Source organism: Paenibacillus radicis (ex Gao et al. 2016) (assembly GCF_014641555.1).
GTDB lineage: Bacteria > Bacillota > Bacilli > Paenibacillales > Paenibacillaceae > Pristimantibacillus > Pristimantibacillus radicis.
In genome coordinates, this window is record NZ_BMHY01000004.1 from 461,373 (window position 1) to 519,043 (window position 57,671).

The 57,671-nt window shown below is 50.5% G+C and carries 54 protein-coding genes and 1 pseudogene (1 of these 55 only partly in view); 8 read left to right on the forward strand and 47 right to left on the reverse strand.

Translation table 11 applies throughout. The features are described from left to right. Positions 1-21: 21 nt before the first annotated feature. The 12 genes from IEX98_RS13745 to IEX98_RS13800 all read right to left on the reverse strand — a co-directional run bounded on the left by IEX98_RS13745 (position 22) and on the right by IEX98_RS13800 (position 11,310). Complete coding sequence (locus IEX98_RS13745) at positions 22-294, reverse strand: DUF2277 domain-containing protein (RefSeq protein WP_188889750.1); 273 nt, start codon at positions 292-294, stop codon at positions 22-24. A gap of 30 nt (positions 295-324) precedes the next feature. Beyond that, entirely contained in the window at positions 325-1,041 is a 717-nt protein-coding gene (locus tag IEX98_RS13750) for a YebC/PmpR family DNA-binding transcriptional regulator (RefSeq protein WP_188889751.1), read from the reverse strand. Between the two features lie 259 nt (positions 1,042-1,300). Then, positions 1,301-2,575 carry an Nramp family divalent metal transporter gene (locus IEX98_RS13755; RefSeq protein ID WP_188889752.1) on the reverse strand — a complete coding sequence of 425 codons (1,275 nt, stop codon included), beginning with the start codon at positions 2,573-2,575 and terminating at the stop codon, positions 1,301-1,303. Between the two features lie 270 nt (positions 2,576-2,845). Further along, positions 2,846-4,402, reverse strand: a complete 1,557-nt coding sequence (locus tag IEX98_RS13760) for an ABC-F family ATP-binding cassette domain-containing protein (RefSeq protein ID WP_188889753.1) — start codon at positions 4,400-4,402, stop codon at positions 2,846-2,848. A 101-nt stretch (positions 4,403-4,503) separates the two neighbouring features. Continuing rightward, on the reverse strand, positions 4,504-4,893 hold the full coding sequence (locus IEX98_RS13765; RefSeq protein ID WP_188889860.1) for a DUF350 domain-containing protein: 390 nt from the start codon (positions 4,891-4,893) through the stop codon (positions 4,504-4,506). Beyond that, positions 4,890-5,519, reverse strand: coding sequence for a hypothetical protein (locus tag IEX98_RS13770; protein WP_188889754.1), 630 nt, complete (start codon positions 5,517-5,519; stop codon positions 4,890-4,892). The genes IEX98_RS13765 and IEX98_RS13770 overlap by 4 nt, the downstream gene beginning before the upstream one ends. Continuing rightward, entirely contained in the window at positions 5,516-6,733 is a 1,218-nt protein-coding gene (locus tag IEX98_RS13775) for a glutathionylspermidine synthase family protein (RefSeq protein ID WP_188889755.1), read from the reverse strand. The genes IEX98_RS13770 and IEX98_RS13775 overlap by 4 nt, the downstream gene beginning before the upstream one ends. Beyond that, entirely contained in the window at positions 6,730-7,440 is a 711-nt protein-coding gene (locus IEX98_RS13780) for a hypothetical protein (RefSeq protein ID WP_188889756.1), read from the reverse strand. The genes IEX98_RS13775 and IEX98_RS13780 overlap by 4 nt, the downstream gene beginning before the upstream one ends. Positions 7,441-7,468: 28 nt before the next feature. Continuing rightward, a complete protein-coding gene (locus IEX98_RS13785) occupies positions 7,469-7,684 on the reverse strand; it encodes a hypothetical protein (RefSeq protein WP_188889757.1) in 216 nt (71 codons plus the stop codon). A gap of 188 nt (positions 7,685-7,872) precedes the next feature. Further along, positions 7,873-8,685, reverse strand: coding sequence for a molybdate ABC transporter substrate-binding protein (gene modA / locus IEX98_RS13790; protein WP_188889861.1), 813 nt, complete (start codon positions 8,683-8,685; stop codon positions 7,873-7,875). A gap of 179 nt (positions 8,686-8,864) precedes the next feature. Beyond that, positions 8,865-9,647 (reverse strand): squalene/phytoene synthase family protein, encoded by a 783-nt coding sequence (locus tag IEX98_RS13795; RefSeq protein WP_188889758.1) that lies wholly within the window; start codon positions 9,645-9,647, stop codon positions 8,865-8,867. Positions 9,648-9,783: 136 nt separating this feature from the next. Then, positions 9,784-11,310, reverse strand: coding sequence for an FAD-dependent oxidoreductase (locus IEX98_RS13800; protein WP_188889759.1), 1,527 nt, complete (start codon positions 11,308-11,310; stop codon positions 9,784-9,786). A 185-nt stretch (positions 11,311-11,495) separates the two neighbouring features. Here IEX98_RS13800 and IEX98_RS13805 point away from each other — a divergent pair, with 185 nt between their 5' ends. Beyond that, on the forward strand, positions 11,496-11,954 hold the full coding sequence (locus IEX98_RS13805) for a LysM peptidoglycan-binding domain-containing protein (protein WP_188889760.1): 459 nt from the start codon (positions 11,496-11,498) through the stop codon (positions 11,952-11,954). Between the two features lie 165 nt (positions 11,955-12,119). On the opposite strand, the gene IEX98_RS13810 is transcribed toward IEX98_RS13805, so the two are convergent. The 13 genes from IEX98_RS13810 to IEX98_RS13870 form a co-directional block, all read right to left on the reverse strand. Next, a complete protein-coding gene (locus IEX98_RS13810) occupies positions 12,120-12,683 on the reverse strand; it encodes an NUDIX hydrolase (protein ID WP_188889761.1) in 564 nt (187 codons plus the stop codon). A 1,109-nt stretch (positions 12,684-13,792) separates the two neighbouring features. Next, a complete protein-coding gene (locus IEX98_RS13815; RefSeq protein WP_188889762.1) occupies positions 13,793-15,235 on the reverse strand; it encodes a bifunctional 2-methylcitrate dehydratase/aconitate hydratase in 1,443 nt (480 codons plus the stop codon). Positions 15,236-15,254: 19 nt separating this feature from the next. Beyond that, the gene (locus tag IEX98_RS13820; RefSeq protein WP_188889763.1) at positions 15,255-16,379 is read right to left on the reverse strand and encodes a citrate/2-methylcitrate synthase; all 1,125 of its coding nucleotides are present in this window, start codon (positions 16,377-16,379) and stop codon (positions 15,255-15,257) included. Beyond that, entirely contained in the window at positions 16,366-17,265 is a 900-nt protein-coding gene (gene prpB / locus IEX98_RS13825; protein ID WP_188889764.1) for a methylisocitrate lyase, read from the reverse strand. Before prpB ends, IEX98_RS13820 begins: the two co-directional genes overlap by 14 nt. Before the next feature lie 21 nt (positions 17,266-17,286). Then, positions 17,287-18,420 (reverse strand): acyl-CoA dehydrogenase family protein, encoded by a 1,134-nt coding sequence (locus tag IEX98_RS13830; protein ID WP_229692171.1) that lies wholly within the window; start codon positions 18,418-18,420, stop codon positions 17,287-17,289. Positions 18,421-18,502: 82 nt separating this feature from the next. Continuing rightward, on the reverse strand, positions 18,503-19,354 hold the full coding sequence (locus IEX98_RS13835; protein ID WP_188889765.1) for a 3-hydroxybutyryl-CoA dehydrogenase: 852 nt from the start codon (positions 19,352-19,354) through the stop codon (positions 18,503-18,505). 30 nt (positions 19,355-19,384) lie between these two features. Continuing rightward, positions 19,385-20,557 carry an acetyl-CoA C-acetyltransferase gene (locus IEX98_RS13840; protein ID WP_188889766.1) on the reverse strand — a complete coding sequence of 391 codons (1,173 nt, stop codon included), beginning with the start codon at positions 20,555-20,557 and terminating at the stop codon, positions 19,385-19,387. A 12-nt stretch (positions 20,558-20,569) separates the two neighbouring features. Then, positions 20,570-21,718: an acyl-CoA dehydrogenase family protein gene (locus IEX98_RS13845; RefSeq protein WP_188889767.1), complete on the reverse strand. Its 1,149-nt coding sequence runs from the start codon at positions 21,716-21,718 to the stop codon at positions 20,570-20,572. 148 nt (positions 21,719-21,866) lie between these two features. After that, positions 21,867-22,271 carry a TerB family tellurite resistance protein gene (locus tag IEX98_RS13850; RefSeq protein WP_188889768.1) on the reverse strand — a complete coding sequence of 135 codons (405 nt, stop codon included), beginning with the start codon at positions 22,269-22,271 and terminating at the stop codon, positions 21,867-21,869. Positions 22,272-22,364: 93 nt separating this feature from the next. Further along, on the reverse strand, positions 22,365-23,324 hold the full coding sequence (locus tag IEX98_RS13855) for a hypothetical protein (protein ID WP_188889769.1): 960 nt from the start codon (positions 23,322-23,324) through the stop codon (positions 22,365-22,367). 171 nt (positions 23,325-23,495) lie between these two features. Continuing rightward, the gene (locus IEX98_RS13860; protein ID WP_188889770.1) at positions 23,496-24,005 is read right to left on the reverse strand and encodes a hypothetical protein; all 510 of its coding nucleotides are present in this window, start codon (positions 24,003-24,005) and stop codon (positions 23,496-23,498) included. A 134-nt stretch (positions 24,006-24,139) separates the two neighbouring features. Further along, positions 24,140-25,075 (reverse strand): hypothetical protein, encoded by a 936-nt coding sequence (locus IEX98_RS13865; protein ID WP_188889771.1) that lies wholly within the window; start codon positions 25,073-25,075, stop codon positions 24,140-24,142. A gap of 90 nt (positions 25,076-25,165) precedes the next feature. Continuing rightward, positions 25,166-25,564 (reverse strand): hypothetical protein, encoded by a 399-nt coding sequence (locus tag IEX98_RS13870; RefSeq protein WP_188889772.1) that lies wholly within the window; start codon positions 25,562-25,564, stop codon positions 25,166-25,168. A 166-nt stretch (positions 25,565-25,730) separates the two neighbouring features. Here IEX98_RS13870 and IEX98_RS13875 point away from each other — a divergent pair, with 166 nt between their 5' ends. Further along, positions 25,731-29,054 (forward strand): DEAD/DEAH box helicase, encoded by a 3,324-nt coding sequence (locus IEX98_RS13875; RefSeq protein ID WP_188889773.1) that lies wholly within the window; start codon positions 25,731-25,733, stop codon positions 29,052-29,054. A 132-nt stretch (positions 29,055-29,186) separates the two neighbouring features. On the opposite strand, the gene IEX98_RS13880 is transcribed toward IEX98_RS13875, so the two are convergent. Continuing rightward, positions 29,187-29,843, reverse strand: coding sequence for an SDR family NAD(P)-dependent oxidoreductase (locus IEX98_RS13880; RefSeq protein ID WP_188889774.1), 657 nt, complete (start codon positions 29,841-29,843; stop codon positions 29,187-29,189). 104 nt (positions 29,844-29,947) lie between these two features. Beyond that, positions 29,948-30,709, reverse strand: a complete 762-nt coding sequence (locus IEX98_RS13885; RefSeq protein WP_188889775.1) for an RNA polymerase sigma factor — start codon at positions 30,707-30,709, stop codon at positions 29,948-29,950. A gap of 159 nt (positions 30,710-30,868) precedes the next feature. Here IEX98_RS13885 and clpP point away from each other — a divergent pair, with 159 nt between their 5' ends. Further along, the gene (gene clpP, locus IEX98_RS13890) at positions 30,869-31,453 is read left to right on the forward strand and encodes an ATP-dependent Clp endopeptidase proteolytic subunit ClpP (protein ID WP_188889776.1); all 585 of its coding nucleotides are present in this window, start codon (positions 30,869-30,871) and stop codon (positions 31,451-31,453) included. A gap of 135 nt (positions 31,454-31,588) precedes the next feature. Here clpP and IEX98_RS13895 read toward each other — a convergent pair whose 3' ends face one another. Beyond that, positions 31,589-31,891, reverse strand: a complete 303-nt coding sequence (locus IEX98_RS13895) for a DivIVA domain-containing protein (protein WP_188889777.1) — start codon at positions 31,889-31,891, stop codon at positions 31,589-31,591. 162 nt (positions 31,892-32,053) lie between these two features. Continuing rightward, on the reverse strand, positions 32,054-33,013 hold the full coding sequence (locus IEX98_RS13900; protein WP_188889778.1) for an EamA family transporter: 960 nt from the start codon (positions 33,011-33,013) through the stop codon (positions 32,054-32,056). Between the two features lie 622 nt (positions 33,014-33,635). Between IEX98_RS13900 and IEX98_RS13905 the strand changes: the two are divergent. Continuing rightward, positions 33,636-34,511: pseudogene (locus IEX98_RS13905) on the forward strand (bifunctional 3-deoxy-7-phosphoheptulonate synthase/chorismate mutase); the annotation flags it as partial. On the opposite strand, the gene IEX98_RS13910 reads toward IEX98_RS13905, so the two are convergent. The 4 genes from IEX98_RS13910 to IEX98_RS13925 form a co-directional block, all read right to left on the reverse strand. After that, the gene (locus IEX98_RS13910) at positions 34,498-35,673 is read right to left on the reverse strand and encodes a glucosaminidase domain-containing protein (protein WP_188889780.1); all 1,176 of its coding nucleotides are present in this window, start codon (positions 35,671-35,673) and stop codon (positions 34,498-34,500) included. The pseudogene IEX98_RS13905 and the gene IEX98_RS13910 overlap by 14 nt on opposite strands. Before the next feature lie 375 nt (positions 35,674-36,048). After that, positions 36,049-37,524, reverse strand: coding sequence for an S-layer homology domain-containing protein (locus IEX98_RS13915; protein ID WP_188889781.1), 1,476 nt, complete (start codon positions 37,522-37,524; stop codon positions 36,049-36,051). A 134-nt stretch (positions 37,525-37,658) separates the two neighbouring features. Further along, a complete protein-coding gene (locus IEX98_RS13920; protein ID WP_188889782.1) occupies positions 37,659-38,345 on the reverse strand; it encodes a response regulator transcription factor in 687 nt (228 codons plus the stop codon). A 7-nt stretch (positions 38,346-38,352) separates the two neighbouring features. After that, complete coding sequence (locus IEX98_RS13925) at positions 38,353-39,819, reverse strand: sensor histidine kinase (RefSeq protein WP_188889783.1); 1,467 nt, start codon at positions 39,817-39,819, stop codon at positions 38,353-38,355. 540 nt (positions 39,820-40,359) lie between these two features. On the opposite strand from IEX98_RS13925, the gene IEX98_RS13930 reads away from it, so the two are divergent. Next, on the forward strand, positions 40,360-41,463 hold the full coding sequence (locus IEX98_RS13930; protein ID WP_188889784.1) for a ParB/RepB/Spo0J family partition protein: 1,104 nt from the start codon (positions 40,360-40,362) through the stop codon (positions 41,461-41,463). A gap of 50 nt (positions 41,464-41,513) precedes the next feature. On the opposite strand, the gene IEX98_RS13935 is transcribed toward IEX98_RS13930, so the two are convergent. Both IEX98_RS13935 and IEX98_RS13940 read right to left on the reverse strand, forming a co-directional pair. After that, positions 41,514-42,743 (reverse strand): MFS transporter, encoded by a 1,230-nt coding sequence (locus IEX98_RS13935; protein WP_188889785.1) that lies wholly within the window; start codon positions 42,741-42,743, stop codon positions 41,514-41,516. An 80-nt stretch (positions 42,744-42,823) separates the two neighbouring features. Continuing rightward, positions 42,824-43,720: a glycerophosphodiester phosphodiesterase gene (locus IEX98_RS13940; protein WP_188889786.1), complete on the reverse strand. Its 897-nt coding sequence runs from the start codon at positions 43,718-43,720 to the stop codon at positions 42,824-42,826. Between the two features lie 109 nt (positions 43,721-43,829). Between IEX98_RS13940 and IEX98_RS13945 the strand changes: the two genes are divergently transcribed. Next, complete coding sequence (locus IEX98_RS13945) at positions 43,830-44,039, forward strand: hypothetical protein (RefSeq protein WP_188889787.1); 210 nt, start codon at positions 43,830-43,832, stop codon at positions 44,037-44,039. A 115-nt stretch (positions 44,040-44,154) separates the two neighbouring features. On the opposite strand, the gene IEX98_RS13950 is transcribed toward IEX98_RS13945, so the two are convergent. The 6 genes from IEX98_RS13950 to IEX98_RS13975 all read right to left on the reverse strand — a co-directional run bounded on the left by IEX98_RS13950 (position 44,155) and on the right by IEX98_RS13975 (position 49,460). Then, positions 44,155-44,868 carry a DUF4166 domain-containing protein gene (locus IEX98_RS13950; RefSeq protein ID WP_229692172.1) on the reverse strand — a complete coding sequence of 238 codons (714 nt, stop codon included), beginning with the start codon at positions 44,866-44,868 and terminating at the stop codon, positions 44,155-44,157. Continuing rightward, positions 44,868-45,788 (reverse strand): DoxX-like family protein, encoded by a 921-nt coding sequence (locus IEX98_RS13955; protein ID WP_188889788.1) that lies wholly within the window; start codon positions 45,786-45,788, stop codon positions 44,868-44,870. The genes IEX98_RS13950 and IEX98_RS13955 overlap by 1 nt, the downstream gene beginning before the upstream one ends. Further along, positions 45,789-46,250: a thiol-disulfide oxidoreductase DCC family protein gene (locus tag IEX98_RS13960; RefSeq protein ID WP_188889789.1), complete on the reverse strand. Its 462-nt coding sequence runs from the start codon at positions 46,248-46,250 to the stop codon at positions 45,789-45,791. It lies immediately after the preceding gene. 122 nt (positions 46,251-46,372) lie between these two features. Then, positions 46,373-46,993 carry a response regulator transcription factor gene (locus tag IEX98_RS13965; RefSeq protein ID WP_188889790.1) on the reverse strand — a complete coding sequence of 207 codons (621 nt, stop codon included), beginning with the start codon at positions 46,991-46,993 and terminating at the stop codon, positions 46,373-46,375. Beyond that, positions 46,990-48,318 carry a sensor histidine kinase gene (locus IEX98_RS13970; protein ID WP_188889791.1) on the reverse strand — a complete coding sequence of 443 codons (1,329 nt, stop codon included), beginning with the start codon at positions 48,316-48,318 and terminating at the stop codon, positions 46,990-46,992. The genes IEX98_RS13965 and IEX98_RS13970 overlap by 4 nt, the downstream gene beginning before the upstream one ends. Before the next feature lie 86 nt (positions 48,319-48,404). Beyond that, entirely contained in the window at positions 48,405-49,460 is a 1,056-nt protein-coding gene (locus tag IEX98_RS13975; protein ID WP_188889792.1) for a M42 family metallopeptidase, read from the reverse strand. Positions 49,461-49,581: 121 nt separating this feature from the next. Here IEX98_RS13975 and IEX98_RS13980 point away from each other — a divergent pair, with 121 nt between their 5' ends. Further along, the gene (locus IEX98_RS13980; RefSeq protein WP_188889793.1) at positions 49,582-50,817 is read left to right on the forward strand and encodes a voltage-gated chloride channel family protein; all 1,236 of its coding nucleotides are present in this window, start codon (positions 49,582-49,584) and stop codon (positions 50,815-50,817) included. Here IEX98_RS13980 and IEX98_RS13985 read toward each other — a convergent pair. The 5 genes from IEX98_RS13985 to IEX98_RS14005 form a co-directional block, all read right to left on the reverse strand. After that, entirely contained in the window at positions 50,807-51,676 is an 870-nt protein-coding gene (locus tag IEX98_RS13985; RefSeq protein ID WP_042161736.1) for an undecaprenyl-diphosphate phosphatase, read from the reverse strand. The two genes, IEX98_RS13980 and IEX98_RS13985, sit on opposite strands and share 11 nt — an antisense overlap. A 147-nt stretch (positions 51,677-51,823) precedes the next feature. Then, positions 51,824-53,773 (reverse strand): FtsX-like permease family protein, encoded by a 1,950-nt coding sequence (locus IEX98_RS13990; protein WP_188889794.1) that lies wholly within the window; start codon positions 53,771-53,773, stop codon positions 51,824-51,826. Continuing rightward, a complete protein-coding gene (locus IEX98_RS13995) occupies positions 53,748-54,518 on the reverse strand; it encodes an ABC transporter ATP-binding protein (protein ID WP_188889795.1) in 771 nt (256 codons plus the stop codon). Before IEX98_RS13995 ends, IEX98_RS13990 begins: the two co-directional genes overlap by 26 nt. A 142-nt stretch (positions 54,519-54,660) precedes the next feature. After that, on the reverse strand, positions 54,661-55,644 hold the full coding sequence (locus tag IEX98_RS14000) for a sensor histidine kinase (protein WP_188889796.1): 984 nt from the start codon (positions 55,642-55,644) through the stop codon (positions 54,661-54,663). Then, positions 55,641-56,345 (reverse strand): response regulator transcription factor, encoded by a 705-nt coding sequence (locus IEX98_RS14005; RefSeq protein WP_188889797.1) that lies wholly within the window; start codon positions 56,343-56,345, stop codon positions 55,641-55,643. The genes IEX98_RS14000 and IEX98_RS14005 overlap by 4 nt, the downstream gene beginning before the upstream one ends. A 197-nt stretch (positions 56,346-56,542) precedes the next feature. Between IEX98_RS14005 and IEX98_RS14010 the strand changes: the two genes are divergently transcribed. Continuing rightward, a complete protein-coding gene (locus IEX98_RS14010; RefSeq protein WP_188889798.1) occupies positions 56,543-57,202 on the forward strand; it encodes a hypothetical protein in 660 nt (219 codons plus the stop codon). A 70-nt stretch (positions 57,203-57,272) separates the two neighbouring features. On the opposite strand, the gene IEX98_RS14015 is transcribed toward IEX98_RS14010, so the two are convergent. Continuing rightward, a protein-coding gene (locus IEX98_RS14015; protein WP_188889799.1) for a radical SAM/SPASM domain-containing protein crosses the window boundary here: on the reverse strand, positions 57,273-57,671 show its final stretch. 480 nt of this gene lie beyond the right edge of the window; only the last 399 of its 879 coding nucleotides appear in the window; its start codon lies off the right edge, out of view; it ends in the stop codon at positions 57,273-57,275.

Here is a 57,671-nt window from a genome sequence, read left to right on the forward strand (position 1 = left end):
TCTTTTTTAGCAGCTTAAGGCCTAATTGCTTCCGAATCGTTGCGCATTTCGCGCCCGTGCGCGTTCAAGCTCGACTTCGCGGTTTCGCGGCTCAGCATTCGTGACAAGTGTATCCATCAGCTTGCGGGCGGCTTGCGCCACCTCATCTATTGCCTGATGAAATGCTTCTTCATTCGCCTTAGAAGGAGAATTATAGCCGGAGAGCTTTCTTACGAACTGCAAGGCAGCGGCTTGAATTTCGTCTTCGGTTGCTGGAGGATCAAAGTTATATAGTGTCTTAATGTTTCGGCACATCGCTTATTCTCCTTATTAGGCCTGTATGGCTTATTCAAATTCGACGTTATGATAAACCTGTTGAACATCCTCCAGATCTTCCAAAGCATCGATCAGTTTGTCGAATTGGACTTGTGCGTCAGCCGAAAGTGTTACGTCATTCTGAGCCAGCATCGTCAGCTCGGCAACCGTAAATTCGGTAATCCCCGCATTTTTGAATGCTTCTTGTACCGCATGGAATTGATCCGGATCGGCGTAGACCATAATGGTCTCATCCTCTTCCGTAACGTCGCGTACATCCACATCGGCTTCCAGTAAGATCTCAATAACTTCATCGAGCGTTTTATCTGGAACGCCAATAACGGCAGACGAGTCGAACATATAAGCAACCGAACCGCTCACACCAAGATTTCCGCCGTTTTTAGTGAAGGCGGAGCGTACCGTGGAAGCTGTGCGGTTCACATTATTCGTCAACGAGTCGACAATGACCATGGAACCGCTAGGACCGAAGCCTTCATAACGAAGCTCAACATAGTTCTCGTCGCCGCTTCCTTTGGCTTTCTCGATCGCGCGGTCAATAATCGCTTTTGGCAAATTGTAAGTTTTCGCCCGTTCAAGTACGACCTTAAGCGCCCGGTTGGACTCAGGATCAGGTTCGCCTTTCTTGGCGGCTACATAAATCTCCAAACCGAATTTAGCATAAATCTTACTTGTGTTGGCGTCCTTGGACGCTTTCTTTTCTTTGATATTATTCCACTTGCGACCCATACTGCTCCCACTTTCTTCATGAACTTGTACATCAACTCTATCTATTATAACCGATTTTTTACCGATATCGAAAGGGTTAGCAGAAGAAATCGTCACAACTGCTGCCGAAGACTTGCTTCTATCTTGGAATGATGTATATCAACAAGGATTTTAAGTCCGCGTTTAGATGGGTAAAAAGAAAAAAGGACCGTATCTCTCCCCCGTTCTCGAAGACAGATACGATCCTTTGTCACGTACATCTGTACAATTGCAGTTGTGGTTAGGTAAAGCTCTCGTATACAAGAAATAAATTAAGCACGATGACGATAGCAGCAATGATCCAGCCCAGTATGGTCGTCACCTTTTTGTTAACGAGACCGCCCATTAGCTCTCGATTGCTCGTAAACATAATTAACGGAATAAGTGCGAATGCGATGCCGAACGAGAGTACGACCTGACTCATAATCAAAGCTTTGGTAGCATTAACTCCGGTCATGATGATTAACAGCGGCGGAATTGTAGTGATGGCTCTCCTCAAGTAGAGATTAATTCTGCGCTTAATAAATCCTTGCATGACCACATCCCCAGCCATCGTTCCCACCGAAGCACTGGCGAGCCCGGCAATCAACAGAGCCAAACCGAAAGAAATGGCTGCAACCGGCCCCACCAGCTCGCCGAATTGACGATAGGCGACATCCAGCTCTTCGACGATCAGACCGTTCTTGAAGAACAAGGCGGCTGCAATAACGACCATCGCCATATTAACTGCTCCGGCAATGACCATTGCAATAATAATATCAACAAACTCCAGCTTGAAAATCCGTTTTTTCTCCTGGTCGTCCCGGCCGACAATGCGTCTTTGAGTCAACGAGGAATGCAGATAAATTGCATGCGGCATTACCGTTGCACCGAGTATGCCTGCCGCAAGCAGCACGCTGTCGACACCCTCGAATTTAGGAGTCACTATGCCAGCTGCAACTGCGCCCATGTCAGGCTGTGCAAGCACGACCTGGCAGGTGAAGGCAAGAACAACCATGAAGATCATGACCGCGATGCCTGCCTCGAAAGCTCTGACTCCCCTTCGCTGCAGCTCCAATATGCCAAAGGAACCGACAGCGGTAATTAATGCGGCGGGAAGCATCGGAATGTCAAACAATAAGTATAGTCCTAATGCGGCGCCTAAAAACTCAGCAAGATCGGTAGCAATGATGACAATCTCACTTTGAATCCATAACAGGAAGGACGCCGGCTTGGAAAAACGGTCTCTCGCAACCTCGGGCAGATTTTTACCCGTTGCAATGCCAAGTTTGGCAGATAGCGATTGAATAAGCACAGCCATTAAGTTCGAAGCCGCAATGACCCATAGCAGCATGTATCCATACTTTGATCCTGCCGTAATGTTTGTAGCGAAATTGCCGGGATCCAGGTAAGCGACCGCAGCGATAAATGCGGGACCCAGAAAAGGAAGAAGCCGTTTGAAGCCTTTCACTTTGCGATTCAGCACCATTTCTGCGGAGAGTTTATTTGTTGCCGCGACACTGTTGTTGTTCGCCATAGTCTCTCCTCCTTTAGCTCTTTTTATATAAAAGTTTTCCTTAGCTATATTTGTTGGCTTAGTGCAACTTTTAAGTTGATTATATTCCTCTTGGCGAAAAAAGTAAACAGTCGTTTATTCGTTTTTGCAAGCATTTTCCACTCTTCTGATAAAGTGCCTCAACCACGACCGCCTCCTATCGTATGCGGCCATCGCCTAGCAGGTTCCGGTGATCAGCAAAAAGCCCGGCTGATCGAGGGATCAGCCGGGCTTACCGTATTTACAATAAATTTAAAACACTTTTGTCGTCCATGTTTCACAGTTCCATGTTTCCGTAACGACATCACGGTAAAATTCAGGTTCGTGAGAGATAAGCAAAATGCTGCCTTTATAAGCCTTCAGAGCGCGCTTAAGCTCGTCCTTTGCATCAACGTCCAAATGGTTGGTTGGCTCATCGAGCACGAGCAGGTTCGTCTCGTTGTTGATCAGCTTGCAGAGGCGCACCTTCGCCTTCTCGCCGCCGCTCAGCACCGCAATCTTGCTCTCGATATGCTTGGTTGTCAAACCGCATTTTGCCAGCGCAGCACGTACTTCAAATTGAGTGTAGGAAGGAAATTCATTCCAAATTTCCTCGATGCAAGTGTTGTAGTTGGCATCCTTAGACTCCTGCTCGAAGTATCCGATGCTGAGCAAATCGCCCAACTGTACATTTCCGGATAGAGCCTGTATTTCGCCCAATATGCTGCGCAAAAGCGTCGTCTTACCGATGCCGTTCGCACCGACAAGAGCGATCTTCTGGCCGCGTTCCATCCGGAGATTAAGCGGCCGGGACAGCGGGCTGTCGTAGCCGATTACAAGCTCTGTCGCTTCGAAGATCAGCTTGCCCGATGTGCGGCCGTCCTTGAAATTGAATTGCGGCTTCGGCTTTTCCTTCGCCAGCTCGATAACATCCATCTTGTCGAGCTTCTTCTGCCGGGACATCGCCATATTTCTCGTCGCAACGCTCGCTTTATTGCGGGCTACGAAGTCCTTCAGCTCGGAAATTTCCTGCTGCTGACGCTTAAATGCCGATTCCAGCTGCTGTTTTTTCATTTCATGCACCTGCTGGAAGTGCTCATAGTCGCCGACATAGCGGTTCAGTTCCTGATTTTCCATATGATAGATCAGGTTGATAACGCTGTTGAGGAACGGAATATCATGGGAGATGAGAATGAAGGCATTCTCGTATTCCTGCAGATAACGCTTCAGCCACTCGATATGCTGCTCATCCAAATAGTTGGTAGGCTCGTCCAGAAGAAGAACGTCTGGCTTCTCTAGCAGAAGCTTCGCCAGCAAAATCTTCGTCCGCTGACCGCCGCTCAGATCATTAACGTCTTTATCGAGTCCGATATCGGTAATGCCAAGACCTCGCGCCGTCTCATCGACTTTGGCGTCGATCATGTAGAAATCTTGAGCCGTCAGTGTATCTTGGATGGTGCCTACATCCTCAAGGAGCTGCTCTAGCTCCTCCGGCGACACTTCTCCCATACGGCCGTACATGTCGTTCATTTCGTTCTCCATATCGAAGAGGTACTGGAACGCGCCTCTCAATACGTCACGGATCGTCATCCCTTTGTTCAGTACTGCATGCTGATCCAAGTAGCCGACACGCATCCGCTTGGACCATTCCACCTTGCCGTCATCGGGCTGAAGCTTGCCGGTAATAATATTCATGAATGTGGACTTGCCTTCGCCATTGGCGCCAATCAGTCCGATGTGCTCGCCCTTCAACAGGCGGAAGGAAACGTCGTTAAAGATCGCGCGGTCCCCAAAGCCATGGCTTAATCGCTCTACGTTTAAAATGCTCATTTATGACACCTTTTCTGTTAGACTTTTTTCTCCGTTATATTATAAGCGGTAGAGGTGCTGCAACTCAACGTTTCTTGTGAAATTAATAACGTTAATTATCGTTAAACGATTAGGCTGCTAATCGCAAAGCTTGTGCCGATATAAACGAAGCAAAGCAATATGCCGATCGCCGTATTGCCTTTGCGCAGCTCTTCGCCAATTTTAAAGCCGGGAGTCACCAGCTCGAAAATCCAATAAGCGAGTACTAGACAAGCATATCCGACTGCAAACCAGAGCATCATATGCCAGATGGACGTATTCGTGTAAGCCGCAACGCCCAGAATGATAGCCGTAGAAAGAAATTTCCCGCCCGTCGCCAAACCGGCAGCTACATTCCCCTTCTTCAGCTCCTCCATATCCTTATAAGGCGTAATCCAACTGAAAATAACCATGCCAAACAACTGCAGCGCGACGATAACAATGATACTGATAATAATATTAATGGCGATTATGACGCCCACCCCCTGAATTTGGCGTATGCCAAATCATAATTTTCGTAATCATGTACTTCTTCCAATAAAACGTTTACTTGCTTCATCGATTTCATGCTAGTGTAGCGCTTCTCATCAATTGGCTGCTTAATCTGGTTTCCTGTAGGCAAAGAAAGCACTGCGAAATAACGGGACTCATCTTTATAAGTGGTTTTATATACGCCTACCAGGTCAACCTCCGTTGTGAGCTGCACTTTGAGCAGCTCGAAATCCTGCTTGCCTTCTTTTTCCGTTTTGAACGATTTGATCGGCATCCATTCCGTCAGCGTAACCGCATTACGGCCTTCCGCATTGACGGTCATCTTCGCCTCCATATACTGCAGCGTCCACACTTTATCGTTCGTAGCATAGTTGTTATCGTTCGGAAGCAGCTTGTTGTCGGGCAGAATGGCCATATCGCTGCCGATCAAATCCCCGACGGTGCTCTCAACGAGCCGATAATCCCAAGGCAGCAGTGTCTCGTCTGCTGATGCTTCTGCCGGTGATCCGCTAGAAGTGGACCAGACCCCTGATGACGTGCCGCATCCGCCCAGCATGACGGCAGTTGCAAGAATAGCCGATAGTAAAGCTATCTTTCTTTTTCTCATGAAGCTTTCACTCCTATCGCCACAAAATGACTTGTATTGCCCGTAATTAATCCGCCTGCGCGTCCAAGCAAACCGCATGGCACGCCATTGATAACGAACATGCCTGTAAGCAGACTGAATTGTCCTGCCTCCAGATCGATCTTAGCCAGCTCTGCTCGCTTCTGATAGACCCGCGGGAACAATCGGCTCGTATCGAAGCCGTCTTCATCCTTCACTTCCAAGCTCCCTTGTTCATCGTACAGCATGACAGAGCCGCCTTCCCGTCCGAACATCGATTTGGATACATAGCTCCCGTCAAATAGCGCTTTATTATAAGTGGGCAGCATGTATCGCTCGATTGCTGAACGTTCCTCAGCGTCAAACAGCATATGCAGCTCATACAGTCCCCAGATGAGAGCCATCATCCCTTTGGATTGCAAAATAATCGAATGGACAGAATTGAAAAGCTGCAGTTGTCCGCTTTCGACCGCGTAGGCCAATGCCTCGCCGCCCTCGTCGATTGCCATCCATTCCTTCGGATACAAGGCGAATAGACGATCGATGGCCTGCCCGTCTTTTTTCCTCAGTACGCCCTCATCGACCCACAGCTCCAATAAATCAACGCAATCCACCTGTTGGCCACTGTGCTTAACGAGCATATCAATCGTGCCGGAATCCTCCAGATGCTCTCCATAAGCTGCACAGGCAGCCGTATCCGGCTCCTCTTCCGCCCAAGCGGCAGCTACTAGAGCCTGCATCTGCACATTAGGCGAATCCAGAGAAAGCCGTTCACATTGCCAAGGGGTAGCGACTGCTGCTTCAGCATAGCCGGTTGGCGTATCCGCATTCAGCTCTAGCAGCTGAATGATCCCTTCATCAGATATAGCAAAATCAAATCTCGCGTACCGGCTAATTAAGCCGCCTTCGCTCTGAAGTTCAACTGCGTCCAAGGCAGGCCATAGCAGCTCCGGTATGCCAAGCATCGCGTACAAATCTTGCCGGCCATGGACAAACCGGCAGGCACGGTCAAAGACGCTCCACAGCTTGGCTGCGGCTGCCTCCAGCTCTTCATACACCTCACGGCGCATAGCGACCGCCTGATCGATCCAGTATGGCTCGCCTTCCAGATCAGCCCAGGTGAATCCAAGCGACGATAGCTCTGCTACGAGTGCAGCGCGATTGCCGCTTGGGTTGCCGATAACCTCGAAGGCCTTCTGCTTATTGTTCGTTGTCATCCGCCGAAGCCGCCGCTTGAAGCTTTATGACCTGAACCAGACGAGCTGAAGCTGGAGCCAGAGCCTGATGAGCTCAAGCCGCTTGATTTGCCGCCTATCCCTCCAGGTGATGAAGAGGTTGAACGTCTAGTAATGGAGCCCGATTTATTCGAGGTTTTCGGCCGAACGGCAGAGCCGACAACTGCTTTATTTTGAAATTTATCTGTATCATAAGACTTTGGCTTGTAGGCTGTTCTGCTTCCTTGATAATACGAATTGTGTGAGTTGTGCCAGGCGCCGGACGAATAGGAATTGCCGCGGTTGAAGATTAAGTGATAGAGCAGCAAATCATTCCAGCCAAACCCTCCACCTGAATGAATGACTGTCGTACCACCTGAACCACTGGTGCCGCCTTCACCCGATCCATTCTCTTCCCCCGCGCTCTCTGCCAGCAGAATCGGGATATTCCAATCTACGGCAGGATCGTAATAAGCCTTCACCGCATCCGTTGACCATTCTATGAGAGCCGGCCCTTCAGCCGATGAGGCATTTGTCGTCTCGGCAGCGGCATGAGTGCTAGGAGCAAGACCGATCAGCGCATTCGCCATCAACGCAATGCCAAGAGAGGTAGAAAGCACTCGGATCGGCTTTCCTTCTTTCGTAAAGAACCGGTTCGTCGCTTCCCGCTTGTCGCTCAGGGGACGATTTGTTTCATCCTTGTTTTCCATACGTGACTCCCGCCTTTCTTCGATTCCGCTAGCGATTCGTTACTTTCTGAACGAGCAGCTCCATTACGCCTTGATCCAAATTGAGCCGCCCTTCAATGGTTTCATATTCGGTACCGCTAATCGTCAAATAATTGACATGATGCAGCGCTTCAATCATTTCCTTGCTCCAAAGTCTTTCGTCCAGCGTAAACAACCCGCCAGAAGCTAATTTTTCAATGAGATTTACCTTCATTCCGCTTTCCATGCGATCATTTCCTCCATTTCCCAAAAAGCCTACACACATGATTATCATCATACTATACTTGGAAATCTTGTAAATAAGAAAAATTTACAGTCATTCTTAGGCACAAAAAAGCCTATCCGTACGAAGGAGATTCCTTACGCGCAGATAGGCCTATGTTCGACTGATATGTCCGGATTAACCGGGACTATTTATTGGGTAGAAAATCCGTATTTCACAAAGACATCAAGCGCTTCTTTCGTCTGCAGATATGCGTAGAAGTCTTCCGCTTCTTTATTATGCTTCGTCGCTTTCACGATACCGATCGGATATTCGATTGGCGAATAGCTTGCCGGATCAACGGCGAACACGATCTTGGCCTTTTGCGAGGTTAACGCATCCGTCTTATAGACGAAGCCGGCATCAGCGTTGCCTGTCTCGACGTATTGCAGCACTTGGCGTACGTCTTTGCCCTGTACGCTTTTGGATTGCAGCGCATCCCAGAGTTTCGCACTCGTTAACGCTTCTTTCGCATAGCTGCCAGCAGGAACACTCTCAGGAATACCGATTGCGATTGTTTTCACTTCTGCTTTAGACAAGTCATTTACGCTTGCAAGAGCCGTCTTCGAATCAGCCGGCGCAACAACGACCAGCTCGTTTTTCAATAAGTTGATTTGCTTATCCGCATCAATCAATTGCTTATCGACGAGCGCCTTCATGTTTTTCGGAGCGGCTGACAGAAACAGATCAGCCGGAGCGCCTTGCTCGATTTGCTGCTGCAGGGCACCTGATGCGCCAAAATTGAAATTCAATTTAATAGCCGGATTGCTTTTCGCATAAAGACCTTGGATCTCATTCAAAGCGTCAGTCAAGCTTGCGGCAGCTGATATCGTTAATTCCACCGTTTTTGCAGACGGCTCAGCCGTTTGCTGAGTTTGATTAGCTGGCGTTTTGCTGTTCGAGCTGCAGCCCGTCACCATAATGGCTATGGCGAGCATTGCGAACCAAAGCATATTACCTTTCATTTTCACAGTATTTCTCTCCCCTATCTATGTATTGAGATCTAATTAGCTATTATCGATGATATTCAAGCGCATTGTCAATCATGTTGCTTTATCTATGTAGGTTAACATAATTATAGTTATGTTAACTATTTTGTATGAAAAAAAAGCAACCATCCAAAATGGCTGCTCATGCTGCGTTTTTAACCGGATATTTTGTTCACAATTTTCAACACCGCATCGCGTGTCAGCTTGCTGCCGCCAGCCGCAATCAGCTTGGTCGTTGCATGTGCAAGCTGCAGCGGAATTTTGCAGAAATCCCGTGCAGGTCCCTTGTTCAGTTCGGCAATATACGCATCGGCAACCTTCAGATTGCGCTTCGTATACTTGATCATATCCTTCGAGTCCCAACCTTCCGGGAAGAAGTTGACGCCGCGCTGCTGGTCCTCCGACTGATTCCGCAATATGTTGACCGCCTGCAGACCTCTGCCGAAAGCAACCGCTTTCTCACGATCTGTAACCGTACCGTCGTTCCATAGCCACAGCTCCGACAGTAATTCGCCTACCATGCCGGCTACGCTATATGTATACCGGTCCAAGTCCGCTTCCGTGCGGATTTGCCATTGCACCTCCACCCATTCGGCCATTTCCTTCGACATCTTGGCCGTATAGCGGATGACTGTGTCTCTGGCGGTCTCGGGGCATAGCTGTACCCATTCTACTAGACGCAGCGACACTTCCGGAAGCTGATGCGCATACGGGGCAAACGTATGCTCAACGGCCTCAGCCATGTTTGGCGCAAGCAATGCGTCCTGTATTTCGTACAGAAGCTTTGCCTTGAGCGCATCGGCGAGCTCCTCGTGATCCTCGATTTCATCGATGGCGCGCATGCACAAATAAGCGGAGCTTACCGCTTCCTTGAGCCCCGGCGTCAGACGGGTTATCGGAATATAAAAGGTTCGGCTGGTTTTCTGCAGCATGGACATTGCGTCTAGGACTTCGGTATTAATGTTAATTCCCTCCAATAAAAGGTCAGCGTTTCTTCTACTATACCATAGGATAGAGATTGTGCCCAAGTCGACCTAAATATTTTGACTTTCTTCGGTCCCGCACCCGCCTAGGTTATAGTGTAAGCTTCTTCAATGGCTTTTCCGCTGGCCCTTCCATCACTTCGCCCTCAATCGAGAATCGGGAGCCGTGGCAAGGACAATCCCAGCTTCGGTCGCCGTCATTCCATTCCACCTCGCAGCCCAGATGGGTACAGGTCGTATCGACTAGATGCAGCTTGCCTTCCGTGTCCCTATACGCCCCTGCTTTTTTGCCATGCACGAAGACAACGCTGCCTTCTCCGTTTTCCAGCTCCTCTGCCCAGCGCTTCGGCCTGCTGACCTTTCCGCTTATTAAATGTTTAGCCACGTCCAGATTCTCAACGATGAGATCTTTCCATGCGGCAGCGTTCATTCCACGGGAGGGAGCAAACAGCTCTTCATAACGATTTTCAGTTCCTTCTATTAAGTCGCGAATTAACAGCGCAGCTGCGGTACCGGTGGTCATTCCCCACTTTCGAAAGCCAGTCGCTACATACACATTTGGAGTAGAGGCTTTGATCCGGCCGATGAAAGGGAGCTTGTCACCGGTCACGAGATCTTGAGCCGACCAGCGGTAAACGATTTTTTTCACCTTAAAATGCTGCTCCGCATAATCCTGCAGAGCTTCATAGTGATTAAATGTACACATGCCTTGTCCCGCTTTATGACTCTGTCCGCCTATCAGAATGATATCGTCAGGATGATCCGTAACACGAATGGAACGCTTTGGCTCTTCTGCGCTCAAATAAATGCCGCCGGGGTAGCGCTCATCCGTCTGAATACCTAGAACATACGAGCGTTCTGCATGCATTCTGGCAAAATAAAACCCTAGTCCGTCATGGAAAGGAAAATGGGTGCAGATCGCAACATGGCGAGCCGTAATTTTGTGTCCTTCGTTCGTTAGGACGACCGGCTGCTCGCCCTCCGTAAGATCTACTGCTGTTGTATGCTCACAAATAATGCCGCCGGACTCTGCAATCCGATCAATTAACGACCTTAAATATTCCAGCGGATGAAATTGAGCCTGGCTATGCATCACAAGAGCAGCCTTACATGGAATGTTCAGCGGTACTTCGTTCAGATAATCGCCCTTGATCCCAAGCTCCTGATATGCTGACCATTCCTTTTTCAGCTTCTCGATGCCATCGTCCGAATCAGCGGTCAGATAGGCATTCTGATGGGAATACCCGCAAGATATGCGATGTTCTTCAATTGTATGTTTAATGAATCGAGCCGCTTCCTCCGCAGCCTGATAGTAAAGCTCCGCCTGCTCCTTGCCTTGCTGGGAAATGAGCTCATCATAAATCAAATCATGCTGCGCCGTTATTTTCGCCGTTGTATGGCCGGTTGTCCCGCCCAGCAGCTCGCCCGCTTCAATCAGCGCAACTTTATATCCTTGCTGCGAAAGCACGTAAGCTGTCGTTACGCCCGAAATGCCGCCGCCAATGACAGCGACGTCGATATCCAAATCACGATCCAGCTTGGGATAAGACTGTCTCTCCTTACTAGTCTCGATCCAATATGACTGTGGAAATTGCGGTAAAGCTTGTCGGTCCGTCATCGCAATCATGCCTCCTAAGTAGGTATTCCTACACTTACCTTGCGCTGTTTCCACACAAAATATCCCAGTATTTCTAAACGCTGCGTTTAAGGAAACAAGCCCATTTTAAACTAGGCGATGAACCACTTTTCCATTTCGTCATAGGTTATATAGACAAATGACTATACAGTAATGGAGGCTTACTTATGAATCGCGGTTTTAACCATTTTGGCGGTGGTTTCGGTGGAGGTTTCCGTCCCCCGTTTCGCCCGTTTCCACATCCGTTTTTCCCAGGCCGTTCTTTATTCCCCTTCTTCTTCTTCTCGCCATTTGCTTTCCCGTTCTTTCCGTTTCGTGAGGGAGAAGATTCTGAGTTCCGCAACGACCCTTATTATGCAACGCATCAGGCAAAAGGCGGCGAAACGCTTCAGCACGTAGCGCATATGTACAATATTCCTAGCGCGTTCCTGGAAGAAGCCAATCCGGAATTGACGGCACAAGCCGCGCTTCAGCCTGGAACCAACGTATATGTGCCGCGTATCTCGCATCTTCACTGCCATAAATCTTTTTTTGAGAAGGAAATGGAAGTGCCTGCGAATACAGCGAATGTTGGCGCCAACACAGCGATTAAACCATCTTCGCCTTACAACGGCAGCCAGTTCTAATTACGATTTCCGCGAAAACAAAAAAGCAGCGTTTATCCCAGCACGGTCATTGATCCATGTTGAGATAGACGCTGCTTTATATTTATCCAATGAAAATGCTGCATCAACGGTAGACACGCGCCCCATTTTGCAACCTGATTCTATACAACGCTTCAAACGTCAATTTTATGCTCTGAAAAATACACTGGCATTGCCCGGCACAACAGGATTATCATCAGCCGTCAATCCTTCGGCGCGTTGTTTCAGTGCTACGTCGATCAGCCATTGGGTGAATTCGGCTACCTTCATTTGTTTCATTTCCTCCAAGGTGAAAAATCCGGCCTGGTCAACCTCTACGCCGTCCGGTATTGGCTCACCCCCGATATACTCCATATCAAACGCGATATAGACGTTATGAACGCTTCGCGGCTGGTCTCGTACGGCTACGATACTTTTTACGCTGGCATGAACGCCTGACTCCTCCAGTACCTCGCGAATGACCGTCTGATCGATCGATTCCAGCTGTTCTATATAACCGCCTGGATTCGTCCAGTAGCCTTTCCCCGGTTCCTGTGCCCGGCGAACGAGCAGAATCCGATCTCCCTTCATAACAAGCGCGCCTACTCCAACACTATAATCGCCCCAATGGACATGTCCGCAGCTTTCAGAAGTACAAGCTCTGCGAGCCGTACCATCGATATCGCGAGTTTCCATTGGCTGGCCGCACACTGTGCAATAATTTACCGACATCTTCGTTCAACCGTCCTTTTGCATTTTGCCTATGCTGTATGCCTTGCTGCATATAAAATGCTAGTTATGATTTACTTGTTTGTTTGCTATTCATTCTTAACCTCATGCTTCTTGTCGTTCCTAAATTCATGATAGTCCTTGCTCGTCCATATCGCCAGCCAAATATTTGGAAACGTTGTACTGCATCATTTCACACGTTCTACGGTCATCTTGCAAAGCCACACCACACACTCGGGTCTGCCCGTGGTGAGGCACAAAAAAACAGACCCGAATGGGTCTGCCGGAATTTAGAAGAGCCTAGGGGAGCGTGCCATACCTTACTTATAAAGCTGACATCGATGACTAATGCTCCAAAACATCTGATCTCCTCCCACTAACTGATGGATACAACAGATTCATCGAACTAACTAACCTCTCGCTTCTCAATTTGTGGAGCCCTCAATGGCCCAAGACTTAATCAAAATGTAAAAGTACAGGTTGATGAGCCATATACAGGCTCCAAACAGCCATCAAAATGCAAAAATACAGTTGAAATTACTAAATTCCGCTCAAACCATGCTTTTTAGACCATTCAAAATGCACTTTTACATTTTGATGCGCTATATCTCCTATAAAATGGATAACAACATGCAGTTATGCATTTTGATTAGATAAGTTGCTGCTTATAGCGAACCCGCTTCCCAAACAGCGAATCTAACTTCGCTATACCAGAGTAACTAATAGCAGCAGTAACATTTATAAGCCACACTTCCATCAGAGAACGTAGTTACTTCAAAAATAAACATCTCTTCACCAAAGTGGCGGCTTCTTCCCAATGCTGAGTAAACACCAAACCTTCTTCAAAAGTAACCAATAGTCAGACTGTGGGTTTATTTGCTCTTGTGGTTTGCTCTTGTGGTTTGCTCTTGTGGTTTTTTGCGGTTAAGGGTGAGCGGAGCGTTTGGAGTTCAGGCTGACATTTCGAAGGTTCTATCCATTTACCATCGTGCAAGCGATGGGGGTAATGGAATCAAGAACGGCAGCATGAACCCAAACGCGCAGCGACCCCTCGGTATTGTGCATACATGAACCCAAACGCGCAGCGACCCCTCGGTATAACGCACCGCAAGCTACAACGCAAACAAATCCACAAAACGATGTACCGGCATCTGCTCAAGCAACTGCTGGTCACTCCCGACAGTCAATATCTCCCGCACCTGCCGGTCTGCCAGCCTAGTACGCACATTCGTCTCGAACTTACGCTCCAGAAGCGGAATCCCTTCACTCCTCCTCCGGCGATGGCCGATTGGATATTCCACCTCCACCCGCTCCGTAGCGCTCCCATCCTTGAAAAAGATCTGAATTGCATTGGCAATTGAGCGTTTTGATCCATCTAAGTAATTGGCAGAATACCGGACATCTTCCTCCACCGTCATCTTCTCGCGAAGTGCATCAATTCGCGGGTCGCTTGCTGCTTCGTCCTCGTAATGATCAGCAGTCAATTGCCCGAAGAGCAGACCGATTGCCGTCATATATTGAAGGCAGTGGTCGCGGTCCGCCGGATTATGCAGCGGCCCCCGCTTATCGATGATGCGTATGGCAGATTCATGTGTCGTCAGCTTGATAACATCAATTTCCTCCCAGCGATCCTTTACGAGCGGATGCAGCTGAACTGCGCATTCCACAGCAGTCTGCCCATGGAATTCAGCGGGATAAGCCAGCTTAAACAACACATGCTCCATTACATACGAACCAAACTTACGGTTTAGTGCCAATCCCCTGCCTTTAAACAGCACATCCTGGAAACCCCAGACGGGAGCCGTTAGAGCGGAGGGATATCCCATCTCTCCCTTTATTGCCATTAGCGCAAGACGAACGGCCCGGCTGGTCGCGTCCCCTGCCGCCCACGACTTGCGTGTGCCAGTATTCGGAGAATGGCGGTATGTCCGCAAGGATTGCCCGTCTATCCAGGCATTGGACACAGCATTAATGATTTCATCGCGAGTACCGCCAAGCAGCACCGCCGCAACGGCCGTGGAAGCGACTTTGACCAAGAGGACATGATCCAGTCCTACGCGGTTAAAGCTATTTTCCAGCGCAAGCACGCCTTGAATTTCATGTGCCTTAATCATCGCTGTTAGTACATCGCGCATGATGAGCGGTGAATCACCGTTAGCGGCTCGTGTCCGGCTGACATAATCCGCGACGGCCAAGATGGCGCCCAAATTATCGGATGGATGCCCCCATTCTGCAGCCAGCCATGTGTCATTGAAGTCGAGCCACCGTATCATACAGCCTACATTAAAAGCAGCTCCCACAGGATCCAGTCGATAGGACGTGCCGGGTACAGGCACACCATTCGGAACGATCGTACCCGGTACAACTGGCCCCAGCAATTTCGTGCATTCCGGATAGCGCAGCGCCAGCAAGCCGCAGCCAATCGTATCGAGCAGGCAATATCGCGCCGTTTCGTACGCCTCCGAGCTTTCAATGACCGCGTTCGCCGCATATTCTGCGATGTCAACTAGCAGAGCGTCTGGGGCTGGACGATCATTACTTACTGTTTGGGACATGTGATTTCCCCCCTTCCGTTCATCTGCGGTCTGCGAGTTCGACCCAACTCAGCGGCTCCGGTCCGACATACAGGGCAGATGGCCGAATGATCCGGTTACCTTCCCGCTGCTCGATAATATGGGCGGACCATCCGCTAATACGCGATAGAACGAATAAAGGGGTAAATAAATCCGTCGGTATGCCCAGAAAACGATAAGCCGAAGCACTGTAAAAATCGAGGTTCGGAAACAACTGCCGCTCGCGCTGCATCACTTCTTCAATTCGTTCCGAAACCGGATAGAGACGAGTGTCTCCCGCTTCCTTGGACAATGTAGCAGACCAAAGCTTAATAATGTCGGAGCGGGGATCGGAGATAGAATAGACGCGATGTCCAAAGCCCATAACCAGTTGCCTCTGCTCAAGCAGCTGCAAGACGCCCTTTTCCGCTTCATCCGCATCGGTAAAACGCTCGATCAGTTCCATTGCAGCTTCATTGGCACCTCCGTGCAAAGGGCCGCGGAGTGTCCCGATTCCTGTTGTGATTGAGGAGTAGAAGTCAGAGAGCGTTGAAGCTGTCACTCGTGCAGCGAAAGTTGAAGCGTTGAATTCATGCTCTGCATACAAGATTAAACTGACATCGAGCGTTTCCTCATGAAGCTCGCTTGGCGGTCTTCCGTGCAGCAACTGCAAGAAATGTCCGGCGATGCTTGCGCTCTCCGGTGCCTCGGTGTCGATGCGCAACCCGCTAGTGTGAAAATGATGCCAATACAGGAGCAGCGATGTACCGCAAGCGAGCAGCCTGTCAGCAATTTGCCGGGGCCCCCGATCGGCTGTCTCCGGTTCGAATGCGGCTAGCGCGGAAATGCCGGTTCGGAGCACATCCATCGGCTGCATCGTTGCAGGAAGATGCTCCAACAGCGATCGCAAGCCATCCGGCAATCTGCGGAGCCGATTAAGCTTCAGCTTGTAGCCTAACAGCTCATCTTCATCTGGCAGCCTGCCATAGAGCAGTAAATAAGCGGTCTCCTCAAATGTGCCGTAATGAGCTAAATCATGGATGGAATAACCGCGGTAAGTGAGTCCTTTGCCTTCTTTGCCCACCGTCGATATCGCCGTCTCACCGGCAATCGTGTTCGCCAATCCTCCGGATTTACGAGCCGTCATCCCCGCTCTCCCCCTTTGTACCGTACAACTGGTCTAGCTTCTGTTCATAACTGTAATAGTGCAGATAGTCATAGAGCTCCTCACGGGTCTGCATCGCCGGCAGCGCTTGAAGCTGCGTTCCCTCTTTGCGAATCGTTTCGTAGACCTGGACAGCAGCGGCGTTCATCGCCCGGAAAGCGGATAATGGATACAACACCATGCTGACACCATATGCGGACAATTCCCCAGTCTTGAAAAGCGGCGTTTTACCAAACTCCGTCATATTGGCGAGTATGGGCACGTTCACCGCCTCCGCGAATCGGCTGTACTGCGCAAGCTCTGTTACCGCTTCGGGGAAAAGCATATCCGCCCCAGCTTCTACATACGCGGATGCCCGTTCGATCGCTGACTCCAGACCTTCACCGGCAAGCGCGTCTGTCCGGGCCATGATGACCAATTCATTATCCGCTCTTGCATCTACTGCCGCTTTAATGCGATCTACCATCTCCGCTTGGCTGACAATCGCTTTATTGGGACGATGCCCGCACCGTTTGGCCGCGACCTGATCCTCAATATGAATGGCGGCCGCACCCGCCCGGCTCAGCTCGCGAACGGTGCGGGCAATTTGGAATGCCCCGCCAAAGCCTGTATCCGCGTCTACAAGTATGGGAAGCTCTGTAGCAGCACTGATACGGCGTACATCCTCGGCAACGTCACCCAACGTCGTAATGCCGAGATCGGGCAAGCCAAATGAGGCATTCGCCACACCGGCTCCCGATACATACAAAGCCCGAAAACCAGCCCGCTCAGCAAGTTTGGCCGCATAAGCATGTATAACTCCTGCAATCTGCAGCGGATGTTCCGCTGCGACGCCTTCTCGAAACCGCTGCCCCGGTGATCGGTTCATGCTGCCTCGCCGCCTTCCCTACTAGGATCGCAGCAGTTGGCCGCTGATGACGATCCGGTGGATTTCATTCGTTCCTTCATAAATTTGCGTCACTTTGGCATCCCGGAACAAACGTTCGGCACCCGTGATTTCAAGACATCCATCCATTCCAAGCATCCTTACGGCTGCTCCCGCAATGCGAACAGCTGCGTCCGATGCATACAGCTTCGCCATCGAAGACTCCTTCGTGCAGCGGATTCCTTCCTGCCGCATGGAAGCAGCCCGATAGACGAGCAGCTTTGCCGCTTCCGCGATGGCTGCGAGTTCAGCAAGCTCCCCCTGAGCCTGCCGCGCTGACGCACTACGGATTGCTTTGCCCCTAAAGCGTTGCTGAATAAGCTCTAAAGCAGCTTCAGCAATTCCCAGCGCTTGGGCAGCGATACCGATTCGCCCGCCGTCGAGAGAGCCTTTCGCAATTGCAAAGCCTTGACCCTCCTCACCTAATCTTTGAGATGGAGTCAGCCGTAAATCCTGATAGACAAGCTCACAAGTATTGGAGCCGTTTAATCCCATTTTCCGTTCCTTTTTACCGATAGTCAGACCAGAAAAACCATCCTCTACGAGAAATGCGGTAATGCCTCGAGCCCCTTCCGAAGGATCCGTAACGGCAAAAGTCAAATAAAGCTGGGCAGCACCCGCATTCGTAATAAACAGCTTCGTACCATTCAACACATAATCTTGACCATCGCGAACCGCTTTCGTCTGAATTGCGGCTGCGTCCGATCCGGCCTGCGGCTCGGTTAGCGCAAATGCGCCAAGCCAGCTTCCGCCCGCAAGCCTGTTCAAATAGCTCTCTTGCTGTTGCTGCGTTCCGTAATGCAAAATCGGCAGCGTGCAAACCGAGGAGTGCACGGACAAAATAACGCCCACCGCTGCACTCGCCTTCGATATTTCATGAATAGCAATGATATAGGAGATGAAGTCGCTGCCGAGACCGCCCCAACGCTTCGGGATTGGAATACCTAGCCAGCCTCTGTCGCCCATCTTCTTTACAAGCGAGGAAGGAAATTGTTCATCCTTTTCCATTTGCGCGACACATGGTGAGATTTCCTCACTGGCAAACCGTCTGACTTCATCCCGAAGGAGCTGCTGCTCTATCGTCAATCGAAGATCCACCAGCACCCCTCCTCCCAGCAGACGAGTAATGTATTCCCTTGATGTGTGGAATGGCGGCGATGCAGCATGATCATAACAGATTTCAATTGTACGTATAAAAGCCTCTGCCCGTTTTCTTTCCCAGCCAGCCTGCCTGCACATAACTGCGCAGCAACGGACAAGGTCTATATTTGCTGTCTCCAAAGCCTTCATGCAGCGTCTCCATAATAGCCAAGCAAGTGTCCAGCCCGATAAAATCTGCCAGCTTCAGCGGCCCCATCGGATGATTCATGCCAAGCAGCATAATTTGATCAACCGCTTCCGGTGTTGCCACGCCTTCATATACGGCGTATATCGCTTCGTTGATCATCGGCATCAGCACCCGGTTGGACACGAAGCCGGGAAAGTCCCGTACCGGTACGGCGGTTTTTCCAATGGCCTGTGTTAAAGCTGTGATGATCTCGAATGTTTCATCTGAAGTAGCAAGACCGCGAATAACTTCTACAAGCGGCATGACCGGCACCGGGTTCATGAAATGCATCCCGATGACGCGGTGTGCCCGCTTTGTTACAGCGGCCAACTCCGTAACAGGCAAGGAAGACGTATTGGTTGCCAAAATCGTATGCGGACTGCAAAGCATATCCAATTCCGCAAAAATCCGCTTTTTCAAATCAAGCCGCTCCGGTGCGGCTTCGATGACAAGCTCTGCATCATGAAGCTGCTCCAGATCAGCGGTTAGCGACAGCCGCGTTAACGTCAAAGCCGCTGCTTCCTCGTTCATTCGTCCTTTGTCCACAAGCCGATTTAAGTTGGCCTCAATGACTGCATACCCTTTTGCTGCCAACTGCGCATCAATATCATAGAGGACCACAGAGAAACCGTGTACGGCAAATACTTGAGCGATCCCTCCGCCCATTTGCCCGGCGCCGATGACCCCGATGCGAGAAATGCTCATAGCCTTTCCGTTCCCTTCGAGCAAACCGTATCACCCCTCTACGCGGAGCAATAGGGCATCCCCCTGCGCACCGCCGCTGCATATGGCAGCTACGCCTAGTCCGCCGCCGCGCCGCCTAAGCTCTTGGATTAACGTCCACACGATGCGGGCTCCGCTGGCCCCGATGGGATGACCGTACGCAATGGCTCCACCGTTGACATTCACTTTATTCGTCTGCCAGCCGAGCAGCTTGCCGCAAGTAAGCGTGACTGCTGCAAAAGCTTCGTTGACTTCAATGAGATCGATCGCTGCCAGCGACACTCCCGTTTGCTTGAATAGCTTTTGTATAGCTAGTGCCGGAGCTTCCGCTAACCGGTGCGGTTCAAGGCTGACAGCAGCATGACTGACGATCTCCGCAAGCGGCTTATGCCCTCCGCGCAAAGCGGCAGCTTTATTCATGACGAGGACCGCAGCCGCACCGTCATTAACGCCCGGCGCATTGCCCGCTGTAACCGTCCCGCTAGATTCGCCGATCGGCCTCAGCTTCGATAACTGTACCGCGTCCGTATTGGGCCGTGGACATTCATCCGTATCCGGTGCGCCTGGAAGTGCGGCAACGGATACAATCTCCTCTGCTGCAATGCCCCGCTTCATGGCTGCAACAGCAAGCTGCTGACTGCGCAGCGCCCATTCGTCCTGCTCTGTCCGGCTAATACCGAATTGCTTGGCGGCATCATTCCCATAGACAGCCATGGCCACTTGATCGAACGGGCAATGCAGGCCGTCCCGGTGCATCAGATCAATCAGGGACCGATCGCCCATTCTGGCGCCCCATCGGGCATCTGGAAGCGCATACGGCGCATTGCTCATACTTTCCATTCCGCCTGCGACGAGCAGATTAGCATCTCCGCAGCGTATCATTTGATGCGCCAGTGTAATGGCCCGCATACCAGAAGCACATACTTTGTTTACGGTCTCAGACGGCGTACTCCAAGACAATCCTGCTAGTATAGCCGCCTGTCTAGCCGGATTTTGACCTGCACCCGCTTGCAGAACCATCCCCATCAGAACACCTTCGACATCGTTTCGTGCAATTTGGCCGTTGCTTTGCAGCGCCCCGTCAATCGCCGCCGCGCCCAATTGAACCGCCTTTGCTTGCTTCAGTATGCCGCCCAGCTTGCCAAACGGCGTTCGGGCTCCGCCGACGATGACCGAATTGTGCAAGCCATCTCCCCCTTACTCGGTTTGACCGGTCAGGATACTTGAGCTGCTCGCAAGCTCCATTCCGCCTGTTGCAAAATCCGACTCGAGACATTTGGCGTCGCGCAGCATCCGCTCAACCCCATATTCCTTCATATAACCGTACCCGCCGAATAGCTGAACCGCCTCCAACGTTACGGCAATCGCCGTCTGTGCTGATATTTTGCGCGCAATCGCCGCCTCCCTCGCGCAGACCATCTCGTTGCTCATGCGCCAGGCCGCTTGATAGACGAGAAGCCGCGCCGCCTCCACTTGCGTCAGCATATCCGCAAGCTTAAAGGCGATTCCTTGCTGCCGGGTAATCGGCTTACCGAACTGCTTGCGCGTTTTGGAATAATCCACAGCGGCGCTAAGCGCACCCCGGGCGACGCCTACCGCTTGGGCAGCGGCCCCAATATTGCCGATTTCAGCGGCAGAGACGGCCATCGCTCGCCCTTGGCCAAAACGGCCTAATTGGTCGGTTTCAGCGCTTACCCGGCAATTCTCAAATCGAAGCGAGCCTGTGCTGACACCTTTAAGACCTATCTTGGCGGCGCCGGGAATGATATGAAAGCCGGGCCTCCCCTTTTCGATCGCAAAGGCGGTAAGCCTCCCCTGTTTCGCTCCCTCTTTATGAATGCGGACAAATAAAATGACCAGATCGGCCGTCCCCGCATTAATAGCCCTATGGGCGATGCCATTTAATCTATAACCGCCCTGCAGTGCATCAGGCTCTGCAAGGAGCGTATCTTCGTTCAGCGGCGCAGCGAATCCGCCGAGACTACCTCCCTCTGCTAATGCAGCAAGCCTGCTGTTGAACTTCCCGTTACGGCCGAGATTGGCATGACACCGAATCGGCCACACGGCAAAGCTGGTATGAGCCGCCAGCATTGCCGCCGAAGAAGGACAGGCGGCTGCCAGCTCCTCCAGCACAATTGCATAGTCAAGCATATTGCCGCCAGCTCCGCCGTATTGCTCCTCCAGCGGGATCGCTGTCAGCCCCATGCCCGCCATCTTTTCCCAAACTTTCCGCTCCACAACGCCACGTTCATCCCGCTCCCGCGCGAAGGGCGCAAGCTCCTTCTCCGCGAAGACACGAACAGCCGCCCGCAACATTTCCGTTTCCTCGCTTAGCTGGAAGTGCATCTCCCACCCCCTTCATCGCTGTAACATCTCCGGTGGACAAGGATCGACGGTATTTGCGGATGATATAGGATATGAAACGGACAATCGTAAAAATAACCCGTTGCAGGCATAAAAAAATAGAGGGCATGCGCCCTCTATCTGTCAGCTTTTACGCCAATATTAATTTCAAGCCTTCGATTTTCAGCTGATCCATGCGGATCACCCAATTTTTGAACGATTCATAGGTTTCCTCGGATAAACCGAACAGCTCCTGCAGCTTTCTCGCCAGCTGCTTCTCATCGTCGTTGTAATCCCCATCGGCGAATACCAGCAGCAATATTTCTGCGAAAAAAATACGCTTCACTTGTTCATCCTTTAAATTCCCGATGATTTCTTTAACGTCCCGATGATCCTGGCACTGATAGTCCGCTTCCGAGATGTTCATCTCATCCATAAACAGCCGGATGTGGTCCTTTTCCTTCTTGTTTACGAAGCCGTCAGCCCGTGCCACCCGATTCGCCAAATCCAGAAATGCTATTTTATGTTCCATATGATGAAGAAAGTGCAAAAACATTAGCGTTCACGCTCCTATGTCGAAATTAAATGTCTGTGTATGGTTTCGACGCGCGGATTCGCATTTCCTACTCTCAGGAACAGATTTATTAAACTATTCCACCTGTTTCTCCAGAAAACGATTTATTTCCGGGGTTTGCAAGTTATTGCTGGCATCCAACAGCTTCAGCAGGCTCTGTATCGAAGAGAGGAACACGCTGCCGCCGTTGCCTTTATTGACCGCTGCCTCATAGGCCGCTCGAACTTTAGGATTAATGGCTGTCTCGCCTTTTGGACCAAAGCTGTCATAGACCGGTGTATTGCTCGCGCCGTAAAACGTCCGGGATTTCAGAAGCTGGAAATGCTCTTTAACAACCTTCGCCCGGTTCGATTTCGGATACTGCTTCAGAAAAGTTTCCAACGCTGTCGTACGTGAGATCAGATCATCCCACCCGATTACAATGGCACCATCGAAAGCTACAGGTTTGTTGGAAGCGACCGCCATTAAATCAATATAAGACGCTATATCTTTGTTGATATGGCTCTGGAATTGCTTAAAGCTCTGATAATGCATGACCGGGTAATACATCCCCTCGCTCGTCTCCAGCTTATATCCCTTGTCTCTGGCTTCGATTAGCAGAGCTTTCGTTTTCGCATCCGTTGTTGCTCCAATTAGCGCATCCAGCTCAATTCCTTTTTTACGAAACGCTTTATCCAGTTCCTTCTGAATATTTTGCGGGTAAAGCTTTTCGGAAAAAGCGGGCAAATGAGCGAGCTGTGCATTCTCCAGATGCAGCGTCATGATTGTCGCCTGTGTTTTGCTTACCCGGGTAATGTTATTAATCAGATACGCACGCGCCTTCGCCAATGTCGCAGGCTTGCTCACATATTTTTCGAATTGCTTGTAGATGGAAGCTGCAACGCTGGCATTAACAGCGCCATTAGCCGTTGCGGAAGCTGCTGCTGCATGGAGCGGACTTTTTGCAATAACGGCTGTACCAGCCGTCAGCGAAAGCGCCAAACCTAATACGAGTGTCTTTTTCAATAGTTGATGGGGTTGATTGAATGCTTTCATTTGGAAAGTCCTCCTTTATCACCTGCGTTTGCAGGCTTCGTACATTTACAGACGCACGAGGCGCCTCGAAGGTTACGGTTTTTATCCAATTTTACAAATCCCTATCATTTCCTCCTATAAAAAAGAAGCCCTCTCATCGAAGGCTCCTGCTAGACTTGCCAAGTGAATAAATTATGGAATGTATTGCTGTACGATACGGACCACTTTACCGTCTTTTACCGTGATATGATAAGGGAAATCTTTCAGCTTGATTGATTCGTCCTTGTTGAAATGCTCGGCAAATGACGCTAGCGAAATTTGCTCATCCCATACAATGTCCGCCTCTGCGGCATGGCCGGTGCGATCATAGATCTGCATCAAAACGACAGCGTCATCGGCGATAGGGAGTGTTTTTACGGATGTATCGTCGTTAATAATATAATAACCATCCGGCGGAGCGTCCAAACCGGAGTCTCCTTCTCTTTCTATGAACTTGGCCGTCGCAGCGTCGCCTTCATACCATTCTATCGAATCGAAATCTAGCGCATAGCCTTTATCTGAATGGACAAGCCGGTCCACATAACCAGTCTCCATACTTGGTGTCTGAACGACAGGCGCATAATCACGGCTTCCGGCTACAGCTAGACTTACAGAGGTTAAGCAAACAATTGCAACGAGGGCAAACATCGTATATTTTTTCATCGGAACAGCCGCTCCTTCTAAGTGGGTGTAAATTTATATTCGTCTTGTATATAGAATATAACGTGCATGGGCTGCAAGAAGTTACAAAAAAGCTACAGTCTATAAAAAAGATTTATCAAACGAACTTTATGCCCTTAGATAGGAGACATGTACCTGTCGTAGCTAGGCCCAATCTCCGTCGCTTTCCCGTCTGCAATCGATAGGAACACGACATTTTCCCCTTCAAATCCCATCCACTTATAGCCGACAAGAAAGCCGCCCTCTGTCGCAGCCGCAAACAGAAACGAGAATTGCTCCGCCACAATGACGCCCCCGTCATCCACCCGCCATGTAGAAAACTCGTCATAGGTAGCGGGAAAATCATGAAACACCCATTTCTCGTCACTGCTGAAAGCCAGGCTTGCGAGCATATCATCGCCTTCCCGGGCGAATACCACGAGATAGGCTCGTTGATCATTACCCATCTGCTGCAAAGGCGAAACCGATTCAACTTTGCGGCCCTTAAGTTCCTCGATATCAGATTTCAAAGTCTCTGACTCCGTCTGCTTATCGGCTAAGCTGAGCGGGAGCAGCATACTTTCGTTAATCAGACCTTTATCTATAATAAAATAGCTCTCGTTATCGGTTGCGTTGCCTTCGGTGACCTCATACAGCCACCCTTTCCTTTGGTCGAAGTTTTGCGAGGTCTGTCTTCCGTTATCCTCAGCCGTAGCTTCCTGACTCCCTGCAAACGAAACGGAAACGACGCGGCCTTGATCTCCAATTGCAATTAAATCGCCTTTAGGCGGCTCTCCGCCGCCGTCCCATTCGGCAAGCAGCTTGTCGCCCGAGTGATTGGCAAATGCGAAAATCCCTTTTGAAAGATCAGTAAGATCTGCAAGCTTGTCGGGAGGTTTGGGCGTTTCTGACGGCTCCAGTGATGGCGTCTGCGTTAATGAAGGTGTCGGTGTTTCATTGCTTGCAGATGCTGTCGGCGATGGCGAAACGCTACTTGTTCCTTTAGAACTCGTTGCCGTGCACCCCGATAGAACAAATACTGCTGCAAATAAAGCGATCCATAATTTTCTCAATCCAATCCCCCCGGCCATTCAATCCTGCGTTAATTACCCATCTTAGACGAGATAAGCTGGAAAAAGGGTGCAGCTCCGCTCACTCACAGTTTATACAACTCTGCCCCACTTCTGTCTAAACAATTCGTAAATAGAACCATATACGAGTCCGTTAATAGCGCCCGAGAATGCAAATATCGCTTCGTCCAAGCTTAAGCTTGCTTTGAATGAAACGCCCATTAATAGTTCAAGCATTACGATAGCTCCATAACCTGCAACCATATGTACAACAATGCGATAAAATGCAGTTAAGGAATCGCTTTTCCGAATGATGCCATGAATGAGCAGCGATAGCGGTACGCCGACTACAGTCGTCATCACAAAACAAAACATACAGACTATAAGTACAGCTCCAAAATTGAAAGAAAATAATGAAATAATTACAGCACTGGCCATACTGCCCGTAAAGATCGAAATCGCAATGGCGGCTACCTTATCATCGATACGCATCTTGTTCCCTCCCATTCCGTAACACCCCCCGCGTATGTGCGGCGTTTTGTTACATCTTATCAATGGGAACGGCCATGCGAACAGTTCTATCTTTCATAGTCCCTCTAGGAGTTATTTCTGGTATCATTGTATCTATACGACATATTTCGAAGGAAGATTGATCCCCATGAGCTTTATCGTTTCCAAACGAGTCATCAAGCTGCTATGCGGAAATGAAGCCTATAACGAAGGTGAGCATTTCGCCAGCCAACATAAAGTCGCTATGATTATGAGCGACCCCGATTCCCATCATTACAAAGCCGAGGTTGCCGGCGGCGGCAGCCGTTACCGCGTTAACGCGGAGATTGACACGAACGGAGACGTGCACGCCACTTGCAATTGCCCGCCCTTTTATTCGCGTTCTACTTATTGCAAACATATAGCGGCTCTATTAATTCATCTTCATAACGAGGCGGAAAAAAGCTTCGTGCCTGTTCGCGCCTTCCCATCGCTGCTTCATCCAGAACCTCAAGAAGACCGGTCTGCGGCTTTAACCGCGCGATATACGGATGAGGAGCAAGCGGCGGACAGCATCATTCAATTGTTTGAAAATAAGCGGCTCCCGGCCAGCGGTGCCGGCCGCCTGTTTGATACACGGACTCCTCTCGAGGTAGAGTTTGCCGTCCAGACGGTTCCCTACGGCAATCGCCGGCATGTACTTGGCATTGAGCTGAAAGTCGGACCCAAACGATTGTACATCGTTCAGCAAATGCAAGATTTTCTAAAGCGGCTGGAGCAGAGACAGCCTTATATCTTTACGAAAAGCTTCGTTTACGATCCCGAACAGCACTGCTTCCGGCCCGAGCAGGACGCCATCCTGCAGCTATTGATCCAGATTACCAAGCAGGATCAGCTGCTTCGCGGATCGTCCATGACAACTCGCAAATCAACTTCCGGCAATGATCGAATGCTTCTTATTCCGCCATTATGGTGGAATGCTGCCCTGCCTTTGTTCACCAGCTCCCCAGGAGTTTTACTTGTGCACGACTATGGTATCGCGGATGGTATACGGGTTAGCGATAAGGCACTGCCTGTGAAGTTTCAGTTCGACCAGTCGGAACGGCAATCTGATTCCGGAGGTTATCAGTTGACAGCCGACGGACTGGAGCAGCTAACCGTACTCGGCGATTACGGCGCTGTCATAGGCGCAGACGGCGAGCTGTTCCAGCTGCCGCCCGAGCAGCTCGCAAGATTGTCCGAGCTGCAGCTCATGCTGGAGAGTGCATTCAAAGGACAAGTACAGATTGCCGCTCCGCTTATTGAGCCTTTTATGGAAAAGGTCGTACCCGGGTTGATGAAGCTGGGATCTGTCCATATCGCAGAGCCGGTCGCCGAGAAAATTGTGCACACGCCGCTTAAAGCGAAGCTGTTCCTCGACCGCGTAAAGGACCGGCTGCTGGCGGCGCTTGAATTCCACTATGGGGAAATCGTCATTAATCCGCTGGAGGCGGATTCCGGCCGCTCCCGATCCACCGACCGCATACTGATGCGCGACGGTGAGCAGGAACGGCGGATATTAGAGCTGATGGATGGTAGCGGCTTCCTGAAGACCGAAAGCGGCTACGTCACAGCCGAAGAAGAAACGGAATATCACTTTCTCTATCATATCGTTCCGCAATTGGAGAAGTTGCTGAGAGTATATGCGACGACAGCCGTCAAGATCAGGCTGCATACGGGTTCCATTCCTCCGAAAATATCGGTTCGCTCCGATGAACGTATGCACTGGCTGCAGTTCACCTTCTCGATAGACGGTATTCCAGAGTCAGAAATTCGCGAGGTTATTCAATCTGTGGAGGAGAAACGCCGCTACTACCGGCTGCCGAGCGGGGCTTTAATGCCGCTTGAGCAGGAGCAGCTGCTTGCGATGATTCGCGTATTGAACGAGGTGGGCATACGCTCCGGCGATTTGGACGGCAACGGTGTTCGTCTGCCGATCGTCCGCGGCCTTCCGCTCATTGATGCCGATACATCGGCCGGAGGCGTCGTCAAGCTCGATAAAAACCTGCGAGAGCTGCTGGAACATCTGCGTAACCCGGATCATTTCGAATTTGAGCTTCCGGACGGGCTTAACGCGACACTAAGGGAGTATCAGAAATTTGGCTTCCAGTGGATGAAGACGCTGGCGCATTATCGTTTCGGGGGGATATTAGCCGATGATATGGGACTGGGGAAAACGGTACAAAGCATCGCGTATCTGCTCTCCGTCATTCCACATATTCGCGAGGAGAAGAAGCCGGCGCTGATCGTCTGCCCCGCTTCCCTCGTCTACAATTGGCGCAACGAGCTGGAGCGGTTCGCTCCTGAGATCAACGTCATCGTCGCAGACGGCACAAAAGCGGAGCGGTTCGCTTTTATCGACAATGCCTCGGACGGAGCCGCCGACATTTTCATTACCTCTTATCCGCTGCTGCGGATGGATATCGAACGGTATGCGCGGCAAAAATTCCATACGCTAATTGTCGATGAAGCACAGTTTTTCAAAAATCATTTGACGCAAACCGCGCAGGCCGTCAAACTGCTGAATGCCGATTACCGCTTCGCTCTCTCCGGCACGCCGGTCGAGAATCGGCTGGAGGAGCTATGGTCGATCTTCGAAGCTGTATTTCCAGCGTTGCTGCCGGACCGCAAGACGTTTAACGACATGTCGCCGGAGCTTATTGCGAAGCGCATACGGCCGTTTCTGCTGCGCAGACGGAAAGCTGACGTGTTGAAGGAACTGCCGGAAAAAATCGAAACGCAGCAAGTATCCGAGCTGCTGCCGGATCAGAAGCGGCTGTATGCCGCCTACTTGGCCAAGCTCAAGCAAGATACGCTTAAGCATTTGAATGATAAAACGTTTGAGCGCAACAAAATTAAGATTTTAGCCGGATTGACCCGGCTTCGTCAGCTATGTCTCCACCCCGCCCTGTTTGTCGAAGACTATGCTGGCGGCTCTGCCAAGCTGGAGCAATTGCTTGAATTAATTGAGGAGTGCCGGGCTTCCGGTCGCCGCTTGCTTATTTTCTCGCAGTTTACTGGCATGCTGAGCATTATTGGCCGCGAGCTTTCTTCAACGGGTATGCCGTTCTTTTATCTTGATGGACAGACGCCAGCTGCAGATCGGGTTGAGCTATGCAACCGATTCAACGAAGGCGAACGAGACTTGTTTCTCATTTCGCTCAAAGCAGGCGGAACCGGTCTGAATCTGACAGGAGCAGATACCGTCATTCTGTATGATTTATGGTGGAATCCGGCTGTGGAGCAGCAGGCTGCCGACCGTGCCCATCGCATGGGGCAGAAAAACGTCGTCCAAGTCGTCCGGCTGATCTCGCAAGGAACCGTCGAGCAGAAAATGTACGAGCTGCAGCAAAAGAAGCTGAACTTGCTGGATAATCTTGTACAACCTGGCGAAGAAGCGCTATCCGCACTATCGGAGCAGGATATCCGCGAGCTTCTGCAAATAGGAGTCTAGAGGTGAACAGCGTTGCCGGGCGGCAGCGCTGTTTGTCATTTTGCCGCTCAACGCAAAAAAAATCAGCCAGTAAACTGGCTGATGCTATGGTCCGCCAAGCCGCTCCCGGCGCTGCATGACGGAATTGTTCCCTTACGGTTGCGAGAATACGATTTCCACTTCATCACGATTTTGATACAGCTGCCAGTACTTCTCTGCAATCACATCCGGATCATAGAACGTGTCCTTCGCGACGTAGCCGCCGATCGTAACGGTGCCAACGTACACGCCATGCGGCTTCAATTCCTCCGCCAGCGAATAAGCGAATGAGCGGACACCCGCTTTGCCGATTGATAAAGCGGAGTAAGCAGCATTCGGATAAATACCGAAACCGCCGCCTGTAATCAAGATCGTGCCTTCCTTGCGGTCGACGAATCCAGGAGCAACTTGCCGGACACTGGACAAGGCGCCTACGACATTGACCTTGAATTCCTCGATCAATCGCTCTTCCTCAAGCTCCGAAGGCTGTCCGGACGAGATGACGGCTGCGTTATAGACAAGAACATCCGGTTCTCCATGATGCGCCCTGATGACTCGGAACGCTTCGGCGATGGAAGCTGGGTTCCCGGCATCTCCGGTTACACCAAAAGCTTCAACGCCTTGCTCCTTAAGCGCACTGGATTGCTCCTCCAGCGACGATTCCCTGCGCGCAACAAGCCCGATGCGAAATCCGTTGTCTCCGAATTTGCGGGCCACTGCTGCACTTACTCCAGAGCCTGCACCGACGATTACGACTAGCGGTTTACTCATATCTCTACACTCCCTTGCATCATTTTCTATAACTTACCATTCCCATCGGAATTAATCTAATAGAAAATTTGAGAGTTCGATTATATTTTTCAATGCAAGTCCGACTAAGCAGCCATCATAAGACTGAAGGAATCAACACTACCAGGACCAGTAAGCTGCAATACTGCTTGCTCTTGTCTAGCCTGCTGCAGCTGCAGCGCCTTATTCTGCATGACGCCAACTGCAATGGCTGCGTGTGAAGCATCGTGTTGAACGAGTGAGATCAGCGTTTGAACATCGTTCAACTGGTATGCAGCAGCCAGTGAACGAATGTAGAGCTTCATCCCCTCTTCCTTCGATTCCGGCAGCCCTTCGTTTAGAAGCTCCTTCCGAATGGCGGAAACCGATCTGCGGGCCCGGTGCAGTGCGGCTTTCACGGCACCCGTACTCGTCTGAAGAAGGCTTGCGGCAGCATCAATGGAATACCCCATCGCTTCCCGCAGAACGAATACAAGCAGCTGCAAAGGAGACAAATGCTTCTGAAGCACCTGCAATACCGCTTCGATCTCGACGAAATCATCCTCCGCCCTCACATCAGCCACATGGCTATCTGGTTCCAATCGGGTAATTCTTGCTTTTCTCCGAACCCGGTCTACCCATGTCGTGCGTGCAATGCGCAGCAGATAAGCTTCCGCATTCGCATGACCCTCGCCATAGATCTTGCCGATTGCCTTCAGCCAAGTCTCCTGTGCCAAATCCTCAGCTTCCTGACGGGAAGCGGTAATCGCCATGCAATATCGCCGTAATGCGGCATCCAGCAGCTTCGTTGTTTCCTCGTCCGGCTGAACAACAGGCTTTTCAAGTTCAGCTTGAATCCATCCGTTCATTCCAGCACCCCCTTATTCAGTAAACGATTTAACTGCTTCAAAAGATACGCCAGAACTTAAAATAAATGGACCGGATTTTTTTCGTAAAAGACCGTATCCTGCCCCGTCACTTAATCGTCTTCCTAGGGAAAGACAATAACGAACCTGGAGGAATGTCAGATGAGTTCATATGTCCCTTATGTGGTGGAGCAAACGAAAAACGGCGAACGCTCCTACGATATTTATTCCCGCCTGCTGAAAGACCGGATCATTTTCTTAGGGTCCGCCATCGATGACCAGACCGCAAACAGCATCATTGCGCAAATGTTGTTCTTAGCTGCAGAAGACCCTGAAAAAGAGATCTCCCTATTCATTAACAGTCCGGGAGGCTCGACGACAGCTGGCTTCGCTATCTACGATACGATGCAATTCATCAAGCCGCCCGTTCATACGATCTGTATCGGCATGGCCGCTTCCTTTGCCGCTATTCTACTGCTGGCGGGCGAAAAAGGCAATCGCTTCGCGCTGCCCAACAGCGAAATTATGATTCATCAGCCGCATGGCGGCGTACAGGGGCAAGCCTCCGATATCGCCATTAGTGCCAAACGGATACTAGAAATCCGCGCCAGATTGAACCGGATCGCCGCCGAACGGACGGGCCAGCCGCTGGAGCGGATCGACCGTGATATGGACCGTGATTACTTCATGTCTGCTCAGGAGGCAATCGAGTACGGCATGATTGATAAGATCATTACGTCGCTGTAACGAATACCGTTACGCCAATATACAATGGCCAATCCGAATATGATTCGATCAAACAAAGAGGCTGTCTCGGCTTGGCGTGAATACGCCAGTCGAGACAGCCTCTTTGTTTGCAGCTATTGCTTGCAGAAGACTTGCTTACACCCGCGGGCGCAGCAGCTCTCTTTTCTCACCAAACACTTTCATTTCCAGATCTTCGATCCGGCGTTTAATCATAAATTGATCGTATGATTCCTTGTTTTTCAACAGCTCAACATGAATAGCGGCGAGATCCGCTTCATATTTGAGAATCAAATCCTGCATCCGGCTATAATCCTTTATGATTTCATCAAGAAAATCGTCCACCTCGTCCGGATTGTAACCGCGGAATTTTTTCTCGAATTGCTTCGCATGAACAGCGTTTGCAGTTAGTGTAATGCCATAGTTGACCAGCTCGCTCATAATACGTAATACCCCTTTCAAGCGCTTCTCAAATCAATCAATAAAAACTTTATAGTATTAACTATACGATGTTTGAGGGTGTTTTGCCAAATCTTTGACCTTTCTGCCTTAAAAAACGGTGTAAAACCGCGCAGTAGTGCGGTATACGGGAGATTTTACCAGCTAAGCCTGAAGGGAATGCGGCCCCGTATGCCGTTGCTTTTGTTGCTTCTGTTTCATCCATTCAGGCAAGGCAATTCCGGCGAGCACCAGCACAACACCGGCCCATTGAAGTCCGCTAACATGCTCATGCAGGACGAATGTCGACAGCAGGACGGCCACCGGAAGCTCGGCTGCGCCAAGAATGCTGGCCATGCCTTCCCCGATATGAGGAATGCCTATCGCGTACAACAGCGGCGGTATAAAGGCCCCGAATAATCCAAGCAGCGCTCCAAACAGCAGCAGCCCTTCGAATAAATGCCCGTTGAATAGAAAATGCGGAGGAAACAGAATGAACACCAAAGCCACCGATCCGGTGCTCATCCATGCACTGCGATAAGCCGGATGTGCATCCGGCACGGCTTTGCCGCTGAACAAAATCATGAGCGAGTAGCTGATGGCTGACAACAGTCCAAGCCCCATGCCCGTCATATTGAATTGCGCCCCTCCGGGAGCCGCCAATCCTGCAGCTAACGCCGTACCGATCAATAAAACGACAAGTGCAAGCAAGATCACCCTGCTTGGCCGTTTGCGCTGAATAATGGCTTGCAAGACGACACCAATCCAAGTGAATTGGAATAACATAATGATAGCAAGCGATGCCGGTATATATTTGAGCGAGTGATAATAAAGCAAGCCGGTCACCGCGGAAGGCGTACCTGCCAGTACCAGAAGCAGCTTGTGCTTCCATTCCAGCTTCCGCCACGCTGCGGGCGGATTAGCAGGCATACCGCCAGTAATGGTGCCGCGTTTTTGCTTGAGCTTGATAAAGGCTGCCAACAGCCACGCCAGCAAAAAGCCGAATGAGAGCTGGCTGCCTACCACCTCGCCTAACGTAAACCCGCGGTCGTAGGCGTGTACGACGATTGTCGAAAGAATGCCATAGCTCATGGCGCCCACTAAGACGGATACAAAGTATTTCATGGGGTTAAATTTCCTCCTGTCTAGGCGTCCATGCCTCTATAAAAACGCAAAAAAACCTAACCGCGGCGGGACGAACCGCTTGGCGGCTCTCTCCGATCATTCGCAGTTAGGAAGTTAAGGCTCCCTGTAGGACCCCCGCCCTTCTTGCTTCAATATGCGGGGTTATACGAGACATGAACTGTGTTCACAAATTAATCTTTTTCACTTCGTCATATGTTACATGACAGGTGAGTTATTGTCAATCCGTAATGATTGCTCCCTGCAAACAAGCATAAATAAAAAAACTTGCAGTTCGTGAAAAAAGGGTATAGAATGCTCCTTAATCAAGCGTTATTCGAATAGCATTGACAGGCAATGACGGAGAGAGTAAGCAAGGTTACATTCCTGACAGGGACGGTGCGCCACCGATTGAGAGCCGCCGAGCGAATGTCCTGGCCGAAGTTCACTCCCGAGCCGGAACTTGAAGGCAAGTCCATTGCGGCTTGCAGTAGAGCTCCCCGTATTCTCTGCGTTAAAGAGATTAAAGTGAGATCGCGCGCCGCCTTAGAGCTCAAGGCTAGCCGGTCTAATTAGGGTGGTACCACGGCTTCTCGTCCCTTGCGGAGAGGAGCCTTTTTTGCGTCCAATTTTACACAAAACAATAAGGAGTTGTTCAGACATGAGCTACAACCATCTACTCGTCAGCCGTGGCAAACAAGCGGAAAATACATCGATTCACCTCGGGTCTACCATCATTGGGGGCGGACAACCGGCGATGATCGCCGGCCCTTGCTCCGTGGAAAGCTACGAGCAGCTTCGTTCTGTCGCATCACTGTTGAAAAAAACAAGCGTTAACGTCCTTCGCGGCGGTGCCTTCAAGCCAAGAACCTCCCCTTACGATTTCCAGGGCCTCGGCCTTGACGGGCTGAAGCTGCTGAAAGAGGTTGCCGATGAGTTTGACTTAATTACCATTAGCGAAATCGTCGATCCTAGACATTTGGAGCTGGCTGGCGATTATATCGACGTTATTCAGATCGGCGCTAGAAACATGCATAACTTCGAGCTGTTGAAAGAAGCCGGACGATTGTCCACGCCGATTCTGCTCAAGCGCGGGTTGTCGGCTACGCTGGATGAATTTCTGCATGCTGCGGAATATATTTTGTACGGCGGAAACAAAAACGTCATGCTTATCGAAAGAGGTATCCGCACCTACGAACGGGCGACGCGCAATACACTCGATATTTCGGCGGTTCCATTGCTCAAGCTGGAGACTCATTTGTCGGTATTGGTCGATGTGACCCATTCTACCGGCCGCAAAGAAATTATGGCGCCTTGCGCCAAAGCTGCTCTTGCAGCAGGCGCTGACGGCGTTATGGTCGAGGTGCATCCGAATCCGGCTGCCGCTCTCTCCGATTCCGCCCAACAGCTGGACTTCGAGCAGTTCGAAGCTTTCTACAATGAAGTCAAGCGTTCCGGACTGTTGTCCCCAGCAGCTTCAGCCGGGATTACAATTTCTTAAAGTCGCTTTTCATAATCTTGAGCACCAGATTGGGCCATTCCGGGTTTGCGGGACAATATTTGCGGGCGATCTTCTCAACGGTCGTATAGCCTTTGTTCACATAGTTTTTGGACAGCAGCTGCCCGAACTTCAGTACGCTGTCACCCTTTGTCTCAAAGGTGAATGCCCGGTTATGGGGATTGCTGCCGGTAGCGTTTAAGCCGAATAAATTATTTTTATTTTTCGCCAGCTTGCTTTTGCCATTGCCGCTCTCAAGCTTCATGACAGCGATAGTGAAATAGGCATTAATGCCGTATTCCTCTTCGATTTTTAGTATCGCTTGCTCCAGATTCTGCCCGGCCAGCGCCGTATTATCGAGAATCTCGGCAATATGCGATTCAGACAGACCGGAATCGGCACCGACAATAGAAGATGGCTTGATTGGTTCCGTTTCCTTCTCCTCCGGAAGCGGCTGCGGAATCGCAATCCGTAACGTATCCTCATTGCGCAGGAAGGCTTGTTCGATTACTCGCTGCCGCTGTTCCGGAGTTTCCGTCGCTAAGATTGCCTGCTGGAGCTCTTTGACATAGCGGCCATGCACGAAGCCTCCGTCTTTGAGGGCGACCCAGCCGTTATCAAGCGGACGATCGATAACAAGCTTTGTTCCCTGCTTGACGACCTGAACGATGTCCGAATCGGCATTGGACTCTGAGCGGATGTTCAAGTAATGCGCAGTCACTTCATAGACGGGATCAAGCGGCAGCGGGGCAATGACAGGCACGCTGTTTGCTGCCTCGTCGTCTGGCAGGTTGCTTGAAGCCTCGTTGTTGGCAGGAAGGTCGCTTAAAGCACCATTGCCAGCCCCATCTGGTGCCTCCGCAGGCAAATCATTGGTATCTTGCGCTTTAGTTGAAGCTGACGAAGCGATTTCATCAGAACTACTTGCTATATGTACAGACGGTCTTTTCTCCTGCTGGGGCGCTGAGAATGTGAAGTTGTCAATCGATGATTCCAATTGGAGCGGGGACAGCCATTCCTGATCCAGGAAAGCTGCTAATGAAACCTCTTGCGGCTGACCAGCCGCCGACTTGCTATATGGATCCGGAAATTGCATACCTAAAGTCGTGAGTAAGGCTGCACAAAGCACATAAACGAACCATTGCAGATTCCGTTTTTTACGCATATTCGTACCTCTCCCTTCATCACCTTGCGATATAGGATAGATTGTACACACGCGATATTGCGAAGCATGTCAAACGTTCTGATGCTGCAATTGGTACATTTGTCGATAAACAAGCTGTTTTATAGCCGATATTGACTCTTTTCCGCAGCAGAGGATCTTCGTCTTGCCGGAACCTAGCAGATGCTGATAGATTGGATACAGGAAGCTCTTACCCTGCCTGCGCTTGCCGCTCCTTTCTATCAGATTGAAATCTTTCAACAAAAAGCGCAGATGGCGAATATTAAAATTATTAGAAAAACTGCGGCTAACTGTCTCATAACGGCTTAAATAGTAAAGGAGCAGAGGAAAATCCTCTGCTCCTTTTAATTGTAAGGATTAGTTAGCTGTGAATGAAACTCCGCTTGCTGTAGCCCAGCTGCCGACAGGAGTTACTTCATACGATAGGCCGGCAGCCAGCTTGCCGCCGTTCTGAATCTCAAATATGCCAATGGCGCCTTTGCGCGACTGCACTTTGTATTGAGCGGTTAAAGTTGTTCCATCTGAGCCTTTTAATTGGATGGAACGGTAAGCGAACAATTCATCCATCGGATCGGCCTTGAGCGTAACGTTCAAAGTCGCGGAATCAGCCTGCGATACGGAATCAATTACAAGCGGTTCGATTGTTCCCGCTACAAAACTGTCATTGGCGAGTGTGAACCAATCCGACGAAACGGAGTATTTCATGCCAGGCTGCAGCGTCTTTCCTGCTGGAAGCCTGAATTTTGGTTCTTGCTTGCCGTCCGTCGATTGTGTGAAGCCGACATAATTGACCGTCATCGGCTCCCCGCCTTCAGGCGTTAACACGGCTTGCCGTGAAGCCAATGAAGAAATGATTTGCATCGGTTTGCCATCCAGCGTATTGTTCTCGCCCATTACCACCGCATTGGCACCGCGTCCGCCTGCATAAGCAGAGATCAGGTAGCCGTAATCAATCACACCGTCAATACGGAAAGAATCGACTTCAAACGTATCCGACGCCACTTGTCGTGTAGCGTTTAGTTTCATTTTTTGGCTGCTGGAATCGACCTTGAACGTTTGCTTGCCTTTATAGTTCAATGTGTACATCGTATCAGCTTTCATTGTTTGAACCGGTACGATGTAAGTAGCGATTGAGCCCGTCTTCAGTCGAGGCTGATTGTTAAGCTTTAGTCCGTTATCGAATGCAAAGTTCTCGGTCGCAGCCGCTGTTTCCTCGTCGGCAAGCGTGAGCGGTGCATCAAATGTGACTTCGAACGTAATGGCATTAAGCGCCTTGATCGATTGGATCTGAGCCGTTTCCTTACGGATCGCTTGCTCAGACAAGACGAGCAGTTGTGCGGCTTCTCCACGAGTCAGCTTCGTTTGGCCGATGCCAATGCCATCCATCCAATAACGGACCGAGTTGACGTCGCGCTGCAGCGCTTTGGCAATCATTGCAGCCGCCTCTCCCCGGTCAGCCAACTGATTTGGCTGGATACTCTCTTCATTTGTAATAAGGCCTGTCGCGACGGCTTTATCCACATATTTCTTATACCATTTGCCTGATTCCGAAGCTTCAGGCGCCGAACCAAGCGTCAAGACAATCATTTTCACAAGCTCAGCATTTGTTACATCCTTCTCAGCTCTCAGCTTGCCGTCCTCATAGCCTTGAAGCACACCTTTTTTCACCAGATGCTGTATGGCTTGGTCGACCTGCAGGTTGAACGAAGCGACGATGGACTGCGGCGCGGCTCCTGCTGCCGAGACTGTTGTCATATGAAAGGGGAGCAGCGCTCCTCCGCCTATGATTGCTGTTAATGCTGCAATTGCCGTTTTCCGCTGAATTCTATTCATCTTTATCTCTTCCTCTCGCTCTTAGTGTTGTTCGGTTACTGCATCAATCATAGAACAACACTCTAAAACGGAGCATAAAGATGTATAAACTTTTTATAAACAAGCTCATAACTTTGTTCAAACAAGAAGCGCGATCAAACGGTAAAACGATATCCGGCGCCCCATACGGTCTCGATGAATTGCGGGTTAGACGGGTCTGCTTCGATCTTCTCGCGAATGCGCGAGACGTGAACCGTTACCGTCGCGATGTCGCCGGTCGATTCCATCCCCCATATTTTTTCAAACAAACCCTCTTTGCTGAATACACGGTTCGGATTTGCTGCCATAAAAGCCAGCACCTCGAATTCCTTTGCGGTTAAAGCAATTTCTTTGCCGTGCAGGAAGACCCGGCGTGCCGATTTATCGATCGACAGCTCCCGGATATCGATGCGCTCAGGCTCCTTTTTACTGTCTGTGAACCGTTCATAACGTGATAAATGGGCTTTTGCCCTCGCAACCAACTCATTAGGACTAAACGGCTTCGTTACGAAATCGTCTGCGCCTAGGCCGAAGCCGCGGATTTTATCCACCTCTTCTTTTTTGGCCGAAACAATTAATACGGGTACATCAAGCTTCTCCCTTATTTGCTTGCATATTTCAAATCCGTCCGCGCCCGGGAGCTGAAGATCCAGAATGATTAGCTGGTAGCTTCCGCTTAATGCTAACGCCAATCCTTCCCGGCCGTCATGCGACATGTCCACTGTAAAATCATGCAATAGAAAATAGTCACGTTGAAGCTCTGCGATATAGGGGTCATCCTCTATAATTAATATCCGTTTCATAGCTGCATCACCGGCGATCCTCGAAAATTTTTAACGTAAAATAAATAGTCGTTCCTTGCTGAGGCAAGCTTTCTGCCCCAATCTCCCCGCCATGCCCTTCAATAATTTGTTTGGCTATTGCCAGTCCAAGACCGCTGCCTCCCGCTGCCTTACTGCGAGAAGGCTCTTCCCGGTAAAACCGCTCGAAAATATGCGGCAGTGCATCAGGGTGAATACCAGGACCGTTGTCTTTAATCTGCACGATGGCAAAGCCGTCCTTTTCTTCCATTCCGATCGTAATCCGCTTAGGCTGGCTGACCATATATTTCAGACAATTGCTGAGCAGATTAACGACGACACGCTTGAGCTTTTCCCGATCTGCAAGAACAAAGAACTCGTCTTTCCCCGTTGCCAGCCAGCTGACCACTACCCGCTCGTTATCGAAATCGATCGCAAGCTCCTCCACGACGCTCTTCAGAAACGGAAGCAGCATTAGCTGCTCGAACGAGAACGGTTCCTTGTTCAAGTCCAGCTTAGAGTAGAGCAGCAGCTCGTCCACCAGTTGCTCCATATCCGATGCCCGAGTGTGGATGGCTCCTACGTATTTGTCCAGCTTTTCCGGTGTATTCGCTACCCCATCACGAATGCCCTCCGCATAACCTTTAATTGTCGTTATCGGTGTCCGGAGATCATGCGAAATGTTCGAGAGCAGCTGCTTCCGGTTCTCCTCGTAATGGAGCTGCAGTTGAACGGAATCATACAGCTGTCTGCGCATTTGGTCAAAGGTCAGCACGAGCTGCCCCACCTCATCACGAGAGCTCGAATGCAGTTGGAACGTTAAGTCTCCTTCGGTAATATGCTCGGCAGATCGCCGAAGCGCATCGAGCGGCTTAATGATTTTACGTGTTACATAGCGGTACAACAGCCAGCCGGTCAGCAGTAAAATGGCAGCCAGCATTCCGATTAGTATCGGCAGCAGCGTGCGAATCACCTCTGCGAATGGGCTGCGTTCCCTGATAACAAAGATGCTGCCCTGCTCTTCAGGAGAGAAATAAAAATCGAATTTGGCGTAGGAAAAAAAACGATTGCCCACATTCATCGTATTGCGGATAGAACGGTTGTTCAGATCGTATGCGGGCAGCGCTCCTATTAAATCAACATCATGGAGCGTTGGCGTTTGATATAAAATGCGCTCGTCGTCACGAACGACAAGACCCGCCTGCACCATCTTCAACTGCTGATCGTAGTCTTCGAGCAGCAGCGTCTCCTTCAGACGCATTGGATCATGTTTGGCCAAATATTTCAGATCGATGAACAAGCTGTCTTCTTCATCGGAAAGCGGATGAACCGCATAGTGTACTTTATAAAACCCGCTGATGCTGCGGAAATCTCCGGTTACCGCAACCGACAGCGAATATGCCGCCAGCGCGAACACGATTACGGACACGATGACTACCGACATGAACGACAGCAGCAGCCGAAAGCGGATGGACAATGCCGGCGCCTCCTTCAAAGTCTATTGCACCCTATTGTACTACCCCGCTCCTTAGAAATCTATTAGCCAAGTTAAACAATCCTTAATATGGAAAATAAACCAGTGAAGAAGGAATTAGCGAATCAAAATGTAAATCTGCATGTTGTCAGCCGCATTTTCGATGATCTATGGTATCAAAATGCAAAAGTGCATTTTGATTGGCCTAAAAAGGCCCCGCATCGTAAAATATAGCGATTTCAAATGCACTTTTGCATTTTGAACGCTGTTTAGGAGCTTTTAACGCTCATCAGCCTGCACTTTTACATTTTGTTTCTTCTTTCGTACGGGAAAATTGTGTGATGATAGTATTTTCCCGAATTTTAAATGCCGCTAATTATTAGAGGCATTAACAAATTGATGCTAAGCTGCCGCTCCACTCCTCTTTGCTGCTGCAGTTATGAACATCGCAGCCCTCCATTTTCCAGCATTCATGCTATAATAGAACAGTCGTGTTTACGAGCCTGCCGCTTTGCAGGCTATTCAGCCGATAGGAGGATAACGATGGATATTGTTCAAATTGCCACTCATTTAATTGACGAAGATACGGAGCAGCCCCGGTACCAATTCGACGAAGAAGCGCTGCAGGAACTAATGAACAGCATAGACGAGCTCGGCTTGCTTTCTCCTATTAAAGTAAGAGAAACCGCAGGCGGCCGGTACAAAATTATATATGGCAACAGACGCTATAAAGCGTGTAAGACGCTCGGCCGTCCTGCCATTCCATGCATTGTCTCGACGGTGACCAACGAGCTGGATATTTACTTGGAGCAAATCGCGGAAAATTTGACGCGGGAAGGCTTCTCTCCCATTGAAGAAGCGGAGGCGTTCCATAAGCTGCTTAACGATCCGAAATTCAGCAGCTCGACGAAGTTTTTATCCAGCAAGCTCGGCAAGCCAGAGAGCTATATTAAAAACAAATGCGAACTGCTGAAATTCAGCAATGCGGTGAAAAAGCTTATCGTCAGCGGAACGGAAATCCGTAAGGATAAACTGACTGAGGACCAGCTCTTGCCGCTTAAGGATTTGCCAATGGAGCATCGTGATCCGCTTGCGCTTATCATGGCACGGGACGAAATGCCGGTAAGCGACGTCAAAAAAATCGCCAAGCTGTTTAAAGACAGCGAGATTACGCCTTCTACGAAGGACAAGCTGCTTTACAAGTCAGGTCCAGGATTGCTGGAAACCTGGTATACGATTCAGCATAACAAGGCCGAGAAAGCAAAACAGCCTGCGGAAGCGAAACCTAAACCGAAATCGAATCCAAGCCATTCAGAAACTGACAAACCGGATGCGAGCAAGCCAGAAGCAAGCAAACCGGAGACAGGCAAGCTGGAATTGCTGCAGATGGACATTACTACCTCAGCTCCCGGCCCTTCAGCGGTTTCAGAGGCAAATTCACCGCTCATCGCACAGCAGCTTCAGCAATTGCTTACCGCACTCCCTCCCCATTCGGCTCTGCTGCCGGAGGCGCTGCATTCGTTTCAAGAACTAAGCGCTGAGGAGAGACAAGCTTTGCTTAGCGGCATCGACTCGCTGCTTGTGAACCTGCAAAGCCATCTGGCCGAATGGAATAAAATTAAAAGCTTAACGATGCAATCGCAATAACAGAAGCCCGCCCCTGCGGTTAATCCGCTAGGGACGGGCTTCTGTTCATTTCATATATGCCGGTCGGGGTCGATGCCTTTCGTTTCGGGTGCGAATAGTAATACCGTCACCGCGCCAACAAGAATCGCTATGAAAAAAACGATAAACACAGCTGTTAACGGAACGCCTGCTGCAACCAGCACCCCGACGAGATAAGGGCCGATGACGCCCCCTACCCTTCCGATCGCTGCGGCAAAGCCAACGCCTGTTGCCCGGATCGAGGTCGGATACAGTTCTGGCGTATAGGCATACATTGCACCCCAAGCGCCCAGATTGAAGAAGGATAGACAGATTCCTGCCGTTACAAGCATCGCTTCCGAGCTCGCTGTTCCAAACCATATCGCGCTGACTGCGGTCATTGCCAGATACGTCACCAGGACGAATTTACGGCCATATTTTTCGATAAAGTATGCAGCCGTAAAGTAGCCCGGCAACTGGGCAATTGTGATGATTAATACATACTGGAAGCTTTTCAGCAGACCAAAGCCCTTCAATACCATAACGGTTGGCAGCCACAGAAACATGCCATAGTAAGAGAAAACAACAGTAAACCAAAGCACCCATAACGCAGCAGTTGATTTTCGATAAGGACTTGACCATACAGAGTTCATCCGATCACGGAAGCTTAGCTTAGTTCCGGCTTGCCGTAAGAAACGCGAGGAATCCTGAACGGCTTTCCGTAAGTATAAGGCATACAAGGCTGGAACGGCTCCGATCGCGAAGGCCATTCTCCAGCCATAGCGGGGAATAACGAAATAAGCGATTAACGCCGCTAGAATCCAACCGCCCGCCCAGAAACTCTCCAGCAGCACGATGGCTCGTCCCCTATCCTTAACCGGCACTGACTCGGATACGAGCGTAGAAGCAACCGGCAGCTCTCCGCCAAGACCAAAGCCGGCAATAAAACGCAAGACGCATAACACTGCAAAACTCGCTGCCAGTGCTGACAAGCCGCTGGCGACCGAGAAGATCAACAACGTCCATAGCAAGATCGAGCGTCTGCCGTAGCGGTCTGCAAGCGAACCTGCAACTGCTGCGCCCACAGCCATGCCCACAGAATTAATAGCGGCCATTAGTCCGATCTGCTGAGCTCCCAGTCCCCATTCTACGCTTAATGCGGCGGCTATAAACGAGACAAGTCCGACATCCATCGCATCGAACAGCCAGCTTAAGCCGGTGCTGACCAGCAGCTTGCGAAGCTTGGCATCACGGAATAACGTTACCGCCGTGTCATTGCCCATTTAGACAGCCTCCAGCAAAATATCGTTTTTGCTGTAATTTGCCCAGCTAAAGCTAGTATTATGTGAATGTACATTCAGCCCTAATTTTCCGAAAGCTGCTGCAGCACCTCGTTGAATCGATCCGGATAATCGGTATGTACGCCATCTACACCCCAATTAACCGCCTTCTCCATATTGATCTGATAATTGACGGTATAAGCGTAAACGAGAAGCCCTGCCCCTTTTACCTTCTGAATATAGGAAGGGTTGATCTGCTGGAAATTCAAGCCGATTCCCGATGCATACGAGCTGATATCCTGAAGCGCAGAACTGCTTATGAATGCCGGCGTGTTGTACCACATCAATTGGAAAAGCTCGACATCCGCGTTCAGCTTGTGAATTTTCCGCAGACTGCTCTTGCTGAAGGACTGTACAACAACATGATCGGCTAGTCTAAATTCTTCAACCAGTGCGATCATCTTTTCCTCCAAGCCCGGGTTCGTCTCCGGCGCCTTCGTCTCCAGCATATAATTGGTCTCGCTGCCGAAGGTTTCGAATATTTCCCGGAGCGTCGGTACTTTTTCGTTCACAAACTCTTCTCTGGCGTACATGGGATGAAGCTCATTGAACCATGAACCGGCATCCAAGGCTTGAATGTCGGCTAAATTCATCGACGATATTTTGCCAGTGCCGTTCGTCGTGCGGCTGACCGTCTCGTCATGCATCGCGATGAGCTCGCCGTCTTTCGTCATCTGCAAATCGATTTCAATATAATCGGCGCCGGACCGGATGCCCATCCGATAAGCCGATAAGGTGTGTTCCGGGGCGTAGCCCGAAGCGCCGCGATGGGCGATCGTTGCCACCTGAATCTGATTCGAGAACCAGCTCTGAATCGACAGCGGTTTTCCCATAAAGGAAAATGCGGCTGCAATGAGAGCAAGAACGAGTAAAACGTGAAGGCCGTAAAAATACAAAGATGGTATCTGCTTTTTGCGCAAAACGATAATTCCTCCTGATCCTGAAGCATAGATGCTAGTTTGTTGGCATGAGACAAAGTTGCCTATAAATACAATAACATGAATATGATGAGCCGTCAGGGAGGCGATTATGAAAAGCACCAAGCAGCAACCTTATATTTGCATTTTTATTTCGATGTCAGACATTAAAAAATTCATCTGGATTGACTTTATTGCAAGTACATTTATCTACTATGCTTTGAAAATTCCGTCCCATTCTTTAATCGCCGCCACTGCTGGCAGCATGGTTGCTCCAATGATTATCCGCCAATCGATTATTTTTCGAGGCCGATTCAAATAGCATGCCGAACGCAAGGTGGAACTTTAAGCGAAGCGGCCATCTCGTTTATAGGAAAGCGAATAAAGCAAGCACGGACTTCTATGATCCGCTGCCTGCTTTATTCGCTTCGTTTTCATTACTCCCTGCGCTCTTCCCGCAGCGGCCTTACATCAGCCGGCATTAACCTCGCCTGGCGCCTTTCCGCCGTAAAGCGGCCGCGATAACAGAAGACGGTGCCAATTAGCGGACTCTTCACATGAACTGATATGCGATAACACTCTGCAGCATCGTCATACCACTCCTCCACATCGGCATTTCCCGTTAGCATTCGCGGAAATTGGAACCCCAGCAATCCTTCGTAAAAGCGCTGATCGCCAGAGCGGATACGAATCCCTCCTTTGTCCGTAACAGACAACGTCAGATCGACCGCCAGATGCTGCTTATCGCCCAAGTAATCAACAATCCGCTTTCTCTGCTCGCTATAAATCATCGTAGCATCGAACCGGCGCACTTTATTATTAAATTTGAATTTACGGATCCATGTGACTGTCTCTCTTCCATAGCGATCGCGATAAGCAAAGTTTTCAATCGAAAACGGAACCCGCTTGCCTCCCTGCGGGAACATAATGTGACGGGAAGCTCCTAGCGCCAATGGAACATACGCGAGCTTGTTATACCAGATGAAATCCATCTCCCCGCTCCCTACAGAAGCGATGCCATCCGAGCTGCTAAAGCCAAAGCGCTCCTGAATTCGCGGATGAAGCTGGTGAAATTCATCACCAAGTATTTTCTCATAAATCGAAACGGGTGCCGGTGCCGCATCAAATAATTTAGCGAGAATGGCCATCATTAAACACTCCTCTCATTCGGTTTGCGCAGACAACGGCTGGCCTGCGGAAGTTGACGGACCGTTAACGCCGTAATAAAAGCCAGCGCAATCATAGGCACGCTCAGCGTCAGCGGATTAAACGGCGATTGGATCATTGAAGGGTTGCCGATCATCGCTCCCAAAGGCAGCAGCAACAGCAATACCGATTGCCAGACAAATAGGGACGGCTTCCGATGCCATTTGATCGTCAACAGAGCGATTACAATTTCTCCTGCTCCAAGCAGCTGCAAAACGATACGCTCCAAGCCAGCAAACCAGCCTAACTGCTCTAGCATCGCCATTTCTCCCTGCTCAGGATAAAGCAGCTTTGGCACGATCCCTTCGTAGAGCCATAGTACGACTAGCAGCGTCAGTGAAACGTAATGAAGAATGGCTCGTTGAATGCTGACGGAAGGTGGAATTCGCTCTTCCAGCCAAATGCGCAGCGCATCGAAGCTCCAGGCAGTCGCATAGCCGAATAAAGGTCTGAATACGATGCGGTCGAAACATTGGCCAGCCGCTCCCCATCTCGTCTCGTAATCATATTGCGTCAAGAAGACCACGCCATCCCCTTGCGGCCGGTATTTCCAAAATCCAGAGCCTTCCTTAATAAGCGATACCCGCTGCCCGGAGCCAAACCGCAGCGTCGAAGTCCGCTCTCCGCTTCGCTTGTGAAAGATCGACTTTGTCTCACCCGTACCGGATACAGCCATGCCAAATCCGATTCTAGTCCTGTATAGAAAACGCTGCGGAAGATCCTCATCGTCTGACTTCGGCAAATAAGCAATCTCGGAAAATCGCAAATCCCATTGCTGATGCAATTCCGGCGACTGGGTATGATGCCATAGCTCCTCCAGATCGGCTGCAATTTCGGTCTCGACATAGATCGGTTTATTGCGCATTCAATCCGCCTCCTGCTCCTCATCTTCCAGCGATCGGTTCCGCATGGCCGCCGTCGGCAGCGGACAAGACTCGTCTACACGGCCAAACAGTTTGTAGCGGGTTCCAGCAATGAGCGTGTAGACAACATTCCGGAGCGGAGCAGGAACAATGACAGCTCCATACAAAAGCGGCCATGCGCCATCCAGCTTCTTAAGTACACGCAGCGCAGCGTCTGATTTCGTATAGTAGCGGCTGCCATCGATCATCACGAACGTATCCAAGTCTTCCGTAGATAGACCGCCGGCTTGGAGCAGCCGCTGACCTGCCTTCGACTGAAGGGCAGCGAAGCGAAACCTTTCCCTGCTGTCACGCTTCGTGACGAAGCGGGTAATCCAGTGGCATAACACGCACTCCCCATCAACAAGCAGCGTTATCGGCTGTACGTTCCCTTCTGCGTCTCCATCATCCTTGCCCCAGCTCATCCCAATCGCTTCCTTTCTGTTCTAAGTGTATCCTGATCATTCCCTTAGCGGCAGTTCCAACTTCTATAGGACGGTACGGAAAGAGGGTACTACATTCCGTAGTACCCTCTCCGGTGAACCGGTCAATGCAGGCCTTTGCGCTTCACCTTCGCAACCGCTTCTTTGCTGCTGCGGACGCCCAGCTTTTTGAGTATTTTGTTTACTTGATTCTTCAAGGTACTCTCTGCTTTGAACAGCTTTTTCTCAATTTGCGGCTGGGTATACCCCTCTTCGATCAGCTCGAACACTTCGCGTTCCGCCGCGGTTAATACGTTCAACTGCTCCTCCCGCTTGAGTCGCGACAGCTCCTTCAATAGAGCTTCCATCGCCGCAGGATTCCGGTGAGCGCTTCGAATCGCGTGAGGCAGCTCCTTGAAGTTCGCCTTCTCGATATAGTTGATCGCGCCTGCTGTGAACGCTTGGGTCATTACGGCTTCATCGCTTAAAGAGGTCAGCATAATGAGCTTAGCCGGATGAATATCATGCATTTCGATCGCCAGCTGAATGCCGTCGAGCCGGCTTCCGCTCAATTGGATATCGAGAAGCGCAACGTCAAACTCAAGCGTCCCCGCCAATTGCAGCGCCTCTGATGAGCCTTCGGCAGCTCCAACGACAAGCAAGTCTTCTTCTTTATTGAGATAAGCGGTCATCGCTTTGATCCAATCGGGATCATCCTCGACGAGCAGCACTTTAATATGGCTCATTTTCCATCCTCCGTTCCTAATGGCTTGGCCGGAAAAAGCAAGACGACAGAAGTTCCTGCGCCAGGCACGCTGTTCAATTCGGCAGCTCCTCCGCTTTTACGCATCACATTATAAACGTAAGAAAGTCCTAGTCCAAAATTGCCGCCCCGGTTTTTCGTACTGTAAAAGGGCTGGAACACCTGCGGGATGACATCGGCCGGTATTCCCTCACCTGTATCTTGGACAGTCAGTTTGAAAACTTTCTTCTCTGCGGCCAGTCGAATCGTCAGCAATCCGCCGTCAGGCATCGCCTCTACCGCATTCATTAGAACGTTGCCAAGCGCTTCGCTGACGTGAAGCGGGTCACCGATGAGCGTCGGTCTTGCGGCATACTCAACCGTCACTGCAATTCCCCCTTGCTCGAACACCGGCTTATGCTGAAGCAAGCAGTGATCCGCCAGTTCATCCAGCCGGTACCGGTGCTTGGCCAAAACAAGCTCTTTAGTCTGGCTGTGCATCCGCTCCGCCATGTGCAGCAAATGCTCTGAAGCATTGGCAATGATCTGCAGATGCTCTTTGGACGCGGCGTCATTGTCCGTTAGCGAGTATTTCAAATTTTCCGAGCTTAAGGCAATCTTGCCGATTTCATTCTTAATCGAATGGTTAAGCAGCGTCGTACCGGAGCTCGCCGCCTTCATTGCGCCTTCCAGCGGGTCGCGCTCGAACCGAAGCTTCACGCCAAGCACTCCGATCGCAAAGCTGCCCAGCAGCGCAACTGTGAGTGAGAACAATATAAAAAATGAGATATAGCGGAAAAATTGAAAGTCAGGAATGAATGCATTGGCTGCATTAATAAAGACCAATACCGCAATAACAGTAGGGACGATAATGACTGTAAGAATTAAGCGGCTCTTCCGCTTCCTTCTGTCCTGTTCCCGCCATAAGGCCCGCAGCAGCAAAAAGCATGCCGTCAAATAATAAGGCGCAGTCCATAATAACAGAAGCCCGAACGGAATTTCGAATACCTGATGGCTCAAAACAGCAATAATCGTGGCTGCCGGAGGCAGGAGCAGCAGCAGCTTGGCATACAGCCGAACCTTCTTGCTCAGCATCGAATCCGAGTAAACGATGCTGAATATAAGCACGCCATATGGCGTTATCGTATGATTCAAGAGTTGAACAGCATGCGCGGCCGCCTCGTAACCGGCTTCATACAGCGTATCCGCTAGACCGCCGATTGAAGCGAATACGAGAAAGGCCGCTGCCCATCGATTCGCCTCGCTCCGAGGATTAGCGACAGCAACGACGGCCGCGGCTGCAAGCAGCGCAAAAAAATAAAACAGCATAGCGATACCGCCTATCCCAGTATGTGATAGCGTAATCGTAACATAAGCAGTTGTACGCATCACCTGTTATTTCACGCATTGGGCATTTAACCCATCATGTAGGCGATGAGCAGCGCAGCCGTATTCACAACTGCATCGGCATGCGTGCGTTCCATTCCATGGGATGCATGTACGCCGGGACCGATAAGCGCAGCACGGACATTGCTTCCTCCACGCAAGGCGGCAGAGGCATCGGAGCCGTATTGCGGGTAAATATCGACCGCATGCTTAATACCCGCTTTTCTGGCCAACTCAATAAGCTTTGAAGTCATTTCGTAGTCATACGGTCCGGATGAATCTTTGGCGCAGATCGACACATCGCGTTCAGTCGTCGTCAGATCGTCGCCGATCGCTCCCATATCGACCGCAATCAGCTCCGTAATATCGGAAGGCATATAGGCGTTGCCGTGACCAACCTCTTCGTAGGTGGAAAAGATAAGCTTAACGGTACGCACCGGCCGGATACCCGATCTCGACAGCCATTCCAATACGCCAAACAACGCGGCTACGCTGGCTTTGTCATCCAGGTGGCGGGATTTGATCCAGCCGTTCGCAAGAAACCGCGTGCGCGGGTCCCACGACACGATATCGCCGGGCTGAATGCCAAGCTTCTCTGCTTCCTCCTTAGAGGCTGCATCCTCATCGAGCCTGATTTCCATGTTTGCCTCTTCACGCTTCCAATCGCGTGCTTCGGGATAGACATGGACGGAAGGCTTGGTCGATAATACCGTCCCTTCATATTGACGGCCGTCGCGCGTATGAATCAGGCAATATTCGCCTTCCACCGTCTGCATCGCATAACCGCCGATTGGCGTAAAACGCAGCATGCCGTTTGACTTGATCGAGCGAACCATAGCACCAAGTGTATCGACATGGGCTGTGAGGGCAAGCGTATTGCCGCTTTCTTCTGATGTGCCGGGAATGGTGATGATGCCGTTGCCTTTCGGCGTTCTCTCCATCGTCCAGCCCAGTTTGGCAGCATCTGCTTCCAGCAGCTTCATAATCGCCATACAATAACCGCTTGGGCTAGGCGTACTGAGCAGTTCAGCCAATCGTTCTACTATGTAATCTCTATTCAAGTCAGGTTGAATCGTATTTGTCATCTTTCCCACCCCTTCAGCTCTATCCCGTCATTTTACCATATCCTATGCACCGGCTAAAATATGGAGTAAAATCACTTTGTTGCACTTGTGCACGGCATCACTATCCCTTGGAGGACTTCGTATGTTATTCAGTCATCGTAAACGATACGCATTTATAGCATTCAAATGGCTCGCTCTAGCGATCATTGCCGGACTGCTCGCTGGGACGGCATCCGCAGGTTTTCTGGCGCTTCTGGAAGGGGCAACTGAACTTCGCATTGCACATGGCTGGCTGCTGTGGCTGCTTCCCATCGGGGGCGCTTTCGTCAGTTGGATCTATTCACGTTACGGCAAAGACTCTGGCAAAGGCAACAATCTGCTGCTTGAGAGAATCTATGAAAGCGGCGGTGCCGCGGTACCGCTTCGAATGGCTCCGCTCGTGTTGTTCGGCACGGTGGTTACCCATCTCTTCGGGGGCTCTGCAGGGCGGGAAGGCACAGCTGTTCAAATGGGCGGCAGTCTGGCAGACGATCTAAGCAGGCGTATAGGACTAAGCGGCCCTGAACGTCAAATCCTGCTAATGTGCGGCATCAGCAGCGGCTTCGGTTCCGTATTCGGCACGCCGCTTGCCGGCGCCGTATTTGCGCTGGAGGTCGTGGCCCTAGGCTTCTTGCATTATCGTGCAGCTATTCCTTGCTTGCTGGCCAGCTTTGCAGGCCATTTCACTGTCCTTGCATGGGGTGTCCGGCATGCTTCTTACTCCTGGGGCGAGGTTCCGGCATTCAGCTTCATGCTTCTTCTGAAAATAATAATAGCCTCTATCCTGTTTGGGCTGACAGCGTGGCTGTTCAGCGCTTTGACGCACAGGATAAAGGCTATGATGACGAAATGGTTCCCGAATGCCTCGCTTAAAAGTTTCATCGGCGGCGCAATTATCATTGCGCTCGTCTTTGCCTTCGGCACTCGGGATTATTTAGGCTTAGGCCTGCCTTTGCTAGAGCAGTCCTTCCAGCAAACGGCTTCTCCACTGGAGTTCATTGCCAAGCTGCTCTTCACTTCCGTTACGCTTGGAGCAGGCTTTCAGGGCGGAGAAGTGACGCCGCTATTCGTGATCGGCTCTACGCTCGGCAGCACGCTTGGCGGTCTGCTTTCCGTCTCCGTGCCCTTGCTTGCCGGTATCGGCTTGATCGCCGTGTTCGGGGCCGCTGCCAATACGCCGCTCGCAAGCGTCATAATGGGCATCGAGCTGTTTGGCATTGACGGCTTCGGGCCGCTTTATATGCTGCTCGGCTGCGCCGTTGCCTACTTCTGCTCCGGCCGAAGCGGGATTTACAGCTCGCAGCGGCGCCGCTTTCAGTTCATGGATATTAGAAAATAAATACGAAGTAGATCACTGCCGCAAGTACGATCCGATAAATGGCAAACGGCAACAATTTAATGCGGTTAATTAATTTCAAGAAGAAACGGATCGAGATTAGTGCAACGACAAACGCCGCAATAAAGCCGACGATGAAGAACGGCAGCGCGTCCATCGTAAAGTATTCCAAGTTTTTGTACAGCGACAAGATGCTGGCACCGAACATAATCGGCACCGCCATAATAAAGGTAAAGTCAGCCGCCGTACGGTGGCTGAGCCCCATCAGAACGCCCCCCGAAATCGTTGAGCCGGAACGGGAAAAGCCTGGCCACAGCGAGAAACATTGAATGAGACCGATGACGAGCGCCTGCTTGTACGTAATTTGGTCGACCGAATCAACCTTCGGTTTTTTCGAGCTGTAAAAATCCGCGATAATCATTAATATTGCACCGACCACTAAGCCAATCAATACGGTAGCTGTCGAGAACAAATAATCATCGATATAATCTTCAAACAGGAGACCAAGAACAGCTGCAGGGATCAAGCCAACGATAACTTGCGCCAGCTTTAGACGCTTTTGACCCTCGACTGCTGTTGGAGCCGCTTCTCCTCCTCTAAGGCCTTTCTTATTGCCTAACAGCTTGTTCAAACCAAGCAAATCAATAAATCTTTGGCGGAATACGATAATGACCGCTAGAATGGAGCCAAGCTGAATTACGACTTTGAATGTATTGGCTACATACTTTGTTAGAAATTCCTCGGATTTAAGCCACATATCGTCAACGATAATCATATGTCCCGTTGACGAGACCGGTGCAAATTCTGTAAGTCCCTCGACCATGCCGAGAATAAATGCTTTTAAAAGTTCAATAAAATCCATTGCTGCTTGATCTCCTTTGCTTAACGGGTTGAATTCCTTGTACAAACACATAATCCTTATCCATAATAGCACACAAGCAATTGCCAACGCTCTCCCTATTTCAGGTGCAATTTTGGAGTAAACGTTCATGAGATACGCTTCCGGGAATCAGCTCATTCGTTTCCTCAAATTACGCAGATAGCGCTGCCGGATAAAATAAAAGTAAGCCAGTTGAGCGGCTATAAAGCTAGCCAGCACGATACCGAGCTCCGCAGCAATTGACAGATAGAACATCGTCTGCAGCGCTGCAAATGCGAATAGGCTGTGAACGACTGCTACGCCTGTCGGTACGAAGAACAGTATAGCGAGCTGCCGGGTCACAATTGCGGACAATTCTTTGTCCGTCAAACCCAGCTTTGCAATCATCGCGTATTGTCTTCGGTCATAATCCAGATCGGAGTACAGCCGGAAATAGAGAAAGCTGCCCGCGGCAATGAAGAACATGGCTCCAATCAATAGCGAGACCAGGAGCATCATGCTGTATAAGCTCCTCTGTACTTCATACAGCGTTCCGCTTACCGTAATCGCATAAGGGGCTCCCGATTGATACCGGACGAGACCGTCCTTCGCCAATTGCGCACCTATCCCAGCTGTCTCCTTATAATCTGGCACATAGAAGCCAGTGTACCGGTCCACCGAATCCGGCACGATGCGCTCGAATAAATCATCGCTCACGACGATGCCGCCGAATTCCGCTTCAAGCTCAATATCCAGTTTAGCCGATAAGTAATTCGGTATCGGCACATGCGTCGTATAGCCGGTTTCATGAATGGTTATATCGGGCTGATCCATGAGCAAATAGCTATCCATTTTGCGGGCAGAGATATAGCTTCTCTCGCGCTGCGTTGTCAGAATGACGAGCCCTTCCCCGCCTTGGAGCTGCTTCTCGTCGAAAGCATGTCCCGCCAGCTCGACCGCCGTCTTGTAGTCCGAGAATCGGATAATCGGCAGCGTTCGAAGCCGCTTGGGCGTGTTCGCGGCGCGAACCTCGACATAGTGGATCGGCATCTCTGCGATCTGATAATCGATCCCTTTAGACGCTAATTCTGCTTTCAATTGCTCCACATGATTTTCTCCAACTTGGCTGCCTTGCTTGGCTACATAGGCGATAGCCGCCGGGTAATCTTCCAGAAACGACCGCAGCAGCGTATGGGTAGAAGCAAATACGCCTACAGAACAAAACGACACTGTTGATAAAATCGTAACCATGAAAAACATGCGGGCATTGTCCTTGAACCGATGCGCCAGACTAGCAATCGTAACGACATTCGTGCGCCGCCAAGACAACGGCCGATATCGTTTCAGCCTTTGAACGGCCAGGCCGATCAACTGTGCATACAGCAAATACGTTCCGACAATTGTCATAGCTACTACTGGAATCACGCGATAATATACCGTAGTAGCGGCTGATGTAGCTGCCAGCGCATAGCTTGCGGCGAGCAATATGATCGCCAGTAAGGCAAGCACGGTCGACGGTTTTTGGTTCGCCTTCGGCCGCTGCCCTGCCTGAAACAGATCAACGAGCCTGCTGGAGCCCAGCATTGCGGAAGTAATGAGCGAGATTGCTACAAACAATGCGGCGAAAGAGCCGATTGTCCAAAGCAGCGGAGACCATGTCACTTGGAACGGCAGCGACGGGATGTCGAGAAAGGCACTGCAAACCATCAAGAACAGCTTACCGGTCAGCAAGCCTGCAATGATGCCAAGTCCGATAGCGGCGATCCCGATCAGCATATTTTCCCAGAAGACGAGATGGCCAAGCTGCCGCGTTGTCATTCCGTGCATCCGATAAATCCCGAACTCCCGGCTGCGGCTATTCAGAAATGAACTAACCGAATAAAGCACGAACAGGAAGGCGAACGCATATAAAATCCATTCTGCTCCTACCATCGCGTTCACAGCCGAGTCTGCCAGCAAACCGCCTTTAATGGCCGGATGGCTCGTAAACAAGGCACATACGAAAAAAATCATGACCGAAAACGCGCTGCTAATGAAATAAGCGGCATAGGTCCTTTTGTTGCGTACAACGTTTCTAAGGGCGAACGAAAGAAAGGTCACGAATGTCGCCTCCGAGCAGCGACAGCATATCGATGATGCTTTGGAAAAAACTCTGTCTGCTGTCCCCTTTATAAATTTCGTTATAGAACTTTCCGTCCTTTACGAAAATAACCCGGCTGCAATAGCTCGCGGCCACCGCATCATGCGTCGCCATCAAAACAGTTGTCCTCTCCTCCGCGTTCAAGGCAGAGATCAGCGACATCACATCGCCTGCCGATTTGGAATCGAGATTGCCTGTCGGCTCGTCGGCCAGAAGCAAAGCGGGATGGTGAATAATCGCTCTGGCGATAGCCGTACGCTGCATTTGCCCCCCTGACAGCTCGTAAGGAAATTGTCCTTCGTTTGCTGAGAGCGAAAGCTTCTGCATGACTTGCTGCAAGCGTTGTTCCGCCTCTTGGACCGGAATACCGTCGAGCAGCAGCGGCAAGGCGATATTTTCCTCCACCGTCAGCGTATCCAGCAAATTGAACTGCTGAAAGACGAACCCAAGCTCCCGTCTGCGGAATAACGCCATCTCTTCCTTGTTGAGTGCATGCGGATCATGACCGCGCAGGCTGACCGAGCCTGCCGTCGGCTCATCGATCGTCGCGACCACGTTCAGCAATGTCGTTTTCCCGCTGCCGGAAGGCCCCATAATGCCTACAAATTCGCCCTCCTCGACGGAAAACTGCAGATGATCCAGCGCTGTCCGGGCTACTTTGCCCTCGTAGATTTTCGTTAATTGATTCACCTCAAGCAATGCCAACTCGCCGCTTCACCCCCTGCTGCCCTCTTGCAACCAGTATATCGAATACCGGTATGCTCTTTCTATCCATGCAGCTTACAGTTTCCTTACTATATTGTAAGGTTTGATTCGGAAAAGCCGTAATCAAACGAATGGGTGTTATTTAGAATCGGATCGTTACCGTCGTTCCTTGCCCGGCCACAGAATCGATCTCGGCAGTATGCCCCAGCTTTTCGCATATTTGCCGGACCAGATACAGCCCCATACCTGTCGATTCTTCGTATCTTCTTCCATTCTCTCCGGTAAAGTAGGCATCAAACACTTTGGGCACATCACTTTTTGGAATGCCTATGCCTTCATCCCGGATTTCAAGCACGGTCTGCTCCCCGCTTCTATAAGCGGTAAAATAAACCTTCGTGCCTTTGCCCGCCGAATAGCGAACCGCATTCGTAATAAGCTGGGCGATGACGAAGCTTAGCCATTTGTCGTCCGATGCGACCGTTAAATGCTTGTCGATGTCGATTTGCGGATAAACACTGTTGCGGATAAACAGCCTTTTTTGGCTGGAGGTTGCGTTTCGAACGACCGTTTCAAGCTGTAGTTGCTCTACATGCAAGTCATGCTCGAAACGATCGAGCCTAGACGTGTAAAGAACCGTCTCCAGCCCTTTGCGAAGCCGGTCCAGCTCGTCCCCGATAGCGCGAAACCGGCTGTCGTCTTCTTCCTGAATCAACAAATGAATGACTGAAATCGGCGTCTTCATCTGGTGAACCCATTGATTGACGAATTGGCTATGCTCTTCGTTTTTATGCTTCAGCTCAATCAGCTCTGACTGATAGAGCCGGAATTGGCTTTTTTGCAGCTGATGAAGCGCCTCTGCCAGCGGTGTATACTGCTTAGCAGCAGCCGCACCCGTCGAATAGGATTCCAGTGAACCCGCTGGTACGGACAATCGCTGATAGAAGCTGCGGTTCGACAGATACCTGTACACCAAGTAGAGCAAAAGAATGCAGCCGCTCAGCAAGGCTGCATAAATAGCAGTGTCCAGCTTGTGCAAGCCATCGAGCCAATAGACGAGTCCCGTGACGAGCAGCTGGAGTACATAAATGAGAATGAGCGAGCTTTGCTCGCGGAGAAACAGCTTCACTGCGGCAGCCCCCAGTCAGGATTGAGCCGGTAGCCTTGGCCGCGTATCGTTTGCAAGCCATGCTCAATTCCAAGCTGCGCAAGCTTCTTGCGCATACGGGTCATATAGACATTAAGCGTATTGTCATCTACAAAAGCCTGATCGTCCCAAATCGTCTCCAGCAGCCGATCGCGGCTAACGACCAGACTAGAACGTTTCATTAATTCATTCATCATTTTCATTTCGGTAAAGCTCAGTTCAACAGACTGCGACTGATAGTTCAACTGCAGCCGTTCGGAATCCAGCGTCAAGCCGCCAACTTCCAATAGCCGGTTATCCGTCTGTGCCGATGCGTAGCTGCCGTAAGCGCGCCGGAGCTGGCTGTTGATTTTGGCCGTAACAATCTCATAATCAAATGGTTTCGTCATATAATCGTCTGCGCCGTTCTCTAGCGCCATCACTTGATCCATCTTGCTCTCGCGGGCGGAGATGAACAGAATCGGGCATGTGGACAGGCTTCGGATCTGCCTGCACCAATAATAACCGTCGAACCTGGGAAGATTGACGTCCATCAGAACGAGATGAGGCGAGTACTGCTCGAATTGCTGTTTGACGGTATCAAAATCTTGGACGGCACGCGTCTCGTAGCCGAATTTTTGCAAATGATCCTCCAACAGCCGGACGAGATGCTGGTCATCCTCCACAATAAATAGTTTGAACACCGGCTTCCCTACCCTTCCCTCTAAACCTATCTCTTTCATTATTCACAAATCAGCGTCCTATCGCAAATGTTTTGGGCGGGCTGGCACCCGCTTTCTTCGCTATTTTCCCGCACAAATAGGCAAATACCGCCATAAAATAAAGCATAAGCTCGACATCTAATCTCTGCTATCAAACCTTCGGGAGGTAGTTTTTTATTATGGTCGATTATGATGCATTACACGAGAACGCCCCGGCAAGCGGACAGACCGAGCCGGAGCGGTCGCTCGTTCCCGGCTTTGGAAGCCCCGGCTTTCCTGGTGGCGGGCCGGGGTTTCCTGGTGGCCCTGGCGGCCCAGGATTCCCTGGGGGACCAGGGTTTCCCGGTGGCCTTGGCGGCCCAGGATTTCCTGGGGGACCAGCGTTTCCTGGCAACCCCGGCGGACAGGGTTTCCCAGGAGGCGGCCCGGGGCCGATCGGACCTGGCGGCGTACCGCAGCAGTTATCACCCTCCAACCTTACCAGTCTGTTAAATCAATTCCCCCGTCCCGGCGGCTCGCCTTCAGGCGAAATGGTACTGCTTTACAACATTTTGAAAAACAATCCGTCCATGCTGCAATTGGTCATCCAACAGCGTCCGCAATCGTTGCAGCAAGCCGTTCAATTCGCGCAGATCGGCGGCGTTGGCGCGCCGCGCTACTCCGATTCCCGAGTAATGCCGGGCATATGCTACAACCGCTGGACGCTCGCCTTCACCTTCAATGACGTCTTTTTGTTCTTCCAGGTTACGAACATGTTCGGTTTTGTCGTTGCCTACTGTTACCCGTTCCTTACCCCTTGTATCGTTCCGAACTTCCAAATTCTGTTCGCGCTTTGCTAGCGCTGACGGTACAAAGCAAAACAAGCAGCCGCGAAAGATCGCGGCTGCTTGTTGTTATTTATTGCTATTGCTAGGTTCCAAAGCGTTTGCGGTAGCCGCATTTACGGCATAGCTCTTCGACTGCTTCCCGTCTCGAAAAACCTTCATAAAGCCGCGTTGCCCGCTCGCCTTCAACAATATCAGAAAACGGCTTATCGTTTATGTTGCCAAGATCGATTACACCTTCGCCATCCAGACAGCAAGGGACAACCGTACCATCTACCAGAATGCCCGCCTGATTACGAAGGCCATGGCAGAAGCCTTTTCCATCATCCTCTTCCGCCTTTAGATCCGGCCACTCAAATTCATAGTCCTGATTGAGATATACGCGGTCAGTCAGCTTCAATCCGCTTCCCGGCGATACCCGCTCCTCGATAAAATAATCGAGCTCGAACTCTTTTTCGATAGTGGACAAAATCTCGCGGTTACG

Bases quoted from the DNA above. Each gene is read 5' to 3' on its own strand.
- IEX98_RS13745 (WP_188889750.1), bottom strand. From the start codon at position 294: ATGTGCCGAAACATTAAGACACTATATAACTTTGATCCTCCAGCAACC.
- IEX98_RS13750 (WP_188889751.1), bottom strand. From the start codon at position 1,041: ATGGGTCGCAAGTGGAATAATATCAAAGAAAAGAAAGCGTCCAAGGAC.
- IEX98_RS13755 (WP_188889752.1), bottom strand. From the start codon at position 2,575: ATGGCGAACAACAACAGTGTCGCGGCAACAAATAAACTCTCCGCAGAA.
- IEX98_RS13760 (WP_188889753.1), bottom strand. From the start codon at position 4,402: ATGAGCATTTTAAACGTAGAGCGATTAAGCCATGGCTTTGGGGACCGC.
- IEX98_RS13770 (WP_188889754.1), bottom strand. From the start codon at position 5,519: ATGAGAAAAAGAAAGATAGCTTTACTATCGGCTATTCTTGCAACTGCC.
- IEX98_RS13775 (WP_188889755.1), bottom strand. From the start codon at position 6,733: ATGACAACGAACAATAAGCAGAAGGCCTTCGAGGTTATCGGCAACCCA.
- IEX98_RS13780 (WP_188889756.1), bottom strand. From the start codon at position 7,440: ATGGAAAACAAGGATGAAACAAATCGTCCCCTGAGCGACAAGCGGGAA.
- IEX98_RS13785 (WP_188889757.1), bottom strand. From the start codon at position 7,684: ATGGAAAGCGGAATGAAGGTAAATCTCATTGAAAAATTAGCTTCTGGC.
- modA (WP_188889861.1), bottom strand. From the start codon at position 8,685: ATGAAAGGTAATATGCTTTGGTTCGCAATGCTCGCCATAGCCATTATG.
- IEX98_RS13795 (WP_188889758.1), bottom strand. From the start codon at position 9,647: ATGTCCATGCTGCAGAAAACCAGCCGAACCTTTTATATTCCGATAACC.
- IEX98_RS13800 (WP_188889759.1), bottom strand. From the start codon at position 11,310: ATGACGGACCGACAAGCTTTACCGCAATTTCCACAGTCATATTGGATC.
- IEX98_RS13805 (WP_188889760.1), top strand. From the start codon at position 11,496: ATGAATCGCGGTTTTAACCATTTTGGCGGTGGTTTCGGTGGAGGTTTC.
- IEX98_RS13810 (WP_188889761.1), bottom strand. From the start codon at position 12,683: ATGTCGGTAAATTATTGCACAGTGTGCGGCCAGCCAATGGAAACTCGC.
- IEX98_RS13815 (WP_188889762.1), bottom strand. From the start codon at position 15,235: ATGTCCCAAACAGTAAGTAATGATCGTCCAGCCCCAGACGCTCTGCTA.
- IEX98_RS13820 (WP_188889763.1), bottom strand. From the start codon at position 16,379: ATGACGGCTCGTAAATCCGGAGGATTGGCGAACACGATTGCCGGTGAG.
- prpB (WP_188889764.1), bottom strand. From the start codon at position 17,265: ATGAACCGATCACCGGGGCAGCGGTTTCGAGAAGGCGTCGCAGCGGAA.
- IEX98_RS13835 (WP_188889765.1), bottom strand. From the start codon at position 19,354: ATGAGCATTTCTCGCATCGGGGTCATCGGCGCCGGGCAAATGGGCGGA.
- IEX98_RS13845 (WP_188889767.1), bottom strand. From the start codon at position 21,718: ATGCACTTCCAGCTAAGCGAGGAAACGGAAATGTTGCGGGCGGCTGTT.
- IEX98_RS13850 (WP_188889768.1), bottom strand. From the start codon at position 22,271: ATGTTTTTGCACTTTCTTCATCATATGGAACATAAAATAGCATTTCTG.
- IEX98_RS13855 (WP_188889769.1), bottom strand. From the start codon at position 23,324: ATGAAAGCATTCAATCAACCCCATCAACTATTGAAAAAGACACTCGTA.
- IEX98_RS13860 (WP_188889770.1), bottom strand. From the start codon at position 24,005: ATGAAAAAATATACGATGTTTGCCCTCGTTGCAATTGTTTGCTTAACC.
- IEX98_RS13870 (WP_188889772.1), bottom strand. From the start codon at position 25,564: ATGCGTATCGATGATAAGGTAGCCGCCATTGCGATTTCGATCTTTACG.
- IEX98_RS13875 (WP_188889773.1), top strand. From the start codon at position 25,731: ATGAGCTTTATCGTTTCCAAACGAGTCATCAAGCTGCTATGCGGAAAT.
- IEX98_RS13880 (WP_188889774.1), bottom strand. From the start codon at position 29,843: ATGAGTAAACCGCTAGTCGTAATCGTCGGTGCAGGCTCTGGAGTAAGT.
- IEX98_RS13885 (WP_188889775.1), bottom strand. From the start codon at position 30,709: ATGAACGGATGGATTCAAGCTGAACTTGAAAAGCCTGTTGTTCAGCCG.
- clpP (WP_188889776.1), top strand. From the start codon at position 30,869: ATGAGTTCATATGTCCCTTATGTGGTGGAGCAAACGAAAAACGGCGAA.
- IEX98_RS13895 (WP_188889777.1), bottom strand. From the start codon at position 31,891: ATGAGCGAGCTGGTCAACTATGGCATTACACTAACTGCAAACGCTGTT.
- IEX98_RS13900 (WP_188889778.1), bottom strand. From the start codon at position 33,013: ATGAAATACTTTGTATCCGTCTTAGTGGGCGCCATGAGCTATGGCATT.
- IEX98_RS13910 (WP_188889780.1), bottom strand. From the start codon at position 35,673: ATGCGTAAAAAACGGAATCTGCAATGGTTCGTTTATGTGCTTTGTGCA.
- IEX98_RS13915 (WP_188889781.1), bottom strand. From the start codon at position 37,524: ATGAATAGAATTCAGCGGAAAACGGCAATTGCAGCATTAACAGCAATC.
- IEX98_RS13920 (WP_188889782.1), bottom strand. From the start codon at position 38,345: ATGAAACGGATATTAATTATAGAGGATGACCCCTATATCGCAGAGCTT.
- IEX98_RS13930 (WP_188889784.1), top strand. From the start codon at position 40,360: ATGGATATTGTTCAAATTGCCACTCATTTAATTGACGAAGATACGGAG.
- IEX98_RS13935 (WP_188889785.1), bottom strand. From the start codon at position 42,743: ATGGGCAATGACACGGCGGTAACGTTATTCCGTGATGCCAAGCTTCGC.
- IEX98_RS13945 (WP_188889787.1), top strand. From the start codon at position 43,830: ATGAAAAGCACCAAGCAGCAACCTTATATTTGCATTTTTATTTCGATG.
- IEX98_RS13950 (WP_229692172.1), bottom strand. From the start codon at position 44,868: ATGATGGCCATTCTCGCTAAATTATTTGATGCGGCACCGGCACCCGTT.
- IEX98_RS13955 (WP_188889788.1), bottom strand. From the start codon at position 45,788: ATGCGCAATAAACCGATCTATGTCGAGACCGAAATTGCAGCCGATCTG.
- IEX98_RS13960 (WP_188889789.1), bottom strand. From the start codon at position 46,250: ATGAGCTGGGGCAAGGATGATGGAGACGCAGAAGGGAACGTACAGCCG.
- IEX98_RS13965 (WP_188889790.1), bottom strand. From the start codon at position 46,993: ATGAGCCATATTAAAGTGCTGCTCGTCGAGGATGATCCCGATTGGATC.
- IEX98_RS13970 (WP_188889791.1), bottom strand. From the start codon at position 48,318: ATGCTGTTTTATTTTTTTGCGCTGCTTGCAGCCGCGGCCGTCGTTGCT.
- IEX98_RS13975 (WP_188889792.1), bottom strand. From the start codon at position 49,460: ATGACAAATACGATTCAACCTGACTTGAATAGAGATTACATAGTAGAA.
- IEX98_RS13980 (WP_188889793.1), top strand. From the start codon at position 49,582: ATGTTATTCAGTCATCGTAAACGATACGCATTTATAGCATTCAAATGG.
- IEX98_RS13985 (WP_042161736.1), bottom strand. From the start codon at position 51,676: ATGGATTTTATTGAACTTTTAAAAGCATTTATTCTCGGCATGGTCGAG.
- IEX98_RS14010 (WP_188889798.1), top strand. From the start codon at position 56,543: ATGGTCGATTATGATGCATTACACGAGAACGCCCCGGCAAGCGGACAG.